General features: G+C 41.4%; 55 protein-coding genes and 2 pseudogenes (2 of these 57 only partly in view). 26 read left to right on the top strand and 31 right to left on the bottom strand.

The genetic code is table 11. The features are described 5' to 3' along the window. The 18 genes from L0Z67_RS00020 to mnmE form a co-directional block, all read right to left on the bottom strand. Window positions 1-98, bottom strand: partial view of a choice-of-anchor I family protein gene (locus L0Z67_RS00020; RefSeq protein WP_405128326.1) — the 5' end (the start) only. The gene continues 1,687 nt to the left of window position 1, outside the view; the window shows 98 of its 1,785 coding nt (coding positions 1-98); it begins with the start codon at window positions 96-98; the stop codon falls past the left edge of the window. A gap of 140 nt (window positions 99-238) precedes the next feature. Next, the gene (gene glmU, locus L0Z67_RS00025) at window positions 239-1,597 is read right to left on the bottom strand and encodes a bifunctional UDP-N-acetylglucosamine diphosphorylase/glucosamine-1-phosphate N-acetyltransferase GlmU (RefSeq protein WP_193988061.1); all 1,359 of its coding nucleotides are present in this window, start codon (window positions 1,595-1,597) and stop codon (window positions 239-241) included. Window positions 1,598-1,864: 267 nt separating this feature from the next. After that, a complete protein-coding gene (locus tag L0Z67_RS00030; protein WP_054554812.1) occupies window positions 1,865-2,287 on the bottom strand; it encodes a F0F1 ATP synthase subunit epsilon in 423 nt (140 codons plus the stop codon). Window positions 2,288-2,300: 13 nt separating this feature from the next. Next, window positions 2,301-3,686, bottom strand: coding sequence for a F0F1 ATP synthase subunit beta (atpD, locus tag L0Z67_RS00035; protein WP_054554811.1), 1,386 nt, complete (start codon window positions 3,684-3,686; stop codon window positions 2,301-2,303). 32 nt (window positions 3,687-3,718) lie between these two features. Further along, window positions 3,719-4,579 (bottom strand): F0F1 ATP synthase subunit gamma, encoded by an 861-nt coding sequence (gene atpG, locus L0Z67_RS00040; protein ID WP_062568484.1) that lies wholly within the window; start codon window positions 4,577-4,579, stop codon window positions 3,719-3,721. A gap of 59 nt (window positions 4,580-4,638) precedes the next feature. Continuing rightward, complete coding sequence (atpA, locus tag L0Z67_RS00045; protein WP_054554809.1) at window positions 4,639-6,180, bottom strand: F0F1 ATP synthase subunit alpha; 1,542 nt, start codon at window positions 6,178-6,180, stop codon at window positions 4,639-4,641. Between the two features lie 14 nt (window positions 6,181-6,194). After that, a complete protein-coding gene (gene atpH, locus L0Z67_RS00050) occupies window positions 6,195-6,728 on the bottom strand; it encodes a F0F1 ATP synthase subunit delta (protein WP_062568483.1) in 534 nt (177 codons plus the stop codon). Window positions 6,729-6,744: 16 nt separating this feature from the next. Further along, entirely contained in the window at window positions 6,745-7,215 is a 471-nt protein-coding gene (atpF, locus tag L0Z67_RS00055; protein WP_054554807.1) for a F0F1 ATP synthase subunit B, read from the bottom strand. 42 nt (window positions 7,216-7,257) lie between these two features. Next, the gene (atpE, locus tag L0Z67_RS00060) at window positions 7,258-7,491 is read right to left on the bottom strand and encodes a F0F1 ATP synthase subunit C (RefSeq protein ID WP_004335261.1); all 234 of its coding nucleotides are present in this window, start codon (window positions 7,489-7,491) and stop codon (window positions 7,258-7,260) included. Window positions 7,492-7,547: 56 nt separating this feature from the next. Further along, entirely contained in the window at window positions 7,548-8,405 is an 858-nt protein-coding gene (gene atpB / locus L0Z67_RS00065; RefSeq protein ID WP_062568482.1) for a F0F1 ATP synthase subunit A, read from the bottom strand. A 15-nt stretch (window positions 8,406-8,420) separates the two neighbouring features. Further along, window positions 8,421-8,801 (bottom strand): ATP synthase subunit I, encoded by a 381-nt coding sequence (locus L0Z67_RS00070; RefSeq protein WP_062568481.1) that lies wholly within the window; start codon window positions 8,799-8,801, stop codon window positions 8,421-8,423. A gap of 160 nt (window positions 8,802-8,961) precedes the next feature. Further along, the gene (locus tag L0Z67_RS00075) at window positions 8,962-9,873 is read right to left on the bottom strand and encodes a ParB/RepB/Spo0J family partition protein (protein ID WP_062568480.1); all 912 of its coding nucleotides are present in this window, start codon (window positions 9,871-9,873) and stop codon (window positions 8,962-8,964) included. A gap of 20 nt (window positions 9,874-9,893) precedes the next feature. Beyond that, window positions 9,894-10,679, bottom strand: a complete 786-nt coding sequence (locus L0Z67_RS00080) for a ParA family protein (protein ID WP_062568479.1) — start codon at window positions 10,677-10,679, stop codon at window positions 9,894-9,896. Between the two features lie 12 nt (window positions 10,680-10,691). After that, window positions 10,692-11,312 carry a 16S rRNA (guanine(527)-N(7))-methyltransferase RsmG gene (gene rsmG / locus L0Z67_RS00085; RefSeq protein ID WP_062568478.1) on the bottom strand — a complete coding sequence of 207 codons (621 nt, stop codon included), beginning with the start codon at window positions 11,310-11,312 and terminating at the stop codon, window positions 10,692-10,694. A 15-nt stretch (window positions 11,313-11,327) separates the two neighbouring features. Continuing rightward, entirely contained in the window at window positions 11,328-13,217 is a 1,890-nt protein-coding gene (gene mnmG / locus L0Z67_RS00090) for a tRNA uridine-5-carboxymethylaminomethyl(34) synthesis enzyme MnmG (protein WP_193988063.1), read from the bottom strand. 429 nt (window positions 13,218-13,646) lie between these two features. Further along, window positions 13,647-14,096: an FMN-binding protein MioC gene (mioC, locus tag L0Z67_RS00095; protein ID WP_062568476.1), complete on the bottom strand. Its 450-nt coding sequence runs from the start codon at window positions 14,094-14,096 to the stop codon at window positions 13,647-13,649. Window positions 14,097-14,682: 586 nt separating this feature from the next. Next, complete coding sequence (locus L0Z67_RS00100) at window positions 14,683-15,423, bottom strand: isocitrate lyase/phosphoenolpyruvate mutase family protein (RefSeq protein WP_405128327.1); 741 nt, start codon at window positions 15,421-15,423, stop codon at window positions 14,683-14,685. A 145-nt stretch (window positions 15,424-15,568) separates the two neighbouring features. Then, the gene (mnmE, locus tag L0Z67_RS00105) at window positions 15,569-16,933 is read right to left on the bottom strand and encodes a tRNA uridine-5-carboxymethylaminomethyl(34) synthesis GTPase MnmE (protein WP_405128328.1); all 1,365 of its coding nucleotides are present in this window, start codon (window positions 16,931-16,933) and stop codon (window positions 15,569-15,571) included. 209 nt (window positions 16,934-17,142) lie between these two features. On the opposite strand from mnmE, the gene L0Z67_RS00110 reads away from it, so the two are divergent. Both L0Z67_RS00110 and L0Z67_RS00115 read left to right on the top strand, forming a co-directional pair. Then, a complete protein-coding gene (locus L0Z67_RS00110; protein ID WP_405128329.1) occupies window positions 17,143-19,290 on the top strand; it encodes a TonB-dependent siderophore receptor in 2,148 nt (715 codons plus the stop codon). A 9-nt stretch (window positions 19,291-19,299) separates the two neighbouring features. Further along, complete coding sequence (locus L0Z67_RS00115) at window positions 19,300-20,505, top strand: PepSY-associated TM helix domain-containing protein (protein ID WP_405128330.1); 1,206 nt, start codon at window positions 19,300-19,302, stop codon at window positions 20,503-20,505. Between the two features lie 56 nt (window positions 20,506-20,561). On the opposite strand, the gene yidC is transcribed toward L0Z67_RS00115, so the two are convergent. The 4 genes from yidC to rpmH form a co-directional block, all read right to left on the bottom strand. Next, window positions 20,562-22,193 (bottom strand): membrane protein insertase YidC, encoded by a 1,632-nt coding sequence (yidC, locus tag L0Z67_RS00120; RefSeq protein ID WP_405128331.1) that lies wholly within the window; start codon window positions 22,191-22,193, stop codon window positions 20,562-20,564. An 8-nt stretch (window positions 22,194-22,201) separates the two neighbouring features. Then, complete coding sequence (gene yidD / locus L0Z67_RS00125) at window positions 22,202-22,474, bottom strand: membrane protein insertion efficiency factor YidD (RefSeq protein ID WP_054554794.1); 273 nt, start codon at window positions 22,472-22,474, stop codon at window positions 22,202-22,204. A 128-nt stretch (window positions 22,475-22,602) separates the two neighbouring features. Continuing rightward, on the bottom strand, window positions 22,603-23,025 hold the full coding sequence (gene rnpA / locus L0Z67_RS00130) for a ribonuclease P protein component (RefSeq protein ID WP_062568462.1): 423 nt from the start codon (window positions 23,023-23,025) through the stop codon (window positions 22,603-22,605). 7 nt (window positions 23,026-23,032) lie between these two features. After that, window positions 23,033-23,167 (bottom strand): 50S ribosomal protein L34, encoded by a 135-nt coding sequence (rpmH, locus tag L0Z67_RS00135; protein ID WP_045980711.1) that lies wholly within the window; start codon window positions 23,165-23,167, stop codon window positions 23,033-23,035. 505 nt (window positions 23,168-23,672) lie between these two features. Between rpmH and dnaA the strand changes: the two genes are divergently transcribed. From dnaA to L0Z67_RS00170, 7 genes are all read left to right on the top strand, one after another. Next, window positions 23,673-25,073 carry a chromosomal replication initiator protein DnaA gene (gene dnaA, locus L0Z67_RS00140; RefSeq protein ID WP_405128332.1) on the top strand — a complete coding sequence of 467 codons (1,401 nt, stop codon included), beginning with the start codon at window positions 23,673-23,675 and terminating at the stop codon, window positions 25,071-25,073. 13 nt (window positions 25,074-25,086) lie between these two features. Next, window positions 25,087-26,190: a DNA polymerase III subunit beta gene (dnaN, locus tag L0Z67_RS00145; RefSeq protein ID WP_130149247.1), complete on the top strand. Its 1,104-nt coding sequence runs from the start codon at window positions 25,087-25,089 to the stop codon at window positions 26,188-26,190. Between the two features lie 6 nt (window positions 26,191-26,196). Continuing rightward, window positions 26,197-27,291, top strand: a complete 1,095-nt coding sequence (recF, locus tag L0Z67_RS00150; protein ID WP_405128333.1) for a DNA replication/repair protein RecF — start codon at window positions 26,197-26,199, stop codon at window positions 27,289-27,291. Between the two features lie 12 nt (window positions 27,292-27,303). Continuing rightward, window positions 27,304-29,730, top strand: a complete 2,427-nt coding sequence (gyrB, locus tag L0Z67_RS00155) for a DNA topoisomerase (ATP-hydrolyzing) subunit B (RefSeq protein ID WP_237114648.1) — start codon at window positions 27,304-27,306, stop codon at window positions 29,728-29,730. A 142-nt stretch (window positions 29,731-29,872) separates the two neighbouring features. Next, complete coding sequence (gene glyQ, locus L0Z67_RS00160; RefSeq protein ID WP_054554789.1) at window positions 29,873-30,772, top strand: glycine--tRNA ligase subunit alpha; 900 nt, start codon at window positions 29,873-29,875, stop codon at window positions 30,770-30,772. A gap of 8 nt (window positions 30,773-30,780) precedes the next feature. Continuing rightward, window positions 30,781-32,850 (top strand): glycine--tRNA ligase subunit beta, encoded by a 2,070-nt coding sequence (gene glyS, locus L0Z67_RS00165; RefSeq protein WP_405128334.1) that lies wholly within the window; start codon window positions 30,781-30,783, stop codon window positions 32,848-32,850. 61 nt (window positions 32,851-32,911) lie between these two features. Next, window positions 32,912-33,361 carry a hypothetical protein gene (locus L0Z67_RS00170; protein WP_062568455.1) on the top strand — a complete coding sequence of 150 codons (450 nt, stop codon included), beginning with the start codon at window positions 32,912-32,914 and terminating at the stop codon, window positions 33,359-33,361. 73 nt (window positions 33,362-33,434) lie between these two features. Here the strand turns inward: L0Z67_RS00170 and tusA are convergent, their stop codons facing one another. From tusA to fadB, 3 genes are all read right to left on the bottom strand, one after another. After that, window positions 33,435-33,674 (bottom strand): sulfurtransferase TusA, encoded by a 240-nt coding sequence (gene tusA, locus L0Z67_RS00175; protein WP_062568454.1) that lies wholly within the window; start codon window positions 33,672-33,674, stop codon window positions 33,435-33,437. A gap of 153 nt (window positions 33,675-33,827) precedes the next feature. Beyond that, window positions 33,828-34,994, bottom strand: a complete 1,167-nt coding sequence (fadA, locus tag L0Z67_RS00180) for an acetyl-CoA C-acyltransferase FadA (protein ID WP_405128335.1) — start codon at window positions 34,992-34,994, stop codon at window positions 33,828-33,830. Window positions 34,995-34,999: 5 nt separating this feature from the next. Beyond that, window positions 35,000-37,159, bottom strand: a complete 2,160-nt coding sequence (gene fadB / locus L0Z67_RS00185) for a fatty acid oxidation complex subunit alpha FadB (RefSeq protein WP_405128336.1) — start codon at window positions 37,157-37,159, stop codon at window positions 35,000-35,002. 195 nt (window positions 37,160-37,354) lie between these two features. Here fadB and L0Z67_RS00190 point away from each other — a divergent pair, with 195 nt between their 5' ends. The 10 genes from L0Z67_RS00190 (at window position 37,355) to L0Z67_RS00235 (ending at window position 45,475) form a co-directional block, all read left to right on the top strand. Next, window positions 37,355-39,241, top strand: a complete 1,887-nt coding sequence (locus L0Z67_RS00190; RefSeq protein WP_062568450.1) for a transglycosylase SLT domain-containing protein — start codon at window positions 37,355-37,357, stop codon at window positions 39,239-39,241. An 88-nt stretch (window positions 39,242-39,329) separates the two neighbouring features. Next, on the top strand, window positions 39,330-40,652 hold the full coding sequence (gene pepQ, locus L0Z67_RS00195) for a Xaa-Pro dipeptidase (protein WP_062568449.1): 1,323 nt from the start codon (window positions 39,330-39,332) through the stop codon (window positions 40,650-40,652). 57 nt (window positions 40,653-40,709) lie between these two features. Continuing rightward, window positions 40,710-41,333 carry a YigZ family protein gene (locus L0Z67_RS00200; RefSeq protein WP_062568448.1) on the top strand — a complete coding sequence of 208 codons (624 nt, stop codon included), beginning with the start codon at window positions 40,710-40,712 and terminating at the stop codon, window positions 41,331-41,333. Between the two features lie 89 nt (window positions 41,334-41,422). Further along, window positions 41,423-42,874, top strand: coding sequence for a TrkH family potassium uptake protein (locus L0Z67_RS00205; protein ID WP_062568447.1), 1,452 nt, complete (start codon window positions 41,423-41,425; stop codon window positions 42,872-42,874). A gap of 31 nt (window positions 42,875-42,905) precedes the next feature. Next, window positions 42,906-43,559: a flagellar brake protein gene (locus tag L0Z67_RS00210; protein WP_062568446.1), complete on the top strand. Its 654-nt coding sequence runs from the start codon at window positions 42,906-42,908 to the stop codon at window positions 43,557-43,559. A 479-nt stretch (window positions 43,560-44,038) separates the two neighbouring features. After that, complete coding sequence (locus L0Z67_RS00215) at window positions 44,039-44,251, top strand: calmodulin (protein ID WP_371352369.1); 213 nt, start codon at window positions 44,039-44,041, stop codon at window positions 44,249-44,251. Between the two features lie 67 nt (window positions 44,252-44,318). Next, window positions 44,319-44,531: a calmodulin gene (locus tag L0Z67_RS00220; protein WP_062568444.1), complete on the top strand. Its 213-nt coding sequence runs from the start codon at window positions 44,319-44,321 to the stop codon at window positions 44,529-44,531. 67 nt (window positions 44,532-44,598) lie between these two features. After that, on the top strand, window positions 44,599-44,811 hold the full coding sequence (locus L0Z67_RS00225) for an EF-hand domain-containing protein (RefSeq protein WP_062568443.1): 213 nt from the start codon (window positions 44,599-44,601) through the stop codon (window positions 44,809-44,811). 148 nt (window positions 44,812-44,959) lie between these two features. Continuing rightward, window positions 44,960-45,175: an EF-hand domain-containing protein gene (locus L0Z67_RS00230; protein ID WP_062568442.1), complete on the top strand. Its 216-nt coding sequence runs from the start codon at window positions 44,960-44,962 to the stop codon at window positions 45,173-45,175. Window positions 45,176-45,256: 81 nt separating this feature from the next. Beyond that, entirely contained in the window at window positions 45,257-45,475 is a 219-nt protein-coding gene (locus L0Z67_RS00235; RefSeq protein ID WP_062568441.1) for an EF-hand domain-containing protein, read from the top strand. Window positions 45,476-45,547: 72 nt separating this feature from the next. On the opposite strand, the gene trkA is transcribed toward L0Z67_RS00235, so the two are convergent. From trkA to def, 4 genes are read right to left on the bottom strand one after another with little or no spacing between them, the layout of a single operon-like run. Further along, window positions 45,548-46,924, bottom strand: a complete 1,377-nt coding sequence (gene trkA, locus L0Z67_RS00240; protein WP_054563775.1) for a Trk system potassium transporter TrkA — start codon at window positions 46,922-46,924, stop codon at window positions 45,548-45,550. A 12-nt stretch (window positions 46,925-46,936) separates the two neighbouring features. Then, complete coding sequence (gene rsmB / locus L0Z67_RS00245; protein ID WP_237128321.1) at window positions 46,937-48,223, bottom strand: 16S rRNA (cytosine(967)-C(5))-methyltransferase RsmB; 1,287 nt, start codon at window positions 48,221-48,223, stop codon at window positions 46,937-46,939. Next, window positions 48,216-49,169, bottom strand: a complete 954-nt coding sequence (gene fmt / locus L0Z67_RS00250) for a methionyl-tRNA formyltransferase (protein ID WP_237128320.1) — start codon at window positions 49,167-49,169, stop codon at window positions 48,216-48,218. Before fmt ends, rsmB begins: the two co-directional genes overlap by 8 nt. 20 nt (window positions 49,170-49,189) lie before the next feature. Continuing rightward, the gene (def, locus tag L0Z67_RS00255; protein ID WP_062568438.1) at window positions 49,190-49,699 is read right to left on the bottom strand and encodes a peptide deformylase; all 510 of its coding nucleotides are present in this window, start codon (window positions 49,697-49,699) and stop codon (window positions 49,190-49,192) included. Window positions 49,700-49,817: 118 nt separating this feature from the next. Here def and L0Z67_RS00260 point away from each other — a divergent pair, with 118 nt between their 5' ends. The 6 genes and pseudogenes from L0Z67_RS00260 (at window position 49,818) to hemF (ending at window position 54,726) form a co-directional block, all read left to right on the top strand. Next, window positions 49,818-50,936, top strand: coding sequence for a LysM peptidoglycan-binding domain-containing protein (locus tag L0Z67_RS00260; protein WP_062568437.1), 1,119 nt, complete (start codon window positions 49,818-49,820; stop codon window positions 50,934-50,936). Window positions 50,937-50,966: 30 nt separating this feature from the next. Beyond that, window positions 50,967-52,065, top strand: a pseudogene (gene dprA, locus L0Z67_RS00265) (DNA-processing protein DprA). Continuing rightward, window positions 52,058-52,531, top strand: coding sequence for a DUF494 family protein (locus tag L0Z67_RS00270; RefSeq protein WP_062568435.1), 474 nt, complete (start codon window positions 52,058-52,060; stop codon window positions 52,529-52,531). Before dprA ends, L0Z67_RS00270 begins: the two are co-directional and overlap by 8 nt. A gap of 71 nt (window positions 52,532-52,602) precedes the next feature. After that, on the top strand, window positions 52,603-53,172 hold the full coding sequence (locus L0Z67_RS00275) for a type I DNA topoisomerase (protein WP_405128337.1): 570 nt from the start codon (window positions 52,603-52,605) through the stop codon (window positions 53,170-53,172). 34 nt (window positions 53,173-53,206) lie between these two features. Further along, on the top strand, window positions 53,207-53,773 hold the full coding sequence (locus tag L0Z67_RS00280; protein ID WP_237114657.1) for an L-threonylcarbamoyladenylate synthase: 567 nt from the start codon (window positions 53,207-53,209) through the stop codon (window positions 53,771-53,773). Between the two features lie 2 nt (window positions 53,774-53,775). Further along, window positions 53,776-54,726 carry an oxygen-dependent coproporphyrinogen oxidase gene (gene hemF, locus L0Z67_RS00285; protein ID WP_062568432.1) on the top strand — a complete coding sequence of 317 codons (951 nt, stop codon included), beginning with the start codon at window positions 53,776-53,778 and terminating at the stop codon, window positions 54,724-54,726. A gap of 57 nt (window positions 54,727-54,783) precedes the next feature. On the opposite strand, the gene L0Z67_RS00290 is transcribed toward hemF, so the two are convergent. Together L0Z67_RS00290 and L0Z67_RS00295 are read right to left on the bottom strand one after the other, a co-directional pair. Further along, complete coding sequence (locus L0Z67_RS00290; protein ID WP_405128338.1) at window positions 54,784-56,376, bottom strand: methyl-accepting chemotaxis protein; 1,593 nt, start codon at window positions 56,374-56,376, stop codon at window positions 54,784-54,786. A gap of 76 nt (window positions 56,377-56,452) precedes the next feature. Continuing rightward, complete coding sequence (locus tag L0Z67_RS00295) at window positions 56,453-56,884, bottom strand: group II truncated hemoglobin (protein WP_062568430.1); 432 nt, start codon at window positions 56,882-56,884, stop codon at window positions 56,453-56,455. 41 nt (window positions 56,885-56,925) lie between these two features. Here L0Z67_RS00295 and aroE point away from each other — a divergent pair. After that, window positions 56,926-57,500: pseudogene (gene aroE, locus L0Z67_RS00300) on the top strand (shikimate dehydrogenase); it runs 249 nt beyond the window's last position.

Below are 57,500 nucleotides of genomic sequence, written 5' to 3' on the forward strand. Positions count from 1 at the left end.
TGTTCACCTTGTAGGCCGTCTTTGCCGTCGTCACCGTCTAATGAGCAGCCAGTAAGAATGGTTAGAAGTGATAGCGCAAGAATTGATCTTTTTAACATTATTATTTTTCCTTGGTATTGTATTGACCCGATTACAACACGCAGGCATTACAGCTATATGGCACTTTTATGAGAATAAATCAGCCACAAAAAAAGCGAGTACAAACTCGCTTTTCTTTATAAATTAGTAGGGTAGCTCACTACTTTTTGGTTGGACGCTTCCAGCCAGTTAGATTACGTTGTTTGCCACGAGCGACTGCAAGCTGCTCGTCTTCAACAGTATTAGTAATCACAGAACCTGCGCCAACCGTTGCCATTGAGCCAATATTCACCGGTGCTACTAGTGATGAATTAGACCCAATAAAGGCGTTATCACCGATAATAGTTTTTGATTTGTTTACGCCATCATAGTTACAAGTAATAGTACCTGCGCCAATATTCACTTTTTCACCAACTTCAGTGTCACCTAAGTAGGTAAGGTGATTTGCCTTTGAGCCTTTGCCTAAGCGAGTCTTTTTCATCTCAACAAAGTTACCGATATGCGAGTCTTCTTCCATAATCGCACCAGGGCGAAGGCGAGCATAAGGGCCAAGAGTACATTTAGCTGCAACCGTGGCTTCTTCAACAATTGAATTAGCTTTAATAATGACGTTATCACCAATAGTGCAATCTTTAAGTACGCAGTTAGGGCCAATTTGCACGTTATTGCCTAGTGTTACTTTGCCTTCGAAAATAACATTAACGTCAATGAGTACATCTTCGCCTGTTGTTACTTCACCACGCACATCAATACGAGCAGGATCAGCAAGTGTTGCGCCGTTCAGCATTAGTTCTTCTGCTTGCCATGCTTGATAAGCACGCTCAAGTGCCGCTAATTGCACTCGATTGTTAGCGCCTTCAACTTCCATCGGGTGCTCAGGCTGTGCAGAAGTAATTTCAACCCCTTCGCTGTGTGCCATCGCAACGATATCTGTAAGGTAGTACTCACTTTGGGCATTATTGTTAGATAGATTACCTAACCAACGTTTAAGTAACTCACCATTGGCAGCCATAATACCGGTATTGATTTCTTTAATTGCGAGTTGCTCAGGCGAAGCATCTTTTTGTTCAATAATGCCGACTAGCTTGCCATTTTCGCGAAGCATACGGCCATACCCAGAAGGGTCGTCTAAAGTGACCGTTAATACTGCAAGACCATTTTTAGGGGTCGCAGCAAGTAGCTTTTCTAATGTGGCACGTTTGGTCAATGGCACATCACCATAGAGAATCAACACAGTGTCGTCATCAGCAATGTGCTGCTTAGCAACAGCCACCGCATGGCCAGTACCAAGTTGCTCTTCTTGTAATACCCAGTTTACTTGATTGTGTGATAGGGCAGCTTGTAGCTGATCACGACCATGACCGTAGACAAGGTTTGTTTCACGAGCACCAAGGGCAGTGGCATTATCAATCACGTGTTGCACCATAGGTTTACCAGCAACTTTGTGTAATACCTTTGGTAGTGCTGAGCGCATACGAGTGCCTTTACCCGCAGCAAGAATAACGGTTGTCAGAGACATTAAAACAATATCCTTCTTTCTTTGTTTTATTTACTGATTGGAGTAAGTAATTAATTACCCAAGGTTACGTAAGTCACCTCATGTGCAAATACTCAATCCTAATGCTCAGGACTGAACCTTAAATGAAAAACCCACTTACTTTTGATACAAGACATTCTATCGGGGTTTGATGAAGGATATAAGTGTGATAACAGCATCTTTACGAAAAATTTATGCTTAGACACAAAAAAGCCCACACGAAGTGGGCTTTTCGAAAACCGAGTAGGCTTACTTTTTACGTAATTGTTGAATTACGCGAAGTTGAGCGATTGCTTCAGCAAGTTGCACTGCAGCTTGTTGATAATCTAACTCAGCAGTTGACGTATTCGCCATTTGCTCTTCAGCATCACGTTTCGCTTTTTCAGCCGCTTGCTCGTCTAGGTCTTCACCACGTACTGCAGTATCTGCAAGAATCGTGATGCGATCCGGTTGAACTTCTAGCGTACCGCCAGCAATATACATCACGTCTTCGTGACCAAATTGCTTAACTAAACGTACCATACCAGGTTTTAGGGCAGTTAATAATGGAGCGTGACCATAGTTAACACCAAGGTCACCTTCACTACCACTCACTTGAATCGATTCAACCAGACCAGAGAACAAGCTCTCTTCTGCGCTTACTACGTCAAGATGTACAGTCATAGCCGCCATACTACCCTCCTAATTACATGCTTTTGGCTTTTTCTTGAGCTTCTTCAATAGAGCCAACCATGTAGAACGCTTGCTCTGGCATATCATCAAACTCACCGTTTAAGATACCTTTGAAGCCAGCAATTGTGTCTTTAAGTGACACGTATTTACCAGGCGCGCCTGTGAATACCTCAGCAACGAAGAATGGCTGAGATAGGAAACGCTGGATTTTACGTGCACGAGATACAACTTGCTTATCTTCGTCAGAAAGCTCGTCCATACCTAGGATTGCGATGATGTCTTTTAGTTCTTTATAACGTTGAAGAACTGTTTGAACGCCACGCGCTGTATCGTAGTGCTCTTGACCGATTACTAATGGGTCAAGTTGACGTGAAGATGAATCAAGTGGGTCTACCGCAGGGTAGATACCAAGTGAAGCGATATCACGAGAAAGTACTACTGTTGCATCTAAGTGAGCAAACGTTGTTGCTGGAGATGGGTCAGTTAAGTCATCCGCAGGTACGTATACCGCTTGGATTGAAGTGATTGAACCCGTCTTAGTCGATGCGATACGCTCTTGAAGTACACCCATTTCTTCAGCAAGAGTTGGTTGGTAACCTACTGCTGAAGGCATACGACCTAGAAGTGCTGATACCTCTGTACCCGCTAGAGTATAACGGTAGATGTTATCAACGAAGAAAAGTACGTCACGACCTTCGTCACGGAACTTCTCAGCCATAGTAAGACCCGTTAATGCTACGCGTAAACGGTTACCCGGTGGCTCATTCATTTGACCGTATACTAGCGATACTTTATCTAGTACGTTTGAGTCGTTCATCTCATGGTAGAAGTCATTACCCTCACGAGTACGCTCACCAACACCTGCGAATACTGAGTAACCGCTGTGCTCGATTGCGATGTTACGGATAAGTTCCATCATGTTTACGGTTTTACCAACACCGGCACCACCGAATAGACCAACTTTACCACCTTTAGCGAATGGACATACAAGGTCGATTACCTTGATACCCGTCTCTAAAAGTTCTACTGAACTTGATTGTTCTTCATAAGAAGGTGCTGCACGGTGAATAGACATACGCTCTTCTTCACCAATTGGACCAGCTTCATCAATAGGGTTACCTAATACGTCCATGATACGACCTAGTGTCTTCGTACCTACAGGAACGTGGATTGGCTGACCTGTACCTTCTACTGCAGTACCACGACGTAAACCGTCAGTAGTACCAAGTGCGATACCACGTACCACACCGCCACCTAGCTGTTGTTGAACTTCTAAAGTTAAACCCGCTAAGTCGCCATCTGTTACTTTTAGTGCGTCATATACGGCTGGCACGTTGTCTTGTGGAAATTCGATATCCACAACGGCGCCGATAATTTGGACGACCTTACCTAAACTCATGTCTATTCCTCTCATTAAACTTTGCCGAAGCGTTAAACTGCTGCCGAACCGCCAACAATCTCACTGATTTCTTGTGTGATTGCAGCTTGACGAGCCTTGTTATAAACAAGCTGTAACTCATCCATAAGGTCGCCTGCGTTATCAGTTGCAGCTTTCATTGCAACCATACGGGCAGCCTGTTCAGAGGCAGCGTTCTCAACTACACCTTGGTATACTTGAGACTCAATAAAGCGTACTAACAGAGCTTCTAAAATCGCATCTGGGTTTGGCTCATATAAGTAATCCCAAGAATGTTGAGATACTTCTTCTTCAGCTTTTGGCAAAGGGAGTAACTGATCGATTGTTGGCTCTTGCTTCATCGTATTAACGAACTTGTTAAATACGACGTATAAGCGGTCAATTTTACCTTCAGAGTATGCATCTAGCATTGTCTTTACAGGACCAATCACGTCTTGTAGTGAAGGTGTATCTCCTAAGTTCGCTTTTTTAGCGACTAACTTACCGCCAAAACGTTGGAAAAAGCCAGCTGCTTTGCTACCTAAAGTAGTAAATTCAGCTTCAACGCCTTTTTCTTTCCACGCTTTCACGTCTAGGGCAACTTTTTTGAACTCATTTGAGTTCAAGCCACCACATAGACCACGGTCAGTAGAGATAACAATATAACCAACTCGTTTTACTTCACGCTCTTCTAAGAAAGGGTGAGTAAAATCAAGATTTGCTTGAGCAACACGACCAATCACTTGGCGTAAGTTTTCAGCGTATGGACGGCTTGACGCCACACGTTCCTGCGCTTTTTTCATTTTAGACGCAGCAACCATTTCCATTGCGCTGGTGATCTTCTGAGTATTCTTGATACTCCCGATCTTGCTTTTAATCTCTTTTCCGCTGGCCATGACTCTCTCTCCGAATCAGGTGGGCTTTAGTTGCCTAAAGCTCACCATTCATAACTAAATTACCAAGTTTGCGTCGACTTGAACTTCTCTAGAAGTTCTTTAAGTTGCGCTTCAATCTCAGCGTTGTAGTTACCAGTTTCATTGATTTGAGCCATTAGCTCTGCGTATGTGCTGTTTGCGTAAGAAATTAGGCCAGCTTCGAAATCCATGATTTTCGCGATTTCGATATCTTTTAGGTAGCCTTTTTCAGCAGCAAATAGCGACAGAGACATTTCAGCAACAGACATTGGTGCGTACTGTTTCTGCTTCATTAGCTCTGTTACGCGCTCACCATGCTCTAATTGAGCACGTGTTGCATCGTCAAGGTCAGACGCGAACTGCGAGAACGCAGCTAATTCACGGTACTGAGCTAACGCTAGACGGATACCACCACCTAGTTTCTTAACGATTTTAGTTTGCGCTGCACCACCAACACGCGATACCGAGATACCAGCATTAACAGCTGGACGGATACCTGAGTTGAATAAGTCAGTTTCTAAGAAGATCTGACCATCGGTGATAGAGATAACGTTTGTCGGTACGAACGCAGAAACGTCGCCGCCTTGAGTTTCAATGATTGGCAATGCCGTCAATGAACCTGTTTTACCTTTCACTTCACCATTAGTGAACTTCTCAACGTAATCAGCGTTTACACGTGATGCACGCTCTAGAAGACGTGAGTGAAGGTAGAATACGTCACCTGGGTATGCTTCACGGCCTGGTGGACGCTTAAGTAGTAATGAGATTTGACGGTAAGCAACAGCTTGCTTAGATAAATCATCATATACGATTAGCGCGTCTTCACCACGGTCACGGAAGTATTCACCCATAGTACAACCAGAGAATGGTGCTAGGTACTGAAGTGCCGCAGATTCAGAAGCAGATGCAACAACAACAATCGTGTTTTCAAGTGCACCGTGTTCTTCTAATTTACGTACTACGTTAGCGATAGTAGATGCTTTTTGACCAACTGCAACGTACACACACTTAACGCCTGTACCTTTTTGGTTGATGATAGCATCGATTGCTAATGCAGTTTTACCAGTTTGGCGGTCACCGATCACAAGCTCACGTTGACCACGACCTACTGGGATCATCGCATCGATAGATTTATAACCAGTTTGTACTGGCTCATCTACTGATTGACGTTCGATAACGCCTGGTGCGATTTTCTCAACTGGTTCAAAACCGTCGTTATCTAAAGCGCCTTTACCATCGATAGGTGCACCTAGTGTGTTAACAACACGACCAAGTAGACCACGACCAACAGGAACCTCTAGGATACGACCAGTTGATTTAACTTTTACGCCTTCTTTAAGGTCAGCGTAAGGACCCATTACTACTGCACCTACTGAGTCACGCTCAAGGTTTAGTGCGATAGCATAACGGTTGCCAGGAAGCTCAATCATCTCACCTTGCATACAGTCAGCTAGACCGTGGATGCGGATGATACCGTCAGTAACAGATACGATAGTACCTTCGTTACGAGCTTCACTTACAACTTCGAACTGCTCAATACGTTGTTTGATCAGATCTGAAATTTCAGTGGAATTAAGTTGCATGCTCTTTTTCCCAATTACGATTGTAGTGATGTAGCTAAGCGGGCTAATTTGCCACGTACAGAGCCGTCAATTACAGTGTCACCCGCCTTAATGATAAGACCGCCAACAACTGTAGTATCTTCACTACAATTCAGCTTAACTTTGCGTGCGAAACGTTTTTCAAGTGCCGCTACCAATGATGCTTGCTGCTCAGCAGCAAGCGGTGTTGCAGAAACCACATCTACGTCGATTTCTTTGTCGTAGTCCGCTTTAAATTCAGCGAATAACTCAGCAACAGCAGGCAGTGCAACTAAACGTCCATTTTCAGCCATCACCTTGATTAGGTTCTGACCTTGTTCGTTGAGCTGCTCTGCACAGATCTTGATAAACAGATCGGCTTGTTCAGTAGCAGTAGGCAATCCAGCTAGCGCGGCAGCGGCTTGCTCGTTGCTGGCAACATGGCCAGCAAAGAACAGCATGTCGTTCCAACTTTCAACAGTGCCTTTTTCAACGGCAAGTTCAAAAGCCGCTTTAGCGTATGGGCGAGCGATAGTAGCCAATTCAGACATGCTCATACCCTCCTAATTACAGCTCAGCGACAAGTTTTTCAACGATGTCACTGTGTGCGGCTTGATTGATTTCGCGCTCTAAAATCTTCTCAGCACCAACCACTGCCAGCGTCGCTACTTGTTTACGTAGTTCTTCTGTTACACGGTTACGCTCTGCTTCGATTTCAGAGTGCCCTTGAGCAATAATTTTTTCACGCTCTTGTTGACCACGAACAGTTTCTTCGTCAACGATTAGCGTGGCACGCTTTTTAGCTTGTTCAATGATATCAGCCGCTTGAGCTTTTGCCTCTTTAAGCTGCTCAGCAGCTTTCTTTTGCGCAAGTTCTAAGTCTTTTTCGGCTCTATCAGAGGCAGCTAAACCATCTTCGATTTTCTTCTGGCGAGCTTCAATTGCACCATTTAGTGGTGGCCATACGTATTTCATACAGAAAAGTACGAAAACCGTAAATGCAATTAATTCACCGATAAGAGTGGCTGTTAAGTTCACGACCGCTCCTCCTTAAAATAGTAAGCTGTTCAAAAAATAATATTAAAGTACGAACAACAATACCATTGCGATACCAACACCAATCATAGCTACAGCATCGATTAGACCAGCAAGGATGAACATCTTAACTTGTAATGAAGGTGCAAGCTCAGGTTGACGAGCACACGCTTCTAGGAATTTACCACCCATGTTACCGAAGCCGATAGCAGTACCGATTGCACCGAAGCCGATAAGTAGAGCAACAGCGATATACTTAAGACCTAATACTAGTTCCATTTTTTTCTCCAAAGTTTCAATTGTAAATTAAAGTTAAAATTTAAAAGTGTAAAAAATTAGTGATTATCTGAGCTTGCCATGCTTAGGTAAACGATAGTCAGCATCATAAATACGAATGCTTGTAATACGATTACTAAGATGTGGAATGCAGCCCAAATAAAGTGCAACGGTAGTTGCATTAAACCAACTGCGCCGATCAAGATGAAAATCAACTCACCAGCATATAAGTTACCGAATAAACGCAGTGCTAACGAGAATGGCTTAGCAACTAAAGCGATTGTTTCTAGTAATAAGTTACATGGGATTAAGAACACCATCGCTAGCTTGTTATTAGAGCTAAATGGGTGAAGCGTTAATTCAGCTATGAATCCGCCAATCCCTTTGATTTTGATTGCGTAACCGATCATCAGAATGAATACACCAATAGCTAGTGCAGCAGTCATATTGATGTCTGTTGTCGGTACAATCTTCATGTAAACATCGTGAGGGTCCATACCAAATGCTTGCTCGCCAACGAAGCCAGCGAATGCAGGTAGGAAATCAACCGGAATCAAGTCCATTAAGTTCATTAAGAACACCCAAACGAAAATCGTCAGAGCTAATGGAGCGATTAATGCGCTTTTACCGTGGTATGTGTCACGTACGTTGTCACCAACGAACTCAACAATCATTTCAATGAAGCACTGAAATTTACCAGGTACACCGGTATTTGCTTTTTTAGCGGCACTACGGAAGATCCATAAAAAGACAAGACCTAAACCGATTGACCATGCGAGGGTATCTATATTCCATGTCCAGAAACCACTGTCTGCACACGCTTTGTTGAAGGCAAGACCAGCGTCGGTCGAGCACATCTTAGCGTTCGTTAAGTGGTGCTGAATATGGCTTGATAGAGTTACTTCTTCTGCAGCCATGTTATATCCCAAAAGTTAATGATTAAAAAAAACGGGCGCAAACAATCCACTGAACAACACCAATACATACACACAAAAAAACGGCAATAAAATGACCGTATAAGACTTCAGTATTAGTGCGAACAATACGATTGTTAGCATAAATTTTAATCCGTTGCCGCGCTTGAGCGAGGCATACACTTGATTTGTCCGACTAGCACCCATATATCTAAATGCATAGACGACAAATACAAAATTAGGGAGTAGTGCAACAGCTCCGCCAGCAAGCGCTGACTGGCCGGCATTGACTCCCCAACCTACAAAAACAATTACTGCAGCGATAAGCGCTACGATACCCTGAAGACAAATTAATTTAAATGCGGCAAGCCGATATGGCTTTGCTAACTTATTAGTCACGTTTTATTAACCTTGTAAACGTTCAAATTGTCAGGGTATGAAAACTGGCGAAATTATACTGATTCCTACCAGTTTTGCAACTTGAGTCGACCCTTTGTAGTGCAAAAACACCACAAATGTCTCTTTTTGGACATGTTATTAATTAATGACGGGAATAGTCTTAATTTATACGGCTTAAAATGCCATCTAACTCATCAAGATTTGTATATGAAATAACCAGCTTGCCTTTGCCCTTTTTGTTGTAGTTTATTTCAACTTTAGCGCCTAGATTTTCAGCAAGCTTTTGCTCTAACTGTTTGACATCTGGATCTTTTTCTTGCACTTCTTTTTCAGGTGCTGGTTCTAAAATAGCGCGTACTAATTTTTCTGTTTCACGTACTGTTAATGCTTTAGCGACGGCCGATCTTGCGGCATCAGACTGCGCTTCACCGTCAAGTGCTAATAAACAGCGCGCATGACCCATTTCAATGTCGCCATGCTCTAACAATATTTTAACATCGTCGTTAAGGTTATTCAGACGCAGTAAGTTAGTTACTGTAGTACGCGATTTACCAACGGCTTCTGCGACTTGTTGGTGAGTCAGTTCAAATTCATTCAACAAACGATTAAGAGCAATCGCTTCTTCCATTGCATTGAGATCTTCACGTTGAATGTTTTCAATAAGGGCAATAGCAACAGCAGCTTCGTCTGGCACGTCCTTGATGATACAAGGCACGGTATCTAACTTTGCCAATTGGGCTGCACGCCAACGACGCTCACCAGCGATAATTTCGTATTTATTTGCACCAATAGGGCGCACAACAATCGGCTGAATAATACCTTGTGCTCGTATTGAGCTTGCTAATTCTTCTAGCGCTTCTTCAGACATGTCTTTACGAGGTTGATATTTACCCGACTGTAAAAACTCAATCGCTAACTTTTGCAGTTCACCTTTACTTTGCTCTGCAACAACCTCAGAGACTTGTTCTGGCTTTGCTGTAGCTTGTTGCTGATTATCTGCACTAGGGGCAGGTTTTGATGAACTTAATAAAGCATCGAGTCCTCGGCCTAAACCGCGTTTTTTAGCAGACATGTTATTTTTTTACCTCAAAGTTAGGCTACTGCTGAAGAAGTTTTCTCTTTTCTACGTAACATTTCACCGGCAAGGGCTAAGTATGCTTTAGCGCCACTTGATGCACGGTCATAATACATGGCAGGGGCACCAAAACTTGGCGCTTCTGCTAAACGGACATTACGTGGGATAACGGTACGATAAACTTTATCGCCAAAATGTTGTTTTAGTTGTTCAGATACATCATTTGCAAGGCGATTACGCGGATCATACATGGTGCGTAAAATACCTTCAATTGTTAACGCTGGATTTACTAACTTAGATAGTTGCGTGATGGTATCCATCAATGCGGTTAAACCTTCAAGGGCATAATACTCACATTGCATCGGAACTAAAATCGAATCTGCGGCAGCCATAGCATTAACCGTTAGCATATTAAGTGAAGGTGGGCAGTCGATAAAAATGAAATCGTATTGGTCTTGAATTTGTTCAAGTGCATTGCGTAAGCGCACTTCACGTGCAAACAATTCCATTAATTTAACTTCTGCGGCTGTCACATCCCCATTTGCTGCAATTAAATGATATTCACCTGACGTTTCTTTATTAATAACTTCATTAATCGGGGTTTCTTCAATTAATAAATCGTAAATCGTTGCTACATCGCCGTATTTATCGACACCGCTACCCATAGTAGCGTTTCCTTGCGGATCAAGATCGATTAATAACACTTTACGCTTCGTCGCAGCCATAGATGCCGCAAGATTCACAGCGGTGGTTGTTTTACCAACTCCCCCTTTTTGGTTTGCTAATGCGATGACTTTTGCCACAGTGTCTGATCCCTAGTCTTTAGATAGAATGATTAGATGTCTTTGTGCATCTAACTCAGGTACTTCCAAGCTGATTTTTTCATCAAACTTAATACCTTTAGGTAATGAGTCTAGTTCTTCGCTCGGAAACACGCCTTTTAAGGCGATAAATTTACCTGAATGATCAATCAAGTGCGCACACCAGTCAACCATATCTTGCAATGAAGCGAATGCACGACTTAAAACACCATCTAATTTAACACTTGGTTGATATTCTTCAACTCTAGACTGCACTGGGGTTACATTTTCAAGGCCTAGTGCATGTTTTACCTGCATCAAAAAGCGCACCCGTTTACCTAAACTATCTAACAATACAAATTGTGTATCAGGTAAAGCGATAGCTAATACGATACCCGGTAAACCAGGGCCTGTACCTACATCAATGTAATGTTTGCCTTCAAGGTGTGGTGCAACAACTAAGCTATCCATAATATGCTTAACCATCATTTCTTCAGGTAAACGAACAGAGGTTAAGTTATATGCTTTGTTCCACTTGTCGAGTAATTCAACATATTGCACAAGTTGTTGTTGCTGTTTTTCTGTTAGCGCAATGTCAGTTTGCGCTAACAGTGAAGTTAATTGTTGTTGTAACACTGTATTCCTCACCAACTACGCAGTCTTGCGCAGTAAGCCTTGCTTTTTCAGATAAACTAATAATAGCGAAATAGCAGCAGGGGTGATACCTGAAATACGTGACGCTTGGCCAATTGTATCTGGACGACTATCAGTAAGCTTTGCAATAACCTCATTTGATAAACCAGAAACAGTTGAATAATCAAAGTCTTTTGGTAATACAGTTTGTTCATGACGTAGTTGCTTGTTGATCTCATCTTGTTGACGAGCAATATAGCCTGCATACTTAGTATGAATTTCAACTTGCTCAAGTGCAGCTTGGTTATCAAACTCAGAACCTAAACCATCGATCGCCATTAGGTCATTATAACGAATTTCAGGACGACGGATCAGATCCTCTAAACTCGCTTCACGCGTAAGTGGTGTTTTTAATAGCGCGTTTACTTGATCAACAGCAACGTGATCTTTGTGGATCCATGTTTCTTTTAAACGTTGCGTTTCTTTTTCGATGATTTCCATTTTTTCGTTAAAGGCAGCCCAACGAGCATCATCAACTAAGCCAAGTTCACGGCCTTTAGCAGTTAAACGAATGTCAGCATTGTCTTCACGAAGTAATAAACGGTATTCAGCACGGCTGGTAAACATACGGTACGGTTCTTTAGTACCTAATGTTGCTAAATCGTCAATTAGTACACCTGTGTATGCTTCATCACGGCGAGGTGTCCAAGACTCTTTGCCCTGTACTTGTAATGCCGCGTTCATACCCGCGATTAAACCTTGTGCGCCGGCTTCTTCGTAACCGGTTGTTCCATTGATTTGACCTGCGAAGAATAAACCATTAATAAATTTCGTTTCTAATGATTGCTTTAAGTCGCGCGGATCAAAGAAGTCATACTCAATAGCATAACCAGGACGACAAATATGTGCATTTTCAAAACCAGTGATTGATTGCACAATTTCAAGTTGCACATCAAACGGTAAACTTGTCGAGATACCATTTGGATATAATTCGTATGATGTTAGACCTTCAGGTTCAACAAAGATTTGATGTTTATCTTTATCAGCAAAACGTACGATCTTATCTTCGATTGAAGGGCAGTAACGTGGACCAATACCTTCAATAACGCCTGAATACATAGGTGAGCGATGTAAGTTATTGCGGATCACATCATGTGTTTTTTCATTTGTATAAGTGATGTAACACGGGATCTGCTGTGGATGATCTGCTTGTTTACCCATAAATGAGAATACAGGCGTTGGGGTATCACCAGGTTGTTCTTGCATTTTGCTAAAATCAACAGTACGCGCATCAATACGAGGAGGCGTGCCTGTTTTTAAGCGATCAACACGAAACGGTAATTCACGTAAACGCTCTGCAAGTGCAATTGAAGGTGGATCACCGGCACGACCGCCTTTGAAGTTCTCTAAACCAATATGGATCTGACCACCTAAGAAAGTACCCACGGTAAGAACCACAGAAGGCGCGCTAAAACGAAGACCCATTTGAGTTACAACACCGATTACTCGATCACCTTCAACGATTAGATCGTCACATGATTGTTGGAAGATCTTTAAATTTTCTTGATGTTGTAAAGTGTGTTGAATAGCTGCTTTATACAAAGCACGGTCAGCTTGCGCACGTGTAGCACGTACAGCAGGGCCTTTAGATGAGTTTAAAGTACGAAATTGAATACCGCCTTTATCAATAGCCTGAGCCATTGCACCACCAAGTGCATCGATCTCTTTAACTAAATGGCCTTTACCAATACCGCCAATTGCCGGATTACAAGACATTTGACCAAGGGTATCCATATTATGAGTTAGCAATAGGGTATTCATGCCCATGCGAGCAGATGCTAATGCAGCTTCAGTACCTGCATGTCCACCACCTACAACAATAACATCAAAACGTTCGTGAAAAATCATTTATGGGATCCTACTAATCAACCAGCAAAACTTTGTAAAGGGAGCGTATTCTACCTAGAAATTTAGAGAAGATAAATGATTAAACAGTGCTCAAGATCTAAGTGGGTGATCTCTAATAATATAAAGGATCTTTTAAAGAGATCTTTTATTACTCTTACTATTAGTAACGGCTAGATCTGTTGATAATGTTCGCTTTACTATTTAAAACATGATCTTAACGCAGATCTAAAGGTGTTAGTATGATCGGATCTTCCCGAGTACAAGCTTTGATCAAAAGGGCTATTTATACACAGGGGAATATCAGTTGGATCTTATCCAAGGGATAAACTAGGTTAAAATCGCAGTTAGATCAGTGTTTATCCACAATCCGATCTAAATTATCAGTAAATTGTGGGTAACTTTTATTACAACGATCAACACCGATCGGGCTTAATTGAGTCCTACTGACTCGATCCAGCTTGGTAACCAGGCTAATGCTGTGTCTTCTGGTAATGCTTCATCAAGAATATTGAGCTCTAAGCGTTCTGCCACGCGGTTTGCACCTTTATTTGCTAATAATTCATCGAGATTACGGCCTGCATAATTATAGGTGTCGTAACTAGTGTCACCTAATCCGATCACACTGTAGTTTAATCCTTTAAGATCAGCCTGTTGGTTAATTGATTCAACAAATGGCAGTAGGTTCTCTGGGTAGTCTCCCGCACCATATGTCGAAGTACATAACAACCAAATAGTATCTTGCTGAGCAATATCATCAAATTCAGGCTGTTCGTGAAGCTGCACTAGAACTCCTTGTTGTTCAAGGGCTTCTGCCAGTTGCTCTGCCACGTATTCAGCAGATCCCATTTGGCTGCCAACGATGATATTTACTGATTGCATGTGATTGATCATGTATAGAAATAAGTGGCCACATGATAACTAAGTTAGGGTGTGAGTAAAGCGTTGAATTACGATCTGAATAAGTTTTTCTGCTTAAAATAACAGCTTAAATTTAATGTTTTTTATAATTAACTGTTTTTAATGGTTTTTTATATTGGTTCATAAATTAATCCCTTTGATCAAGCTGTTAATAAATTTGGGGAAAGTTCTGATCAAGCTAGAATTTAGACACTGTATAACTTTGCTAAGTTGTTGATCTTTAATTGTGCGTAAGTGCTTTGTTTTTTAGATCTGATTTAAATAGTGAGTATGATCGTTTTGTGGATAGATCGCTTGTTGATAACGATCGGTTTGCAATTTGCGATCAATAAAATAGATCGAAAAAAACTAAAATAAACGCCAATTTAGGGTGTTTTTAAGAAAATTAGTTATTAAAAAAGGCCGTTGTATGAAAATAGATTCAAATTACAGCGTTTTTTTATGATCAAATCAGCCTTTAGATCTAAAAAAGCCCCAAATGTGGATAACATTTTTAGTTAAATTCGATCTTAAAAGCTGTTTTGATCTGATTTTTTAGCTCGCAATATTAATTTTCGATCTGAGTTAAACTGGTTTTTATCGTATTGCCGACTAGATCATAGAGCGAACTACCCAATGAAAACCGTTTTGCACCACCAGCGAAAGCGGCTTTTGCTGAGTTAAAATTGTTTATCGCCATCACATTTAGTGGCATATCTATCGTGTTAGCTAAGCTGGTTATGTGCTCAATGTTAGTTATGCTGGGCACAAACAGACCGTCTGCACCTGCATCTTGATATGCTTTTGCGCGCTTCAATGTTGCTTGAAAAGGGCTGTCACTAACAAAGTAGGTATCGGTTCTGGCGTTAATAAATAAACTACCGAAGCCATTTTCGTTAAGTACTTTCTTTATCTCACTAATAATAGTGCATTGCTGCTCAATGGATCTCAGTGTGTCAGTCTCTTTGTCTGAATCTTCTATATTGATGCCTACAACCCCCAATCTTGCTAATACTAAAACGTTTTGGCTGATTTGCTGCGGATCGTTACTGTAACCTGACTCTATATCGACAGAAAGTGGAATATGAAGGTGTTTGGTTAAGCTTTTAACCAGCGTTATCTGAGTTTGAAAAGAAATGTTTTCACCATCAGCTAGACCTAAACTGGCAGCAATACCCCAGCTGGTTGTTGCTACAGCCTTAGCTCCCGCAGCTTGGATGAATTGTGCAGAACTTAGATCCCACGCATTAGCGAGTACAAAGCCCTTTTGCTGGTGGTGTAATTGGTGAAAGAGTTGATATTTGTCCATGATGTCCTCCGTTTAATGACATCGCTAGACTAATTGATATGAAATTAATTACTGGCTGGTTTCGGCCCTGAACCGATAATTGATTGCAGGATTAAAATAAAAAAGAGTCTTGCGACTCTTTTTTGTAAATATTGATGACCGGAATTTATTTACCGATACAGAACGAACTAAATATTTTCCCTAGTAGGTCATCAGAGGTAAATTCACCCGTTATCTCATTTAAGAACTGTTGAGTTAGGCGTAATTCTTCAGCTAGGATCTCACCAGCAATATGCATCTCTAATTGCTCTTTGCCCGTGTTTAAATGATAGGCTGCGTGATCAAGTGCATCTAAGTGACGACGGCGCGCCATGAATCCACCTTCAGTGGCACCTTGGAAACCAATACATGCCTTTAAGTGAGTACGAACTAACTCTATACCTTCTGCATTTTTAGCACTTAAACGGATCACCGGATATTGATCATGTTCATCCATACCGACATTTTCACCAGAAATATCGGCCTTATTGCGGATCACAGTAACGCCCATACCTTCTGGTAACTTGGCCATAAACTCCGGCCAGATATCATGGGGGTCAGTGGCTGATGTATCTGTGCCATCTAACATAAATAGTACGCGATCGGCTTGGTTAATTTCATCCCATGCGCGCTCAATACCAATTTGCTCAACTTTATCTGGGCTTTCACGCAGACCTGCGGTATCAATAATATGCAGTGGCATACCGTCAATGTGAATATGCTCACGTAATACATCACGTGTCGTGCCTGCTATTTCGGTAACGATAGCTGTATCTCGGCCAGCTAACGCATTTAATAAGCTTGATTTACCAGCATTAGGGCGACCGGCAATAACAACACGCATACCTTCACGCATGATGCTACCTTGCTTAGCTTGCTGAGTTACATTCTCTAATTGATCAATAATAGCATTGAGATCTGCGGATACTTTACCGTCTGATAGGAAGTCGATTTCTTCATCTGGAAAATCAATCGCGGCCTCAACATACATACGTAGGTGAATGACTTTCTCCACCAGCGTTTCGATGTGCTTAGAAAATTCACCTTGTAGAGATTGGAGTGCACTTTTTGCAGCTTGTTCACTGGTTGCATTGATGAGGTCGGCAATTGCCTCAGCTTGAGTTAAATCAAGCTTGTCATTCATAAATGCGCGCTCAGAGAACTCTCCTGGTTTTGCTAAACGAACACCGTCAATTTGGCTAATCTCTTTTAATAGCATATCTAATACAACAGGACCGCCGTGACCTTGTAGTTCAAGTACGTCTTCGCCGGTAAATGAGTTTGGCCCTTGGAAGTAAATAGCAATACCTTGGTCAAGCTGTTCACCGCTCAAGCTTTTAAAGGGCACATAGTCTGCGTAACGTGTTTTAGGGCAACGGCCAATAATGTGCTCTGCCACTGTTTTAGCTAAGCTGCCAGAGACGCGAATAATACCAACCCCACCACGTCCAGGTGCGGTCGCTTGTGCTGCAATTGTGTCTTGATTAATCATGCGATGAAATAATGCCAATAAAAGAATGAATGCTGGCTCTATTGTAACCTATGGCTTAATTTCATGCGAATAGCTGTTTGAGTAATGAAGTAGCAAAAGCCTGATGTAAGTAATACTTTATTTAGCTTTAATTAATAATAAACACATATTGCAAATGATAATTATATTCATTAACATGTTGCGCATTATTAATCTTGACCCTTTTTACTATGCGTTTTTCTGCTGTTTTTATTGCTCTTGCTGCGGGTTTTTCAGGTATTGCTCATTCGCAAACTGAAGTTGCTACTTCTGATCAAAATGATTTAAAAGAACTCGAAAAAATAGAAGTTGTTGGTCGTGCGTTTTCTTTATATCGGCCAACCGAGTCTAGCTTTGCTACTCGTACCAATACACCTTTAGAGAAAATTCCTCAGTCAATTCAAATTTTGCCGCAGGAGCTGATTAGCGATCAGGCTGCTCGGCAAATTACCGACCTTTATAGCAATATTGCTGGTGTTAATGCTTTTAGTTATTCGGGTGTGACATTCCGTGGCTTTCGCCAAGATGAGATTTTATACGATGGTGTGAAGGGCGATCCTTTCAATGGCTTTGCTGTACCGCAATTATTTAATATTGAACAAGTTGCGGTTTTAAAAGGGCCTGCTGGTGCTATATACGGCAGTGGTAATCCAGGCGGTATTATTAACTATGTAACTAAGAAGCCTAAATTCACCAGTGAGCACAGTATTGAAGTGGAAGTGGGGAATGATGACTTCTTCAGTGGCGCATTAGAAAGCACGGGGACTTTAAGTGAGTCACTTGATAACCATGCTTATCGTATTGGTCTTTACCGTGATACTGAAAAACCATTCCGCGCTAATACTAGCAGCGATAATACCATTGTTGATCTTGGTTATACGTGGCTTATCAACAGTGCAACCGAATTGACCACTCAGTATACCTATATAGAGCAAGAGTTGGGTGGAGCACGTTTACGTGGTGTACCTGCCGATGATAATGGCAATTTTCTAACTGATATTAGCTGGAACCATAACGAGGCGACAGACTTTCAAAATGTTGAAGCCCATGTTTATCAGGCTACTTTAAAACATGAGTTTAATGATGTTTGGCGCACAGATGTTACAGCACGTTATTTTGATAACAAAGAAGTGCAAAACTACCATGAACCAAGAGGCCTCGTTGATACAGATGACGACGGTATTGTTGATTGGAGCCACCGTGAGTTTCGTGATCAAGTACGTGAGAACAAAGGCTTTAGCTTAACAGCTAATGCGATTGCAGAATTTGTAGTGGCAGACATGCAGCATCAAGTGCTGTTTGGTAGTGATTGGTATGAACATGATTTTGAAAGCGTTTACCGTACAGCTACACAACAAAGTAAAGGTGGCCCAGTACCAGGTCTTGCTCTTAACAACCCTGAATATGGTTTAACCTCTGCTGATGATTATGACCTTGATAGTATTACTCCAAGGCTTGGCAAAACGAATAGCACCCGTTTTGGTGCGTACTTTCAAGATCAACTTGATATCACTGAAAATTGGAGTGTTACTGCTGGCTTAAGGTATGACCGTTTTGAAGATAAAGATTTGTTAAATCAAACAGAGTTTTCTGATAGCGACTTAACCTACCGAATTGGTACCAGCTATAACATTAACAATATGTTCTTCCCTTATGCGCTACATGGCACTGGCTTTGTACCGCAAAGTGCCAGTAATCAAGAAACAGCTAAAGGCGGCCCATTCTCGCCAGAGACTAGCCGTATTAATGAGTTGGGTTTAAGAACTAAATTATTAGAAGACACACTTGCTGTTAATATGGCTGTGTACGATATTGTCCGCAAAAATATCCTGCAGCCTAGCTTATTAGGTGATGTTGCAGGTGACGGCGTTGATGATTTAGTTGCCGTTGGTGAAGTACAAAGTAAAGGTTTTGAACTCGAAGTGGTTGGTGACATCACTGAGCGCTGGGTAGTTACTGCAAGCTATGCTTATAATGATACCCGTATCACTGAAGCAAATGATAGTATTACTAACCAAATTCCTGATAGCGATAAATTTGCTAACGCGCCGCAAAATACTCTAGGTATATGGACACGCTATGAGCTACCTAGCTTATCGTCATCCATTTCTGCTGGCTTAGATTATGTTGATGAACAGCTTAGTTTAGGTGGCCAACACGTTAAACCTTACACTGTTTACAACATGGCGTGGCAAACAAGGGTCGATAACTGGCAATGGCAGCTATCAGTTAAGAACGTGTTTGATAAAGAATACGCAAGCAGCGGCTTTATCGAGCGAACAGGGCACTTTCCTGGTGAACCACGCCGTGTCTATTTAAGTGCTAAATATAGCTTTTAATGGTGGCGTGTGAACGCTAAAAGTTGGTTTAACTTACACTCTTGGGCAGGACTCTTTGTTGGAGTCCTGCTTTTTGTTACTTGCGTATCGGGCACACTCGCTACGTTAAGCCATGAACTCGAGTACTTAACAGGCGCTAAGTACCGTGCTTTAAGTTCTTCTTCCTCTACTAACTACCTTGCTCTCGAAAACACCCTTAATAAGCATTATCCGCAAGCTCAGATACTCTATATACAACGTCATAAGCAAGATTACCTTGCCACTGAAGCGGCCCTTAAAGTTGGTGACTCATTTCGTTTTGTTTATTTAGATGCAGCAACCGGCACCTTACTCGGTGGAGGAGAGTGGGCGCGGATATCGCGGTTTTTACGTAACTGGCATATGAACTTGTCGATGGGCTGGACAGGTAAATTAATCGTCACCAGTTTGAGTATTTTACTCGTTATTTTATTAGTCTCGAGTTTTCATGTGTATCGGCGCTGGTGGCAAGGCTTTATAAAAAAGCCTGCTGCGCTTAGCCTTGATAAGCGCAGTAGTTGGTCTGATTGGCATAAGCTGTTAGGGCTTTGGAGTTTATGGTTTATTGCTGTGATGGCCATCACAGGGATTTGGTATTTAGTCGAACATGGGCTGCAAACCGCGAAGGTACCTCACTATGTCTCTAGTCCACCAGCCGTGAGTGAGTTTAAAAAACAAAGCCCTCGTAAAGATGTATTGCCAATTAGTTTAGCTGCTGCTTATGAGGCCGCTCAACAGGCATTTCCTAGCCTTGATATTCGCTATATTCGTTATCCTAATAAAGCGGATCAACCTATTGAAGTGCGTGGTTATAACAATGATATTTTACTTCGTCTACGTGCTAATCGTGTGTATTTGGAGCCAAGCTCCGGTGAAGTTCTTGGCATACAAAAAGGGGAACAATTACCTATTGTCGCAAGAATCACCGATACCGCTGATCCTTTGCATTTTGGTAACTTTGCAGGAATTGGAACCAAGCTTATTTGGGGGTTATTTGGTGCATTGATGAGCTTTGTAAGCGCTGCTGGCATCTATATGAGTTGGCTTAGGGTTAAGCGTAAAACAACGGCTGTAAAGTGGCTTGGATTATCAGGGATGATTGTAATCGGTTTGGTAGTCGCTTCGCTACTAACAACAAGTTTGAGCTTTACTGAGCGCAGTGTACCCAATCAGGTTTATTCTCCTATTCTGGGTTAGCTATTTTTAGGTATTAAAAAAGGCGCAGTTAGCGCCTTTTTTGTTGGGTTAAGAGTTTAGCCTCTTACCTTAATACCTTTTTTCTCCATACCGCGGTAGATGATTAGCATCTGTGCGATTGAGATAAGGTTCGATACTAACCAGTAAAGTACTAGACCAGATGGGAACCATAAGAAGAAAATTGAGAAGATTACAGGCATAAAGGTCATCATTTTTTGCTGCATAGGATCTTGAACTGTCATAGGTTGCAGCTTCTGAGTAACGAACATACTTAAACCAAATAGAACTGGTAATACATAGTATGGGTCCATTGCTGATAAGTCATTTAACCATAAAACGAATTCAGCATGGCGTAGCTCAGTTGATTCTAGGAATACGTAGAATAAGGCTAAGAAAATAGGCATTTGTAGTAAAAGAGGGAAACAGCCACCCATAGGGTTCACTTTTTCTTTCTTATACATTTCCATCATAGCTTGACCGAATTTTTGACGATCATCGCCATACTTCTCTTTTAGAGCAGCCATTTTAGGTTGTAATGCGCGCATCTTCGCCATCGACGTATATTGCGCTTTTGTAAGTGGGTACATTGCAGTTTTAACGATAACCGTAATTGCAATGATTGCCAGACCCCAGTTACCTAGGATGCTGTGTAACCACTTCAGTAATACAAATAATGGTTGAGAGATAAACCATAACCAACCATAGTCTACTGTAAGGTCTAAGTCTGGGTGAATTGCTTCTAGTACATCAGACTCTTTTGGGCCCATGTAGTAAGTAGAAGAAAGAGTAGTTTGTGTGCCTGCCTGAACATTTACCGCTTCACCTTTAGTACCAATAATGGCTGCATTACCAGCAACTAGTTTGCTGTAAAGGGTATTTTGTTGATCTTGCTTTGGCACCCATGCACTTACGAAGTAATGTTGGATAAATGCGATATAACCGCCAGATGTAGTGATGTTGAGGTTTTTATCAGCCATGTCTGAGAAGCTGTACTTTTCGTATGGCTCTTCTTCAGTACCGTAAGCTGCACCTAGGTAGTTTTGATCAACTAAGCTACCTTTTTCTTGTACAGTACGCTTAACTTGCGTGTATAGCTGAACTTGAATAGGCTCTGCTGTTACGTTGTTTACTGTGTACTCTAAATCAACGGCGTAATTACCTTTTTTGAAAATATAAGTCTTAGTAAACGTAATACCTTTACTGTCAGTGAATTCAAGTGGAACACGCAGCTCATCACCATTTAATGTAAATGCTTTTTGTGTGGTTTTGTAAACAGGGCGGCCTTTGACTGTTGCGTCGGGGCCATTTAAGCCTATCAAGCCACTTTGTGAGAAGTATTGTTTACCGTCAAACACACCTAGGAGCATGTAAGGAGTATCACTACCTTTTGTCTCTTCATATTGAAGTAGGTCTGCTTCAATAATGTCACCACCGCGGGTGTCAATTTTTACAGTAAACACATCAGTTGTTACATCAATAACTGAGCGCTTTGCTGTTGTAACTGCAGGTACTTCACCGTCAGATGATGCCGGAATAAACTCATCTGATTCTGGTGTTGTTGCGCCTTGTGTTTGTGTTGTGGCACTTGGATCAGCTTTTGGTGCATTGTAGTCGTTATTCCATTCTTGGAATAATAAAAACGACACAAGCATCAAGCCGATTAATAAAAACGTGCGTTGCGATTCCATAACAGCTCTTATTTCTCGTGTTGGTGGTTAATATGATTTTTTGCCGGTACGGGATCATCCCCACCAGCATGTAAAGGGTGGCATTTTAATATGCGTTTAACAGCTAACCAACTGCCTTTTACACTTCCATGCAAATTAATTGCTTGAATAGCATAACTTGAGCAGGTTGGATTAAAACGACAATGCGGGCCTAATAACGGGCTTACCCATTTTTGATAGCCGCGTATAAGCATGACTAAACAGCGCTTTGGAATAGCAACAAGTGGCTTAAGTAACCTCATGATGTGTCTGCCCCTGCGTTAATTTAGTCAATGGATACCATGAATTTAAATTCCCAATATAGAATTTTAAATGCATGATTAAAAGGTGAGCTAAAGATACCCTAATTAAGCCTGTAATTCTATTGCTATCAGGCTTGTTTATTAGATTTAGCCAATTTATTGGGGCGTTTTTTAAAAGGAGGTGGCTTTGGTGCACCTGGCTTGCAGCGTTCATTAATTTTTCGCCACAATTTATCCAATTGTTTGGTTAGCTCTGCGTTTGACTGCTCATCAATACCACTTTTAACCATAAGCACTATATCAATGTTATCGAGTTTATGTTGATTTAAACGGAAACTTTCGCGAGCAAGGCGTTTAATTCGATTTCGTTGACAGGCTTTTTTAACGCGTTTTTTTGCAACCGTAAGACCTAATCGAGGATTAGCTTGGTCATTGCGTTTGGCTAATAAAGTAAAGAAAGGAGTCGCAGCGCGTGCTGGTTCATTAAAAATGCGGGAGTAATGCGAGGGAGTTAACAAACGTAACTCCCTGCTGAAGCTAAAGTCTTCCACTTATATATTAAGCAGAAAGTACTTTACGGCCTTTAGCACGACGACGAGCTAATACTTTACGGCCATTTGCTGATGCCATACGAGCACGGAAACCGTGTGTACGTTTGCGTTTTAAAACGCTAGGTTGAAAAGTTCTTTTCATAACAATTCCATCCGATCGGTTAAGGTTAAAACATCCTATGCAGGTCGCGATCCTGGCACAGGTGCCATTGCGAGCGCGAGATATTATAGATGAAGACCACAAAAGTCAATCATTAAAACGCTGCAGAGGTAGTAATTATAAAGGATCCTTTATCCTGATCATATAGGATCATCATAAATAAGAAGTTTTCCACAGCCTCTGTATAAAAAGTGAATAAAAGCTTGGGAAAAGTAAATTAGATCGTAGATTTCGATCGCGATCTGCCTGCAAATTTGCTATGATCAGTGTTCAGGTTGAAAAAATAAACACACTATAAATCATGGTGTTACTTGTTTTTTTGCGTGAGATCATCTTTTTCAGAAAAATCAATCTTGTACTTGTGGATAAAGTGCCTTCATAATAGTCGGTCTGGGTCGATAAAATCGGTCAAAGATTAGCAATAAATGTTTGATTTTCCATCATTTAAGATGAACGGGAATAAAATTAAATCTCTAGGAGTTTAATAGTGTATCTGTCGGTTTGGCAAAGTTGTTTATATGTATTGCAAGATGAATTGCCGTCGCAGCAATTCAGTATGTGGGTAAGACCACTTCAAGCAGAAAGTACCGAAGATACGTTAACTATATATGCACCGAATCGTTTTGTATTAGATTGGGTGAGAGAAAAATATTTAAACCGTATTAATGAATTGCTTGTTGAAATTTGTGGTGATGAAGCACCTGAACTTCGTTTTGATGTTGGTAGTAAACCGATTTTAAATGCCCAAGCAGCAACGATGCCAGCAGTTGCTGAAGCAAGTGCGCCAGTGAATGCACAACACACAACTGAAAAACAACAGCCTAAGGCTGAGAAAAAAGCAGTAGAACCTGCTCCTAAATCAGGCTATAAATCAAACATTAAAGAAAACTACACCTTTGACAGTTTTGTTGAAGGTAAGTCAAATCAGCTAGCAAAAGCTGCAGCGACTCAAGTTGCAGATAACCCAGGCTCGGCATTTAACCCTGTATTTATTTACGGTGGAACGGGTCTAGGTAAAACGCATTTATTGCATGCTGTGGGTAACGGTATTATGGCTAATAAGCCAGATGCGAAAATTGTCTATATGCACTCCGAACGTTTTGTGCAAGACATGGTAAAAGCATTGCAAAATAATGCCATCGAAGAATTTAAACGTTATTACCGAAGTGTTGATGCATTGATGATCGATGATATTCAATTTTTCGCTAATAAAGAGCGCTCGCAAGAAGAGTTCTTTCACACCTTCAACGCTTTGCTTGAAGGGAATCAACAGATTATATTAACTTCAGACCGTTATCCTAAAGAGATTGAAGGGGTTGAAGACCGCCTTAAATCACGTTTTGGTTGGGGCTTAACCATTGCTATTGAGCCGCCAGAGCTTGAAACTCGCGTTGCTATTTTGATGAAAAAAGCCCAGCAAAGTAAAATTAATTTACCTCATGAAGTGGCCTTTTTTATCGCGAAAAAATTGCGTTCAAATGTACGTGAATTAGAAGGGGCGTTAAACCGTGTTATTGCTAATGCAAACTTTACCGGTCGTCCGATTTCGATCGATTTTGTAAAAGAAGCCCTACGTGACTTACTTGCATTACAAGATAAATTAGTAACGATTGATAATATTCAGCGTACTGTGGCTGAGTACTACCGAATTCGTGTATCAGATTTACTATCTAAGCGTCGAAGCCGATCAGTCGCAAGACCGCGCCAAGTGGCGATGGCATTGTCAAAAGAGCTAACAAATCATAGTTTACCTGAAATAGGTGATGCATTTGGTGGTCGTGATCACACAACTGTATTACACGCTTGTCGTAAAGTTAAATCACTACGTGATGAAAGCCACGAAGTGAAAGAAGATTATCAAAACTTAATAAGAACCTTGTCATCTTAAGGCCGACTTTATTATGCAAATAACAATATCAAGAGAGCAATTTTTAAAACCTTTAGTTCAAGTGTCAGGTGCGATTGAGCGTAAGCACACCTTACCAATTTTATCGAACGTTTTGTTAGTTGTTGAAAACGGGCAACTTTCAATGACAGGCACAGACCTTGAAATTGAGTTAGTGGCCAGTGTTTTTGTTGGTGAAGATACGGCAGATACCAAGCTAACTTTACCAGCTAAAAAATTACTCGATATTTGTAAAAGTTTACCCGATGGCTCTGACCTTACGTTAAGTAGCCAAGATCATCAGTTACTACTAACAAGTGGTAAAAGCCGTTTTTCTTTAACAACCTTGGCTGCTGAAGATTTTCCGAATCTTGAGCAGTGGGATGGTGAAGTTGAATTTCAACTAACACGTTTAGAGCTGCGTAAGCTTTTAGAAAGCACGCATTTTTCTATGGCGAATCAAGACGTCCGTTATTACTTGAACGGTATGTCATTTGAGGTTGATAACACAGATATTAAGACAGTGGCGACAGATGGTCACCGTTTGGCGATTGCACAAAAACAATTACCACAATCTTTAAATACGCAGCGTCAGTTAATTATTCCACGTAAAGGTGTGCAAGAAATTATGCGCCTAATGGTGGCTGATGATGAGCTAGTAACCATTCAATTTGGTGCTAATCATATTCGTATTATTGATACTGAATTTACGTTTACCAGTAAACTGGTTGATGGTCGTTTCCCTGATTATCGTCGAGTATTGCCGCGTGGAGGAGACAAAGTCATTACTGCTAACCGAGAGTGGTTACGTAGTGCTTTCCAACGTGTGTCTATTTTATCGAATGAAAAGTTCCGTGGAGTACGACTAAATCTGTCTGAAGGTTTATTGAAAATTACGGCAAATAACCCTGAGCAAGAACAAGCTGAAGAAGTGGTTGAAGTAATGTACCAAGGCGGCGAACTTGAAATTGGCTTTAACGTTTCTTACGTGCTTGATGTACTAAATACATTAAAAACAGAAGATGTAACGTTTACGCTTGCAGACTCTAATAGTAGTGCGCTAATTGAAGGTGCGGGCGACGAAGAAGCTATGTACGTTGTTATGCCGATGCGCCTATAAGCTTGTATGAGTTTAAGTCATTTAAGCCTCAATAATTTTCGTAATATTGAGGCGCTGACACTTGAGCCTGTAAATGGAATTAATATAATTTATGGCGAGAATGGCAGCGGAAAAACCAGCCTCCTTGAGGCGATATATTTCCTTTCTCACGGTAAATCATTTCGTACCGCCAAACATAAAAATATTATTCAGCATCAACAGAACAACTTTGTTATCCATGGACGCAAAACGCTACATGATTTGTCTATTCCGATTGGTATAAGTAAAAACCAAGCGGGTGAAACATCTTTAAAGATTCAGGGTAAAACGAGCCGTAAAATTTCTGAATTAGCTCAGCTAATACCTGTACAAGTTATTACTCCTGAAAGCTATTCATTATTTTTTGGTGGACCAAAAGAGCGCAGAAAATTTCTCGATTTAGGATTGTTCCACGTGGAACATGACTTTTTTTATTTGTGGCAGTCCTTTAATAAAGTACTGAAACAACGTAATGCTTTACTGAAAAGTAAACCTCGAGATTATTTCGAACAGATCAAGTTTTGGGACAAAGAATTTGTTAGACTAGCTGAACAAATAAATAATTTAAGAATCGCGTATATAAGTAGGTTTAAACAGCAGTTTTTTGATAAAATGTGTGCAGAATTAACGCTTGTAAGCGATTTAGAAATTAACTTTCATGCGGGTTGGAAAGAGAGTGAAACGCTCTCAGAGGCGCTTGAGCAAAGCTTTGAACGTGATGCCAAACAAGGTTTCACAAGTAAAGGTCCGCATAAAGCTGATTTTAGTTTTAGTGTTTCTGGTAACAGTGTAGAAAATACATTTTCTCGCGGTCAATTGAAGCTCTTGCTTTATGCGTTAAAAGTAACGCAAAATAGCTTAATTGAGTCAGAAACAGATAAGCAATCTATATTGCTAATAGATGACTTACCTTCAGAACTAGGTGAAGATACAAAAGAAAAAGTGGGTCAGCTTTTGACTCATTGCGATTCGCAACTTTTTATCTCATCAATTTTATCTGAAAGTATTTCTGCTGTGGTGGAACCCATGCAACGAGAACTAAAAATGTTCCACGTGAAACATGGCAACCTAATAACAAGATAAGTGGGATTAACCATGTCTGAGAATTACGATTCGTCGAGTATTAAAGTACTTAAAGGATTAGACGCAGTAAGAAAGCGTCCAGGAATGTATATAGGGGATACCGATGACGGTACAGGCCTACACCACATGGTGTTTGAGGTTGTTGATAACTCTATCGATGAAGCCTTAGCTGGTCATTGTGATGATATTTTTGTAACGATTCACTTAGACGGTTCAGTCTCTGTAAGAGATAACGGTCGTGGTATTCCTACATCTATTCACGAAGAAGAAGGTGTGTCAGCGGCTGAAGTTATCATGACGGTACTTCATGCTGGTGGTAAGTTCGATGATAACTCATATAAAGTATCGGGCGGCTTACACGGCGTAGGTGTTTCGGTAGTAAATGCACTATCTGAAAAACTACAACTAACAATTCGCCGTGAAGGTAAAGTACATCAACAAACTTATACTATGGGTGTACCAGATGCGCCATTAGCTGTAATTGGTGATGCAACTGACACAGGTACTGAACTACGTTTCTGGCCAAGTGGTGAAACATTCACTGATCTAAACTTTCACTATGATATTTTAGCAAAGCGCTTACGTGAGCTTTCGTTCTTGAACTCTGGTGTAAGTATCATTCTTACTGATGAGCGTGAAGAATCTAAAAATGACCACTTCAAATATGAAGGCGGTATTCAAGCATTCGTAGAATATCTAAACCGCAATAAAACACCTGTGCATAAAAGTGTTTTCCACTTTACCCATGAGCGTGAAGAAGACGGTATTAGTGTAGAAGTTTCAATGCAGTGGAATGATGGCTTCCAAGAGAGCATTTACTGTTTCACAAATAATATTCCCCAACGTGATGGTGGTACGCACTTAGCTGGCTTTAGAGCAGCATTAACGCGTACGCTAAATAACTACATGGAAAAAGAAGGCTTTAACAAAAAAGCGAAAACAACAAGCAATGCAACGGGTGATGACGCTCGTGAAGGCTTAACTGCGGTTGTAAGCGTTAAAGTTCCCGATCCAAAATTCTCATCACAAACCAAAGATAAACTAGTATCTAGTGAAGTGAAATCTGCTGTAGAACAAGCAATGGCAGAAAAACTAACCGAGTTCTTATTAGAAAACCCTGTTGATGCGAAAACAGTTGTTGGCAAAATTATTGATGCGGCACGCGCTCGTGAAGCAGCGCGTAAAGCACGTGAAATGACACGTCGTAAAGGTGCAATGGATTTAGCTGGTTTACCTGGTAAATTGGCAGATTGCCAAGAAAAAGATCCAGCACTTTCTGAACTATACATAGTGGAGGGTGACTCTGCAGGTGGTTCAGCTAAGCAGGGTCGTAACCGTAAAAATCAAGCTATCTTGCCACTAAAAGGTAAGATTCTTAACGTTGAAAAAGCACGCTTTGATAAGATGCTTTCTTCTCAAGAAGTAGCAACTCTAATCACTGCATTAGGTTGTGGTATTGGTCGTGATGAATATGACCCAGAAAAACTACGTTATCATCGTATCATTATCATGACCGATGCGGACGTGGATGGTTCACACATTCGTACCTTACTACTGACTTTCTTCTATCGTCAAATGCCAGAGATTGTAGAAAAAGGCTTTATCTACATTGCACAACCGCCACTTTATAAAGTGAAAAAAGGTAAGCAAGAACGCTACATTAAAGATGACCCAGCGTTAGTTGATTACTTAACATCATTAGCATTAAACAATGCTGCACTTTATACAAGTGAAGGGGCATCTGCACTTGAAGGTGAAGAATTAGAAAGAATTGTTCACGACTATCAAAATACAGTTAAAGTAATTGAGCGCTTAAAACGTAAATATCCAAACTCGGTTATGGAACGTTTAATTTATCAAAGCGAAATTACAGAAGCAGATTTAGCAGATGAAGCAAAAGTTAAAGAGTGGACTAACACGCTAGTTGACGACTTAATTGCACGTGATGAAGATGCAACTATTTTCCACGCGGGCACTGAGCACGATACTGAGCGCAATATGTATTATCCTGTTGTGAATATTCGCCAGCATGGTGTGGATAAAGCACATGTATTGAACTTCGACTTCATTACATCGCGTGATTATAAGCGTATTGCTGCGACAGGTGTAAACATTGCAAACTTGCTTGAAGAAGGCGCTTATGTTCAACGTGGTGAGAAGACATTAGCTGTTGATAACTTTGTGGATGCATTAGAGTGGTTAATCTCTGAATCGAAGCGTGGACTATACATCCAACGCTATAAAGGACTCGGTGAGATGAACCCAGATCAGCTTTGGGAGACCACCATGGACCCTGGTGCACGTCGGATGTTGAAAGTAACAATTGAAGATGCTGTTGCAGCTGACCAATTGTTCGCGACATTAATGGGTGACCAAGTTGAACCTCGTCGTGACTTTATTGAAACGAATGCGCTACGCGTAGTTAACTTAGACGTATAAAGTTAAAATAGATATTTAAAAAGGAGCCAACTGGCTCCTTTTTTTATTACTGAAAAAGCACAAACTGCTTAAAACCTTACTGCACACAAGGTATACTGAGAGCAATTTTCAGACTAAACGCACCAGATACTATAAGCCAAATATGCAAAAATATGACGTTAAAACCTTTCAAGGTTTGATCCTGGCTTTACAGGACTATTGGGCACAGCAAGGCTGTGTGATTGCTCAACCACTCGATATGGAAGTGGGAGCAGGGACATTTCATCCGTTAACTTTCTTAAAGTCGATTGGCCCAGAGCCAATGTCGAGCGCGTATGTTCAACCATGCCGCCGTCCAACTGATGGTCGTTATGGTGAAAACCCGAACCGTTTACAGCACTACTACCAATTCCAAGTAGTATTAAAGCCATCGCCAGAAAACATCCAGGAGCTGTATTTAGGCTCATTAGCTGCTGTTGGTATCGATACACTAACTGATGAAGTTCGCTTTGTAGAAGACAACTGGGAGTCACCTACATTAGGTGCTTGGGGGCTAGGTTGGGAGATCTGGTTAAACGGCATGGAAGTAACTCAGTTTACTTACTTCCAACAAGTTGGTGGATTAGAGTGCTCACCAGTAACCGGTGAAATCACTTATGGTCTTGAGCGTTTAGCAATGTATATTCAGGGCGTAGATAGTATCTATGACCTAGTATGGGCAGACGGTCCTATGGGTCGTGTGACATACGGTGATGTATTCCATCAAAATGAAGTAGAGCAGTCAGCTTATAACTTCGAACAAGCGGATGTTGAGTTCTTATTTGCACAGTTTGATCATTGTGAAAAAGAAAGCGAAAAGCTAATTGAAGCAGGCTTACCATTACCAGCTTATGAGCAAGTAATGAAAGCATCACATGCGTTTAATTTATTAGACGCTCGTCACGCTATCTCAGTAACAGAACGTCAACGTTATATCTTACGTGTTCGTGCTTTATCAAAAGCATGTGCGCAAAGTTACTATGATGCCCGTGAAGCTCTTGGTTTCCCGCTTTGTAAGGATTAAGAATTAGCATGTCAGCAGAAAATTTATTAGTAGAAATTGGCACTGAAGAGTTGCCACCGAAAGCACTTCGTAAACTTGCTGAGTCGTTTGCTGAGAACTTAGCAACTGAGCTTGTAAGCTTAGAATTAAATCATCAAGGCGTTAACTGGTACGCATCACCACGTCGCTTAGGTTTACGTGTTACTGCACTTGAAGCTAAACAAAGTGACAAGGTGGTAGAAAAGCGTGGCCCTGCAGTTGCAGCAGCGTTTGATGCCGATGGTAATCCAACTAAAGCCGCAATGGGTTGGGCTCGTGGCTGTGGCATCGATGTAAGCGACGCACAAACGCTAGAAACAGATAAAGGCGCTTGGTTATTACATAAAGCACAGGTTGAAGGTCAAGCAACGACATCGCTTATGAGTGAAGCTGTAAACAAAGCACTTGCTAAATTACCTATCCCTAAACCAATGCGTTGGGGTGCAAATAAAACACAATTTATTCGCCCAGTACACACTGCAACTATTTTGTTTGGTAGCACGCTAATTGAAGGCGAAATCCTTGGTAAGCAAGTTGGCAACCAATTACAAGGTCACCGTTTCCATCACCCAGAAAAAGTAACAATCAACCACGCTGATGATGTGTTTGATGTGCTGAAATCTGCTTACGTTGTCGCTGACTTCGAAGCGCGTAAAGCACAAATTCGCGAACAGATTGAAGCAGCAGCTAGCGCTGTAAATGCAAAAGTAGCGATGGATGAAGACTTACTTGAAGAAGTAACATCGTTGGTTGAATGGCCAGTAACGCTGACAGCAACATTCGAAGAAGCATTCTTAGATGTCCCTTCAGAAGCGCTTATCTATACCATGAAGGACGACCAAAAGTACTTCCCGTTATTAGACCAAGATGGCAACTTACTTAACAAGTTCCTATTTGTTTCTAATATCGAAAGTAAAGATCCGAGCGTGGTAATTGCTGGTAACGAAAAAGTTGTACGCCCTCGTTTAGCTGATGCGCAGTTCTTCTACGAAACTGATAAGAAGAAAACGTTAGAGAGTCGTTTAGAGTCGTTAGATACTGTTTTATTCCAAAAGCAACTTGGTACGCTGAAAGATAAATCTGAGCGTATTAGTGAACTTGCAGGTTACATTGCAGAGCAATTAGGTGCCGACGCAGAGCTTGCTAAGCGTGCAGGTCTTCTAAGTAAAACAGACTTAATGACCGAAATGGTCATGGAGTTTACCGACGTACAAGGTGTAATGGGTATGCATTACGCTCGTCACGACGGTGAAGCCGAAGAAGTTGCACTGGCGCAAAACGAACAATATATGCCTCGCTTTGCGGGCGATAACTTACCAACAAATGTGATCAGCTGTGCGGTCGCAATTGCGGATAAGTTTGATACGCTGGTAGGTATTTTTGGTATTGGCCAAGCGCCAAAGGGTGACAAAGATCCATTTGCACTTCGTCGTGCTGCCATTGGTGCTTTACGCATCATGGTAGAAAAATCATTACCGCTAGATATTTTAGATCTTGTTGCTAAGTCACAAACGCTATTCGGTGAAAAGCTAACTAACCTGAATGTATCAACGGATGTGTTTGAGTTCATGCTAGGGCGTTTCCGCGCATGGTATCAAGACGAAGGTATCGAAGTTGATGTCATTCAAGCGGTACTAGCACGTCGTCCAACTAAACCAGTTGATTTCGATCGTCGCGTTAAAGCGGTAAGTCACTTCCGTACATTAGACGCAGCAGAAGCACTTGCAGCGGCAAATAAACGTGTAAGCAACATTTTGGCTAAGAATGACATCACAACACAAGGTGATGTGAATGAGAGCCTATTAAGCGATGACGCAGAGAAAGTATTAGCGTCACACGTAGCTAAGTTTGCAACCGAGCTTGCACCTTTGTATGCAAATGGCGATTACCAAGAAGCACTATCACAACTTGCAGGTATCCGTGAGAGTGTTGATAACTTCTTCGATAATGTCATGGTAATGGCAGATGACGAAGCGGTTAAACAAAACCGTTTAGCATTATTAAGTCAGTTAAGCCGTCTGTTTTTAGATATTGCTGATATTTCTGTACTTCAGAAGTAAGTAGTAGCCAATTAATAAAAGCCAGCTTTGTGCTGGCTTTTTAGTAGCATAAGGAACAGTAATGAAACGTGTAATTACTTTAGCATTAGCAGGTTTATTAACAGCCTGTACGAGCCAAATACAAATGCCAAGCATTGACGACATGCTGCCAAGCAAAGACTTAGACCGTACCATGTACCTGCGTGGCGACTTTACGTTATGGGATGCTGAACCACAATATATACTTGAGCAAGTTGCATCAGGTATCTTCCAAGCAGAAGTAACGTTCTCAACACCAGGAAAAATCTATGAATTTAAAGTGGCTGATGCTAACTTTAGTCAAGGCTATAACTGTGGTTATAGTGACATGGACCCCGCAGGACAAGTACTATTATTAGGTCAGGCTGCCATTGCCGATTGTAATACTATTTACAACTACTTTAGTTTTAAACCAGCGACAAAAGGCGTGTATGTAGTGAGCTTTGATTACCGCAATAGTAATAAGCCAAAAGTGACAGTTACTAAAAAGTAACTGGAGTTTTTGAGTGGGTTTTTAATTGATAAAGGTAACAATTAAATGCTCACTCTCATCTTATTTATCTAGCCTATAGTCCTTTCTTCAGCAAATATTTAAATGGCGCTTGCTCAACATCTTTAGCCACTAGCGTGTGATCCATAAAAGTACAAAAGCTTGGAATGTCGCGGGTGGTTGATGGGTCATCGGCGATGATAAGTAATGTTTCGCCATCTTTCATTTTACGTACTGCGCCACGCACCATCATGACAGGTTCTGGACAACGAAGGCCAAGTGCATCTAATTGGTGATCGGGATTATCAAAACTCATGGCTGACCTTTTGGATGAAAGAGACGATTAATAAGCGGCTATTTTAACTTTCTATTGCTGCCAGTTTCAATAACAGAAAGCAACGCAAATAAAAAAGGCGCACTGAGTAAATCAATGCGCCTTTTTATCACCAAGATGTTTGGTGTGAGCTCGTTATTCTACGCGCTCAAATACAGTTGCAATACCTTGGCCTAAACCAATACACATTGTTGCTAGACCGTACTTAGCATTCTTATCTTCCATTAGGTGAACAAGCGTTGTGCTAATACGTGAACCAGAACAACCTAGTGGATGACCAAGTGCAATTGCACCACCATTTAGGTTAACTTTTTCATCTACCACGTCCATCAGACCTAAGTCTTTTAATACTGGTAGAGATTGTGCTGCGAATGCCTCGTTAAGCTCTGCAACATCGATATCGTCAATAGTGATACCTGCTTGTTGAAGTGCTTTTTGCGATGCAGGAACAGGGCCGTAACCCATGATTGATGGATCGCAACCTGCTACAGCCATTGATTTAATACGCGCACGAATTGGTAAACCAAGTTCTTTAGCTTTCTTTTCGCTCATTACAAGCATTGCTGACGCGCCGTCAGAAAGTGCAGATGAAGTGCCTGCAGTTACGCTACCTGATGCTGGATTGAATACAGGGCGTAGTTGCGATAAGCCTTCAACAGTTGTTTCTGGGCGGATTACTTCATCGTCTTCAACTAAGATTAAAGAACCATCTGCATCGTGACCTTCCATTGCTAGGATTTCACGACGGAAGCGACCTTCAACTGTTGCAGCGTGTGCACGTTGGTGTGAGCGGTAAGCAAATTCGTCTTGTTGCTCGCGGCTAATGCCGTGCAGCGTTGCAAGGTACTCTGCTGTTAAACCCATTACGCCAGCAGCTTGTGCCACAGACGTTGATAAACCTGGGTGAAAATCATTACCGTGAGTCATAGGTACGTGACCCATGTGCTCAACACCACCAATGATATAGGTATCACCAGCGCCAGTCATAATAGCGCGTGCTGCATCGTGCAGAGCTTGCATCGATGAACCACATAGACGGTTAACTGTTACTGCTGGTACTGAGTGAGGGATACCGGCAAGGAGTGCTGCGTTTCGAGCAATGTTAAAACCTTGCTCTAAAGTTTGTTGTACACAGCCCCAGTAAATATCATCAATTGATGCTGGATCAACGGCTGGGTTACGGTCTAACAAACCTTTCATTAAGTGAGCACTTAAATCTTCCGCACGCTTGTTTTTGAATACGCCGTTCTTTGAACGACCCATTGGTGTGCGGATACAATCTACGATTACTGGATTATTCATGTTTCTTATCCTTCCACCTTATAGAATACACGGCCTTCTTCGGCCCACTTGCGAGTTTCATCTGATACTTGGTAAATCGCACCTAAGTGAGCGTATTTGTCTGCTGTTGCAACAAAGTTCGCTAAACCAGTTTGATCTAAGTAACGGAATGCACCGCCTCTAAATGGAGGGAAACCAATGCCGTAAATTAGCGCCATGTCAGCTTCTTGTGGAGACGCTACGATACCTTCTTGTAAACAAAGTAGAACTTCGTTGATCATCGGGATCATACAACGGTCAATGATTTCTTGTTTATCGAAATCTTTCGGTGCATCAGTGATAGCACTTAGTAGCTCAGTTGCTGTTGCATCTTTAGTTTTTTTCAAGCGACCACGACGGTCTGGTGCATATTGGTAGAAACCAGCACCATTTTTCTGGCCAAAGCGTTTTTCGTTTGCAAATACAGTAACAGGGTCTTTATCTTGGCGAGCCATACGCTCAGGGAAACCGTCAGCCATTACACCAGTACAGTGGTAAGCTGTATCAATACCTACCACATCAAGAAGGTACGCAGGACCCATTGGCCAACCAAATACATTTTCCATTACTTTATCAACTTTCGTGAAGTCAGCACCTTCAACAACAAGTTTGCTGAAACCTGCAAAGTAAGGGAAGAGTACGCGGTTTACAAAGAAGCCAGGGCAGTCGTTTACAACGATTGGTGATTTGCCCAGTTTTAATGCGTAATCAACAACCGCATTAATTGTTGCTTCTGATGTTTTTTCACCACGAATGATTTCTACTAGTGGCATTTTTGGCACTGGGTTAAAGAAGTGCATACCACAGAAGTTTTCTGGTTTCTCAAGTGCAGACGCTAACTCGTCAATACGAATTGTTGAGGTATTTGAAGTTAGGATAGTGCCTGCTGGTAAGTCTTTTTCAAGACCCGCAAGAACGGCTTGCTTCACTTTAGGGTTTTCAACCACGGCTTCAACAACAATGTCAGCGCTTTGTAGGTCTGCATCGTTTAGTGTTGGTTTGATCTTGCCTAAAGTGGCAACCATCTTATCCATCGCCATATGGCCACGTTGTACTTTCTTACCTAGTAGCTTAGATGCTTCACCCATACCTAAATCAAGTGCATCTTGGTTGATGTCTTTCATGATAATAGGCGTGCCTTTATAAGCCGATTGGTAAGCAATACCACCGCCCATAATACCTGCACCTAATACAGCGGCTTGTTTTATCTCAAGTTCACTGTGTTTAGCTTGTTTCTTCGCTTTACCTTTAATGTATTGGTCAGCTAAGAAAATACCTGTTTGCGCGGCAGCTTCACTTGTTGCTGCAAGTTTAGCAAAGTTAGCGTTTTCAATTGCCATTGCTTCAGCGCGTTCACAGTTGGCTGCAGCTTTGATTGTTTTTACAGCCATAACAGGTGCTGGGTAGTGACCTTTCGTTTTACCCATTACCATGCCTTCAGCCATCGCAAAGCTCATACCTTGCTCAACACGGTTCATTTTCAGTGGCTGTAATTTTACTTGTCGTTTCGCTTGCCAATCTAGCTTACCAGCAACTGCTTGCTCAAGTGTTGCAATACTTGACTCTAAAAGTTTGTCAGCACTAACTACCGCGTCAAATGCACCTACTTTTAGGGCATCAGCAGCGCGGTTTTCTTTACCTGTAGTGATCCATGTCATCGCATTATCAGCGCCAATAAGGCGTGGAAGGCGAACTGTGCCACCAAAACCAGGCATAATGCCTAGTTTAACTTCAGGTAGGCCAATTTTAGCGTTAGAGCTAGCAACGCGATAATCGGTAGCAAGTGCCCACTCACACCCGCCGCCAAGCGCCATGCCGTTTACAGCACTTAGCGTTGGGAAAGGTAAATCTTCAATCGCGTCAAAAACGTCAGTTGCATTTTTGATCCATGCAACCAATTCTTCTTGCGGTTTAGTGAAAGTAGGTAAAAATTCGAAAATGTCGGCACCGATAATGAAATGATCTTTATCGCTGGTGAACACCATGCCTTTGATATCTGAGTTTGTTGCCAATTCTTTTAATGCTAAAGCGCAATCTTGCAAGGTTTGCTGCGAAAGTTTATTTACTGAGCCGTCTGCACAGAACTTAAACTCGGCGATGTTGTCCTTGATGAAAGCAACTTCAAATGAATCGCTTTTATATAACATTATTATTCTCCCTAGTTTATTAACTAAGACTGGTACGATGAGTTTGCATTTCAATCAGTGTGCTTGCTTTAAAATGAAAATGCAACGAAAAATTTACTGCGCTTTATCGCTATTGGTTAAAATATAGCTGGTTTGGTGCTAAGGTGTAGAAGAAGTTTTTTGTTATTAATTCTTTAATTTTTGTTAAAGGTCATCATGAAAAAACAACTCCTTGGTTGGACAGCTGCCGCATTACTTTTTCCTTTTTTTGCAGCTGAAGCCAACGACAAACATGACGCTTTTTTAAAAGCAGAAAAAAAGGCGCGATACGGTGATTATGACGATATGAAAGAGGCGGCCAATGGATTAGACCACCCGCTAAAGCCTTACGTCGAAAAAGCTTATTGGCAACGAAACCCAAGTTTGAAGCATCAAACAGAAATAGAAAACTATCTTAATGTTTATCGTAATACGCCATTAGAGTGGCCTGTGCGTAAAGCATGGCTTAACTACTTAAAACAGAACAATAAAAAAGCCGCTTATATTCGTAATTACAGAGAGACCAGTAATAACGAATTGACTTGTCCTTATTTAAGCTTTCAATTGGACTTAGGTGCGCCTAAAGAAGCAATAATGAATCAAGTTAGTGATTTATGGGTGGTAGGGCATTCTCAACCAAAAGAATGCGACACACTTTTTTCACTTTGGAAAAAAGAAGGTTATCAAACACAAGAACGCATTTGGCAACGAGTTTCTCTCGCTGCAGAAGGGGGTACGTCAAGCTTATTGCCTTACCTAAAGTCATTACTCCCTAAAGATGAGCAGTACTTGGCTGATTTATATTTAAAAGTACGCAAAGACCCGAGTGCTTCGGCTGGTTTATATCGCTTCAAGAAAAAGACAGCCAAAGAAGGGCAAATAGCATTATACGGGGTGAAACGCTTAGTTTGGCGTGATAAAGAGTTAGCGCTTCGAGCATGGGAAAAGCTTGAAAAAATGTTTGTTTACACGGAAGAACAAAAAGCGGATGTGTACTACAACTTTGCACTATCGCTTGCCTCAAGCGGGCATAAACAAGCTCGCTTTTGGTTAAATAAGGTGCCTAAAGAGCGTCAAACAACGAAGTTAATGCAGTGGCAGCTTGCTAATATGCTCGAACTGCAAGATTGGTCTGGTATTGTGGCGTTTTTTACTGGTAAAGAAAACCTAAGCCTAGGTCAGCAATATTGGTTAGCATATAGCTTAAATCAGCGTGGCGAAGTTGAAGATGCCCGCACTCTTTGGCAAAAAGTTGCCAAAGAGCGCGATTATTACGGCTTTTTAGCATCTGCTCGATTAGGTATTCCGGTTAGTCTAAATAATCAACAGTTGCAAATTTCTGATAAGCTCCAACTAGAAGTCGCAAATGCACCAGGCTTTAAGCGTGCGCGTGCACTTTATGAGCTTGAGCGCTACACGTCAGCTCGCAGGGAGTGGAATTACTTAACAGGTACATCAACCAAAGAAGAAAAGCTCGCGGCATCAATGCTTGCTGCTGAGCTTGATTGGTATGACAGCACTATTTATACCTTGGCACAAATTAAAGAATGGGATTATGTTGATTTGCGTTTCCCATTTGCGTTTAAAGATGTATTTGAGAGCTATAGTAACCGTAATCATATAGACATGGCATGGAGTATTGCAATTTCACGTCGTGAAAGCTCATTTGCGCCTGACGCCCGCTCTCATGCCAATGCCTATGGTTTAATGCAACTATTACCGAGCACCGCTAAATACATTAATAGAAGTACTGTTTCGCGTAGAAAGTTGTTTCACCCTAAAACGAACATTCGTTTAGGGAGTGAATACTTAAAGTATTTAAAAAAGAAAAATCGCGGCAACGAAATATTAGCCACCGCTTCTTATAATGCAGGTTATCATCGAATTAAACGTTGGATCCCTGAACAAGCAATGCCTGCGGAGTTATGGATTGAGCTTATACCTTATACTGAAACACGTAACTACGTGAAGAATGTATTTGCTTACAGGCAAGTTTACCATACGCGCTTAGGGCGAGATGGTAATGTGCTTGCGCCAATTTTAGATATGAAAATGGGCGGCTGATACTAATTGACCTTAATCCCCTGTGTTGGGCGTTAAGGTCGACTATGATAGACTGCGACTAAGTCGAATTTACTTATATGGGTTTACTATGGATAAATTAGCGGTGTTATATGCCGAACATATTGCAACCTTGCAACAGCGCACGCGTACAATTACAGAGCGTGAAGGTTTAGAAGGCCTTGTTATTCACTCTGGTCAGGCAAAGCGCCAGTTTTTAGATGATATGTACTACCCGTTTAAGGTTAACCCGCAATTCAAAGCTTGGTTACCTGTAATTGATAACCCTCATTGTTGGATAGTTGTAGACGGTGCATCTAAGCCAAAGCTGATATTTTATCGCCCAGTTGATTTTTGGCATAAAGTACCTGATGAGCCTCGTGATTTTTGGGCTGAGTATTTTGATATTGAATTATTAGTACAACCAGATCAGGTAGAAAAACTGCTTCCTTACGATAAGGCAAAATTTGCCTATATTGGTGAATATTTAGACGTAGCGCAAGCACTGGGCTTTAGCATTATGAACCCAGAGCCAGTTATGAACTATTTGCACTTTCATCGTGCATATAAAACACAATACGAGCTTGAGTGTTTGCGTCAAGCTAACCGTATTGCCGTCGATGGTCATAAAGCGGCACGTGATGCTTTCTTTGCAGGTGGCTCTGAATTTGATATTCAACAGGCTTACTTAATGGCGACGCGTCAAAGTGAAAATGAAATGCCATATGGTAATATTGTTGCGCTTAATGAAAACTGTGCAATCTTACATTACACGCACTTTGAGCCTAAAGCGCCAGAGACACATCGCTCATTCCTAATTGACGCTGGTGCAAATTTTAACGGCTACGCAGCTGATATCACGCGTACTTATGATTTTAATCAGTCGGGTGAGTTTAGCGACTTAATTAAGGTCATGACGGAGCATCAAATTGCTTTAGGTAAAGCATTAAAACCAGGTATGTTATATGGCGAATTGCATTTGGACTGTCATCAGCGTGTAGCGCAGGTGTTGAGCGACTTTAATATTGTGAAGCTATCGGCGGCTGAAATTGTTGAGCGCGGTATAACATCAACCTTCTTCCCGCATGGTCTTGGCCATCACCTAGGTTTACAAGTTCATGATATGGGTGGCTTTATGGCGGATGATAAAGGTGCGCATCAAGCACCACCTGAAGGGCACCCATTCTTACGTTGCACGCGTTTAATCGAAAAGAACCAAGTCTTTACTATTGAACCTGGTTTATATTTTATTGAATCGTTACTGGGCGACCTTGCGCAAACCGATAATAAACAGTTTATTAACTGGGAAAAAGTTGAAGCGCTTAAACCATTTGGCGGTATCCGTATTGAAGATAATATTATCGTTCATGATGATAGCCTAGAAAATATGACCCGTGATCTACATCTAGACTAACAACAAACGACATTAACAAGAGGGGCCAAATGGCCCCATTTTTTTAGATAGAAGAATATGTCTGAATATCAATATCCGGCAGAGCCTGTTTTTTACCAAGAAGAAATTAAAAAAAGTACATTTATTGTGCATATTGCCCATACTCCTAACTTAGAGTCAGCAAAAGCATTCATCAAAGAGATCCAAAATAAATACAGTGATGCGCGTCACAACTGTTGGGCACATGTTGCAGGAAACCCAGGTGGTAGCCATGTATATGGCTTTTCAGATGATGGAGAACCTAATGGCACCGCAGGAAAACCAATGCTTAATGTGCTGGCGGGGTCTGGAATTGGTGAGATCACCGCTGTTGTAACGCGTTATTTTGGCGGTATTAAGCTGGGTACCGGTGGACTCGTGCGTGCTTATGGCGGGAGTTTAAACAATGCCATGCGTGAGCTCAAAACAATCACCAAAGTACCGAGCGTTGAGTTAGTCGGCTACAGTGATTACAGTGCTCAGGGAGCTATAGAGCAGTTATTGAAAAGCCAATATCAAGTATTGAATATAGAAAAACAGTTTGCTGAAAATATTGCTTGGAAAATCCAAATAGATAGTCGCCAAGTAGAGCTGGCAATCAAAGAGATACATGAGTTAACACATGGTGCCGTTGAGTTCGCCGTTAAAAAAGATACACCATGAAATAAACATACAGCGTTTACTTACAGTTAAGCCTGTAAGACAATAAACTCTAATAGCTAAATCAGATATTTAAAAAGCGATACGCACAGATGCAATTTCGTACCATAATAAAAATTCTAGGCCAGCTGGTGGCTTTATTTAGTATCACCATGGTGCCGCCAGCACTGGTATCTTTAATCTATAAAGATGGTGGTGGTGTGCCGTTCGTTCTTGCGTTTATTTTTAGTGTTGTGATTGGTTTAGCAGCGTATTATCCAAACCGCCATGAGCGGGGCGATTTAAAAGCGCGCGAAGGCTTTTTAATTGTGGTGTTGTTCTGGTTGGTACTTGGCAGCTTTGCGGCTGTGCCTTTAGTTTTTTTACAAGAGCCAAGTTTGTCGTTAGCTGACTCTGTGTTTGAGGCATTTTCAGGCCTTACAACGACAGGGGCAACCGTGTTAACTGGGATTGAGTACCTACCAAAATCAGTGCTTTTTTATCGCCAACAACTACAGTGGCTTGGTGGTATGGGGATCATCGTACTTGCTGTTGCTGTGTTACCCATGCTTGGGGTTGGTGGTATGCAGCTGTATCGTGCCGAAACTCCTGGCCCAGTTAAAGATTCAAAAATGACGCCCCGCATTGCCGATACCGCCAAACACCTTTGGTACATTTATGTGTCACTGACTATCGCATGCACGCTTGCCTATTGGGGAGCGGGAATGGACTGGTTTGATGCTATTTGTCATGCTTTCTCAACGATTGCTATTGGTGGTTTCTCTACTTACGATGCATCTATGGGGCAGTTTGATAGTCCACTGATTAACTTTATATGTGTGGTGTTTTTACTTATTGCAGCAATAAATTTCTCGCTGCACTATGCGGCGGTCTCCTCGCGCAGTATTCGTGTTTATTTACGTGACCCTGAATTTAAAGTGTTCTTACTTATTCAGCTCGCTCTAGTGATTGTCTGCTTTACTGTGCTGTCATCTAATAACATTTATGCAGATGGTGACGAAACATTAGATCAAGCTATGTTTCAAGCCGTGTCAATGAGTACTACCGCAGGTTTCGCTACCGATAACTTTTCTGCATGGCCATTGTTTTTGCCTATTTTATTAATATTCTCAAGCTTTATTGGTGGTTGTGCAGGGTCTACCGGTGGTGGAATGAAAGTTGTGCGTGTGTTCTTACTTTACTTACAAGGTATTCGTGAGCTTAATCGTCTTGTACATCCGCGTGCAATTTATTCAATTAAACTAGGCCGCAAAGCACTTCCAGATAAAGTGGTAGAAGCTGTCTGGGGATTCTTCTCAGCCTATGCTTTAGTGTTTGTGATTATCATGTTGGCACTAATGGGCACAGGTATGGATAACATTAGTGCGTTTTCAGCAACCGCAGCGTGTCTAAATAATTTAGGTCCTGGCTTGGGTGAAGTTGCCGCCCATTATGGGGCGATATCCGATACTGCTAAGTGGTTATTGACCATTGCAATGGTATTTGGTCGTCTTGAAATATTTACCTTACTGGTATTGTTCACTCCAACATTCTGGCGTGGCTAGTGAGCCGTTTATATTTAAAAGGACTTAATGAATGGCAAAGACACAGCTACAGCGTAATTTAGATAAGCTCGCTTATATACCTGCGGGTAGTATTGTTGATGTTGAGATAATCACTCCGATAGATAGTAAGCGAGTTAAAACGGAGTTTATAGGTTTACTCAACGAACAACATATTATTCTTAATTACCCCTCAGCAAGGCGATTAATTAATAGTGGCGAGTTAATCAAAGAAGGTGTGATGGTCATTGTGCGCGCAGTGCTCGAAAGCGGCGGTGGGCAGGTGATTGCATTTCGCCAACAAATTAAGGCCGTCGCTTCACACCCGTATCGTTTAATATTTTTAGACTTTCCGAAACACGTTCAGTTATTCAGTCTTCGCAGTGAAACCCGTATTCCAACACTCTTCAGTGCTTGTTTAAACACCGATGAGCAGAAATACCAAGGACTCATTAAGGATATCTCCCTTACAGGCGTACAGTTTGATATTAAAAGTGATGTCGATCTCAGCTTTTTAAAAGAACAGAGCTGTAACCTTGTACTCAATAAGCATGAATTTGCTGGAAAGGTGTGCAGTGTTCGTAAAAATGCGTCTAGCTACCAACTAGGACTTCAGTTAAATACAGGTGAAGAACAAATGAAGTCATTCATGAAAGAGCACCTGATAGACTTTTCAGTACTTGATTGAAGCCATTCACCTTCCCGATCCGCCGTTTTGCAACAAGGCGGTTGTTTTTTATACTTTCATTGAAAATAAACTAAAAAATTTTCCGTTAATTGTTAAAAGTTCAACTAAATCAGCTGGTTAAAATTAAAAAATATTTTTATTTATTTTAATTATTTTCACCGTTCATACAAGGTTTAGACTCACGTTCGAACATTTTTAGTGTTTAGGTAGCTAATTTCACTCAATGTCTCTGTTTTATGTTTTTTAACTTATTGATTAATAAAGAAATGATTTTTTAAGCTTTTTGTGTGTTGCTAAAAAGCAACAGAAAATTAGCTCATTTCCCACGTAAAATCACCAAATTCGCTTTAACTCAATGAAAATTAAGTGATTTTAAACTTTGGCATCGAAGTTGAAATAGTCTTAGCGAACACAGAGAAAAGTGATTAGAAGTTTCACACCTCTAACACAGTTAAGACAACATTGAAGGAATAGTGATTATGAAAACAGTAAACAAAACATTTGCACTTTTAGCTCTAGTATCTTCTTCAGCAGCATTTGCAGCGACAGATTTCGAAACACTTGATGTTAACGACGATGGTGTAATTAGCCAAAGTGAAGCGTCAGTTGATGCAACTTTAATGAGTCAGTTTAAAGAATTAGACACAGACGGTAACGGCGAACTTTCTGAAGAAGAATTCGCAAAAGCATAATTTTACAGTAGGGAAGCTCTGAAAAGGATTTTCTACACAAGACAACACACTTTGAAGGAATAACATTATGAACACAGTAAATAAAACATTAGCACTAGTCGCACTTGTATCTTCTTCAGCAGCATTTGCAGCGACAGATTTCGAAACACTTGATGTTAACGACGATGGTGTAATTAGCCAAAGTGAAGCGTCAGTTGATGCAACTTTAATGAGTCAGTTTAAAGAATTAGACACAGACGGTAACGGCGAACTTTCTGAAGAAGAATTCGCAAAAGCATAATTTTACAGTAGGGAAGCTCTGAAAAGGATTTTCTACACAAGACAACACACTTTGAAGGAATAACATTATGAACACAGTAAATAAAACATTAGCACTAGTCGCACTTGTATCTTCATCTGCAGCATTTGCAATGAGCGATTTTGACACATTAGATGTGGATGGAAACGGTGCCATCAGCCAAAGCGAAGCATCAGTTGATGCAGAGTTAATGAGTATTTTCACAGAACTTGATACAGACGGTAACGGTGAGTTATCAAAAGAAGAGTTCTCTAAAGCTTAATGATGTATTTAGTAAACCCATTAATTTAGCTGATTAGTTCTGAGTTGCCAAAGACAACCTAAATGGATAAGGGAATCCATGATAAAGGATAGCAAGGAGAGTGTGATCAGCTAACACTTTTTTGAGTAGATATTGAAGGATTATGATTATGAAAACAGTTAACAAAGCACTAGCACTTATCGCATTAGCCTCTTCGTCAGCAGCATTTGCAGGCACAGATTTCGATACATTAGATGTAGACGGAGATGGTGTTATCAGTCAAAGCGAAGCATCTGTCGATGCTAACATCATGGCGCAATTTAAAACCCTTGATGTAGACGGCGATGGCGTACTCACTGAAGCCGAATTTTCAGAAGCAGAGTAAAACAAACTCGCAATTAACCAGTTTCCATTGAACAGGGATCTCAGAAACGGATTTCACTCTTAAAAAATGAAGGTAATTATTATGAAACAGATCAATACAACACTTGCAATTTTAGCACTAGCAACTTCATCAGCGGCATTTGCACAAGGTGTAAGCTTCTCAACGTTTGACACTAACAGTGATGGTGTTATCAGTAAAGAAGAAGCATCAGCAAATGTGCAACTAGAGAAACTATTCCCAGAGCTAGATACAGATGGCAATGGTGAGCTTTCTAAAGAAGAATTTGCACAGATTCAATAGTTAAGTTTTTTCACTTCAAGAGTCGTAAAGCAGCTAAATCATTAAGATTTGCTGCTTTTTTTATGTCGAACACTAAAGGAATATAGCGCTCACTTGGAATAGCTTTTCAACAACCGTAATGTGTTTCTTGTCGATTAAGAACATAATCACATGATCTCCCGATTGAATCACTGTATCATCATGAGCAATCAGTACATCATCATTACGCACAATTGCACCAATGGTTGTGCCTGCGGGTAGTTTGATATCAGCAATTGCTCGGCCAACCACTTTAGAAGTATGCTCATCACCGTGAGCGACAGCCTCAATAGCTTCTGCTGCGCCCTTACGTAACGAATAAACATTAACGATGTCACCACGGCGAACGTGTGTTAGCAGCGCCGAGATAGTGGCTTGCTGAGGTGAAATAGCAATATCAATTTCACCGCCCTGTACTAAGTCAACATAAGCACCACGTTGAATAAGCACCATGGTTTTTTGTGCGCCCATACGTTTTGCCAGCATCGCAGACATAATGTTTGCTTCATCGTCGTTAGTCACCGCGATGAATACATCCACTTGCTCAATATGTTCTTCAGATAACAGCTCTTGATCTGAGGCATCGCCACAAAACACAACCGTGTTATCAAGCATCTCAGAAAGCTGGGCTGCGCGCTCTTTATTGCGCTCAAGCAGCTTAACGCTGTGGTTTTTCTCAAGTGAACGCGCAAGACCCGCACCGATATTACCACCACCGGCAATCATGATTTTTTTGTATGAACGTTCGAGTTTTTGAAGTTCATTCATGACTGCTCGAATATGCTTTGTTGCAGCGATAAAGAACACTTCATCATCCGCTTCGATAACGGTTGTGCCAAGCGGTTTAATCGCTTTACCTTGACGGTAAATAGCCGCGACGCGGGTTTCGACATTCGGAATGTGTTCTTTCAAGGCTGAAAGCGCATAACCCACCAGCAAACCACCGTAATAGGCCTTCACTGCAACCAGCGATAACATGCCATCGGCAAATTGTAATACCTGTAAAGCACCCGGGTAGTCGATTAAGCGACGAATATACTTAGTTACTAGTGCTTCTGGAGCAATGTAGTGGTCAACAGGTAAGTCATCGTTATGGAATAACTTTTCACGGTACTTTAAGTATTGCTCTGAGCGAATACGGGCAATTTTGGTTGGCGTGTTAAAAATACTATAAGCAACTTGGCAAGCAACCATGTTCACTTCATCAGAACTGGTTACGGCAATAATCATATCGGCGTCTTCTGCACCTGCGCGACGCAATACATCGGGATGCGCACTGTGGCCAGTAACACCTTGTAAGTCGTACTTATCTTGTAGCTCTCGCAAACGGTTACCGTCGATATCGACAACGGTGATCTCATTTTGCTCACCAACGAGGTTTTCTGCCAATGTGCCACCAACTTGTCCGGCACCGAGTATGATTATTTTCATAGCGTGTTCTTATTAGTGTTTTTTAACTAGCTTTGCATAATAGAAACCGTCACTTTCACCAGGCAGTAATTGTAGGCCAGGTAAAGTCGGGGTGTCGTTTTCATGCAGAGGTATGTGTTCAGCACTTTGATTATTGGCAAGGAACTTAGCAACTTGTTGTTGGTTCTCTTGCGGTAATACAGAGCAGGTCGCATAAACTAACGTACCACCTGGCTTAAGTAGAGGCCAGATGCTATTTAGGATATCGCCTTGTAAATTAGCCAGATCTTCAATATCAGATGCACGACGTAACCATTTAATATCAGGGTGACGACGAATAACGCCGGTAGCGGAACAAGGCACATCAAGCAAGATACGGTCGAATTGCTGCTCATCCCACCAGATATGCGGTTGTGAAGCATCGGCACATTGTAGATCGGCAGCTAAACCAATACGCACTAAGTTTTGTTTAACCCGTTCTAGGCGTTCGCTGTCGCTATCAAGTGCTAATACATCGGCATCGGCAAGCTCTAGAATATGGCACGTTTTACCACCAGGTGCAGCACACGCATCTAAAATGACATCATCATTTTGTGGCTCTAAAAAGCGTGCAGCTAATTGTGCAGCGGCATCTTGTACAGAACAGGCACCGGTATCAAATTCTGGTAATGCGTATACATCACACGGTTTAGCTAGTTTAATACCATCAGGAAAGTCAGCATTAAGGGTATGCTCAATATCATTCGCTTTAAGCATCTCGCTGTATTCTTGAGTGCTGTATTGCGCTTGGTTGACCCGTAACCACATAGGAGCTTGTAGCTGATTCGCTTCTAGGATTTCTTGCCAGCTATCAGGGTAAGCTGCAGTAACTTGTTTGATAAACCAACCAGGGTGGTTAAATTTGCAAACCGGAATTTGCTGCGCTTTTTCTTCAAGCTCAGCTTGTTCACGTTGGAAACTACGTAAAATAGCGTTAATCAGGCCTTTTAAACCCAGTGCACGCATTTGTTGAAGCGCATTAACTGTTTCGCTGATTGCCGCATGAGGCGGTACACGCATATGTTGGAGTTGGTAAATACCCACATACAACAAAAACTGGAAAATACGGCGCTTGCCTTTTAGCGGTTGATCTAAAAGTTGCTGGCAATAATTCTCTAAACTAGGTAAATAGCGCAGCACACCATAGCAAATTTGTTGCAGTAGGGCTTTATCTTTCGGTGATAAACCTTGACTTGCAAAAGGTAGCTCTTGATTAAGCGACGCACCTTTATCGACCACGTTGTAGAGAGTTTCAGCAGCCAGTGCTCTTACATTACTCATTGCTTTGACCTAATACTGAACCAGGCTCTACCCAATCACTGCGACCATTTAAAAAGTCACTAACAGCCATTGGTTTTTTACCTTGTGGTTGAAGAAGGGTGATTTTAAGTGCATCTTGCCCGCAGCCAACGGTAATACCTTGCTTATCAGCAGCAATGATTTTACCTGCTTGTGCAGTTTGCGATACAACGTCTGCTTGCCAAATTTTTACCGTTTGTCCTGCCATTTCAGTAAAGCAAACAGGCCATGGGTTAAAGGCACGGATATTACGCTCAATTTGCACAGCATCCATTGACCAATCAATATTAGCTTCGTCTTTTGATAGCTTCTTGGCGTAATTTGCTAGTGCGTCATCTTGCTTTTCTGGGGTGATTTCACCTGCAGCGAGACGATTTATGGTACTGATCAGAGCATCAGGTCCAAGTGCAGCCAGTTTATCGTATAAAGAACTACTGGTTTCTGTGTTATCAATAGGGCAGCGGCTGATGTGCAGCATATCGCCGGTATCTAAGCCCTCGTCCATTTGCATTATTGTTACACCAGTTTCACTGTCGCCAGCCCAAATCGCGCGTTGAATCGGTGCAGCACCACGCCAGCGCGGTAAAATAGAGCCATGCACGTTTAAGCAGCCTAAGCGCGGTGCATCTAAAATCGCTTTTGGAAGCAGTAAGCCGTATGCCACCACAATCATAATATCTGCGTTCAGGCTGGTAAGCTCTGCAAGTGCTTCATCAGATTTTAATGACTGCGGTTGAAATACGGGTAAATCGTGAGCAAGTGCGAGTTCTTTTACTTCACTGGCTTTAAGCTTTTTGCCACGGCCTGCAGGGCGATCTGGTTGGCTATAAACACCAACAATATCATGCTCGGAGTCTATTAAGGCTTGTAAGTGGCGCGCAGCAAAATCCGGCGTACCAGCAAAAATAATACGTAATGGTTGTGTCACAGGTATTCCTATTGATTGATTTATGATTTAGCTGCCAGCTTCGCTTCTTTCTCAAGCTTCTTACGGATACGTTGGCGCTTTAGAGGCGATAAATAATCAATAAATAGAGTGCCTTTTAGGTGATCAAGCTCATGCTGAATACAAATCGCTAAGAGCTCGTCAGCGTCTAGGCTGAATTCCTCACCATTTTCATTCAGTGCTTTAACAGTCACTGTTTCTGCACGGTCAACTTTCGCATAAGAATAAGGCACAGATAAACAACCTTCTTCACTCACCGTTGAGCCATCTTTCTTGGTGATTTCTGGGTTGATTAGTACTAGCGGTTGGTCGCGCTCTTCTGAGACATCGATCACCACAATTCGCTGGTGGATATCTACTTGCGTTGCTGCTAAGCCGATACCGTTCTCGTCATACATAGTTTCAAGCATGTCTTTGACGATTTGACGAACATCATCGTTTACTTCTGGTACTTCTTTCGCGATTGTACGTAAACGCTCATCCGGAAATCTTAAAACATCTAACCTAGCCATAGTTACCTTTTACACTTGTGATTCATTTAGGGTATTGTATGCTTTTATTTTAGCCATTCGTGTTCACCTTTAACAGGTTTTGGTTGATAATAATCTAAAAACAACACTAGGAAGCCAAATGAAATATCCGTTAGTTGCGGCTTTATTAGCCATTAGCTGTGCATTTTCAGCAGCAGCTGATGTGTTAACAATAAAAAAAGATGCTCCAAAACAATATGTTGTAAAAAAAGGGGACACGCTTTGGGATATATCAGGCATATATCTTAATCATCCATGGCAATGGCCAGAGTTATGGCAAATGAATCCTCAAATAGCCAATCCTCATTTGATATACCCAGGTGATGCGCTTACTTTAATTTATGATCAAGATGGAAAACCGCGTTTAGTTAAAAATAGCCGGTATAAAAAACTCTCTCCAGAAGGGCGTATTACACCTAAAGGTAAACAGGCTGTACCCACATTACCCCTTGAACTGCTGCGCCCATATTTGACCTACGAGCAAGCAATCGGTCATCAGGTTATGGCAGATAAGCCATATATTTTAGGTGCCAGTGTGAATACAAAAATGAATACCATGGGTCATATTCTTTATGTGAAAGGTAATTTAAATTTAAATGAAGCATATGGCGTTTATCGTAAAGGAAATGAGTTAGTAGACCCTAATACAAATGAAGTGTTAGCCAATAAAGCTGAATTAGTTGCAATTGTACGTGCCTTTAGAAGTGGTGATGTTGAACATGGTGTACCAGCGTCCGTTAAGATTGAGATGGTAAAACAAGAAATTAAACCGAATGATTTCTTAATGCCTGCAATGGACGGACAAATGTTACCAGCCTATTTCAATATGAAACGTCCAGAAGGTGAGCTTAACGGTACAATTATCGCGTCAGCAAATGAGCTGCGAGAATTTAGCACCATGGATATTGTTGTTTTAAATTTAGGTGCAGAACAGGTCAAGCCTGGTTTTGTACTTGATATTGAACGTCAATCTCCAGAGGTATTTGATGGTCGAAGTGGCCCTCGTTATCGTGAAGACTCAACGAGTCTTGAGAAGCTAATCACGGATACTAATGAGTATTTTGGTGTGGAAGCAGACAAAGATAGCAAGGTATGGCACATGCCTAAAGAGAAAGTAGGCGAACTCATGGTGTTTAAGGTATACGATAACGTGAGCTATGCATTGATTGTGAAAAATCAGCATCCTATTCGAGTTGGTGACTATGCTGTCATAAACTAACCCACACTCAGGATGCTCTAAGGAGGGAGCATGGAACAGATTTCAGGCAAGCTATCTCATTGGCTTGCCTTTTATTTATGTAAAGGGCTGGGAATTAAAAGCCTTATAGCATTGGCCCAAAACCACATCTTAAGTGAGCTTTTTTCGTTTACAAGTACACAGCTGCAGAATTTAGGTTTAACAAAAAACCAAGCTGATAATCTCGCTAATACCGATTGGCAAAAAGTCGCTTACTACGAAAAACTTATTCATGCTTACCAAATAACCACCATTTGTTACTTTGATGATCACTATCCCGCACAGTTAAAGGAAATTGCCAGTGCACCTTTATTACTATTTTGTATGGGGAATATTGAGCTTTTAACTTCACCACAAGTTGCGATTGTTGGCAGCCGACATGCAACTCCTACAGGGCTCGAGATCGCAGCTGAGTTTGCGCATCAATTAAGTTGTGCTGGCATCACAGTTACTTCTGGTATGGCACTTGGCATTGATGGTGCGGCACACAAAGGGGCTTCTGGCTGGTTCTGGAAAAACCATTGCTGTGCTTGGTACAGGGTTAGATATTGCTTACCCTAAGCGTCATAAACTATTGACAAAGCAGGTAGCAGAACGCGGATTGCTTATATCGGAGTTCTTGCCTGGTACGGCTGCTAATGCAGCGAACTTCCCCCGTAGAAATAGAATAATATCAGGTCTTTCACTTGGTGTTTTAATTGTCGAAGCACAAATAAAAAGTGGCTCTTTAGTCACGGTACGTTATGCACTTGAGCAAAATAAGGATGTTTTTGCAGTGCCCGGCTCAATTAAAAACCCGTTTTCAGAAGCTAGCCATTTTTTGATAAAGCAAGGTGCTAAATTAGTCGAAAATATAAGTGATATTCTTGATGAAGTGAGCTTTTTTTGTGAAAACAGTCTATATATAACAGAAGAGCCTATCATCGAAGAACACGACTGCCCCGTGTTTCAAAGTATAGGATTTGAGGTAACAAGTGTCGATGTTATTACTCAACGCACTCAGTTACCTGTTGATGAAGTACAAGCTCGGTTACTTGACCTAGAGCTCGCAGATAAAGTAGAGCGAGTGCTAGATGGCTATATAAGACTTGGAGGACATAAATATGTTTGACATCCTCATGTATCTTTTTGAAAACTATATCCATAGTGAAGCTGAAATTTTTACTGAAGAAAACGAGCTTACTGATGAGTTGGTTCGAGCAGGGTTTAATAAACCTGAAATTTATAAAGCACTTGACTGGCTTGAGCAATTGGCTGACTTGCAGCAAAGTGACGTGTATCCGTACCTAAACGCGCAGCCGCAACATGCTATGCGTATTTATACCGACAGTGAATGCCAAATGCTGTGCACGGAGTGTCGCGGCTTTTTAATGTTTATTGAGCAAATAGGCGTCATAAATAGCATTACGCGTGAAATGGTAATAGATAGATTATGCGCGCTTGATAAACCGTTTATTTTACTTGAGGACTTAAAATGGGTGGTGTTAATGGTGCTGTTTAATGTGCCAGGATCTGAGCAAGCATATGCACAAATGGAAGATTTGATCTTTGATGAGCCCGCTGATGTGCTTCATTAGTTCGACTTTGCTTGTATCTTTGTTGAGTTTGGGTATATTAGGCGAAAATTAGCCAGCCTAACAGGAACCTTATGAGTAAAATCGATCATTCTCTTTTTTCTGCAGATAAACACGCATTAGAGAAAGAATATGAGGTTTGCCCTAAATGTGGTTCTGAATTGGTCATGCGAAATTCAAAGTCAGGGCCTTTTTTAGGCTGTGCAAGCTACCCTAAGTGTGATTTTATCCGTCCTTTGGCTCATCATGATAGTCAGCAAATTAAAGTACTCGAAGACAGTGCTTGTCCTGAGTGTAGCAAGCCATTGGTGATTAAAAATGGCCGCTATGGCATGTTTATTGGTTGCACAGGGTATCCTGATTGCCATTATATTGCGCATGATGAAGAGCCTAGTGATACAGAGGTGCTTCCTAGCTGCCCAAAATGCAAAAAAGGCAAGTTGGTTTCCCGTAGCAATAAATTTGGTAAAACATTCTACTCATGCGACTGTTATCCTCGTTGCAAATATACCCTTAATAACAAACCTGTGTCTAAGACGTGTCCCGCTTGTGATTGGCCTATAATGACAGAGAAGAAAACTGCATCGGGCGTTGTGTTACAATGCCCACAAAAAGCCTGTATGCATAAGCTTGCAGAGTCTTAACATATTCGTTCCCTATTATAGTTAGGAGATATTCTTGTCCGATCCTGTTGCTCAACCAGCTAATCCTATTGAAGCCTTAAACCAAGGCGGTGTGATTGTTTATCCAACTGAAGCTGTATTTGGTCTTGGTTGTGATCCTGATAACCAAGCAGCTGTAGAAAAGCTTTTAGCAATTAAGCAGCGGCCAATTGAAAAAGGCTTAATTTTAATTGCTGATAACTATGGTCAGTTATTAAAGTATGTTGATGATGCTAAAATCCCAATGGATAAACGGGCAGATATCTTCTCGCAGTGGCCAGGGGCGATTACATGGGTAATGCCAGCCGCAAAGCAGACACCAAAATGGTTAACGGGTCAGTTTGATACTATTGCTGTGCGTGTAACGAACCATCCAACGGTAAAAAAACTGTGCCAGCAATTCGGCAAACCACTGGTTTCAACAAGTGCAAATTTAACTGGCCAACCAACAGTAATGAGTATCACGCAAGCAAAAAGCGAATTTGCTGATAGCGTCGATTTTTATGTTGATGAGCCGCTTGGTGGGAACGTGAACCCCAGTGTAATTAAAGACGCAATGACCGGAAAAGTTTTCAGAGGATAACCATGCAAAGCGAGCTACTCGAACAAGTAAAAACCTATTTAATGGCTTTACAAGACACAATTTGTGCGGGCCTTGAGAATACTGACGGCAAAGCAAAGTTTGTTGAAGATAATTGGCAACGAGCTGAAGGCGGTGGTGGTCGTACTCGCGTTATTCAAGGTGGCAATATCATTGAGCAGGGCGGGGTAAATTACTCGCATGTGTTTGGCGCTTCAATGCCAGCCTCTGCAACCGCGCATCGTCCAGAGCTCGCTGGTCGTAGTTTTCATGCTTGCGGTGTATCATTGGTGATCCATCCTAATAACCCACACATTCCAACTAGCCACGCTAACGTGCGTTTCTTTATTGCTGAAAAAGAAGGCGAGGAGCCAATTTGGTGGTTCGGAGGTGGTTTTGATTTAACACCTTTTTATCCGGTGTTCGAAGATGTACAGCATTGGCATCAAGTAGCAAGTGACTTATGTCAGCCATTTGGTGAAGATGTGTATGATAAGTATAAAACATGGTGTGATGAGTATTTTTATTTAAAGCACCGCAGCGAAACACGTGGGGTAGGTGGTTTATTCTTTGATGATTTAAACGAGCTCGGTTTTGCGCAGAGTTTTGCTTTTATGCAAGCTGTTGGAAATGGCTTTTTAGATGCTTACTTACCTATAATTGAGCGTCGTAAAAATACGCCAATTACAGAGCAGCAACGAGATTTTCAGCTTTACCGCCGTGGCCGCTACGTTGAATTTAACCTAGTGTGGGATCGTGGTACTTTATTTGGTCTACAAACTGGTGGACGGACAGAATCGATTTTAATGTCTATGCCGCCACTCGCTCGTTGGGAGTATAGTTATACCCCTGTTGAAAATAGCCCTGAAGCAAAGCTTTATCAATATTACTTAAGACCGCAAGAATGGCTAAATACAGAGGAATCTGAGTTAGTTGCGCGTGAATGGCAACTTTAAAGTGCTTAGGTTGTCACTTTATATAAAGGTGACAACCTGCACGTTCAAGTATTTTATCTAGTTAAATTTAAAGCATCTAACTTGCTCATCTAAGGAGCGTGCTAATGATAAGAGCTCTTCACTGACTTTTTGATTTTCATGAGCATCAACCAACGAATGCTCTGCGTTATCACTGATAGCGACCACACTCCTATTTATTTCTTCTGCGGCAAGATTTTGTTGCTCGGTGGCATCGGCTATTTGTACATTGAGTTGATTTATTTCACTCATTTGCAAAGAAATATCACGCAAGGCTTTAGCAACTTGCTTAACTTGTACAGCACGTTCATCAGCTTCTTCACATGAATTATTCATAGTGCTAACTGTTTGTGCCGCTTCGCTCTGTAGCTTATCTATTGTTCGGCGAATTTCATCCGTGGAGTCATGGGTTCTATTCGCAAGCGTTCTAACTTCATCTGCTACTACTGCAAAACCACGACCGGCTTCGCCTGCTCGCGCAGCTTCAATAGCAGCATTGAGTGCAAGTAAGTTAGTTTGCTCGGCAATACTACTGATCACTTCTAATACTTTACCGACTTCTAAAGTTTGCGCCTGAAGTTCAGAGACTTGATCTGCGGCTGCACGGACATCTGTCGCAAGTTGGTTAATGCTATGTTCGGTATGCTCTGCAACTTGCAAGCTTTGCTGTGCAAGTTGATTACTGTGTTCTGATTTTTCAGATGCAAAATGCGTTGTATTTTTAACTTCACTTGATGAACTTTCAAGTTCATTTATTGCGGCTGCAACGGAGTCAGTACCTTGCTTTTGTTGTATTATGGCTTGCTCAGTGGCATCTGCTGAAGTGTATATACTCTCCGCTGAATGGATTAACACTTTTGATGAGTGTGATACTTGGGCAATATTATCTTTAAACGCACCAATCATGTGATTAAAGCTGGTGGCGAGTGAGCTAAGTTCATCGTTATTATCATCATTAACTTTAAGGCTCAAATCTTTGTTTGTGGTTGCCAAGTGCATCGTATGGCTAATCATCTTCAAGCGTTTAATAAATACTTTTCTAAACATGACTGCTAATAAGGAGAACGCAGTTATGAATATAGTTGCTAACAGTAAAGTGTTCATTAACGTATTTTGTGATACTTCATGTTCAATATCGGCTAATGAATAACTGATTTTAACGACCCCAAGCACATCGCCTTCTTGCGCTTGATGGCATCCTAAACAGTTGGTGCCTTTATAGTCACTGCTAGCAAACATAGGTTTAAGATAGGTCATCGTACTGTTGTTATCTATATATAATGCTTCTGTACCTGCCAGTGCCGCTTGTTCGGTATCGGTTGTGGCAACTTGATTGGCATTGCCTGGTCCATAAATTTTATTAACAATGGGGCTGCGAATAATATGTGCATCTTTGATATTTGGATGGCTTCTAAGCTTGTTGCTAAGAATTTCACGGTTTGCCATGGTGCCTGTGAGCATCATGGTGTTAATAGAATCAAAGTAATTATCGGCAAGTAATTTTATGTTGCTTTCAACAGTATCTTGCGCTAATTCGTGTTGTTGCTGGGCGCTGCTAAATATGCTGGCAAATAATACCAAGACACCTGTCAGTGCCAACAAGGCATAAATTTTAAATTGGATAGACTTCATTCAACGACGCTTTTTCTAAACTAAGGAAAGAGTATTATCTTTATTTAGAAAAAGCATACATTGATATAACTCAAGCTTAATGTTGATTGATCATATGACTGGCGAGTTGCGATAAAGATTGTCTTAACCCTTCGCGAAGTAGTGGGTTATCAATTTCGATATCGAGCGTTTTATTCATGCAATGCATCCATTGATCGCGTAGGTCTTGATCAATAGGGAAAGGCATGTGACGCTTTCTTAGCATTGGGTGACCATATTTTTCAACGAAAAGGTCAGGGCCGCCTAGCCAGCCCGATAAAAATTCAAAGAATACTTGGCGAATTCTATCTAAAGGCTGAGGATGCATATCATATAATGGTTTGGCGTATTCATCTGTGGCCATTATGTCGTAAAATCGATTTGCAATTGCGCGAGCGCCTGCTTCACCGCCGATAATTTCGTAAGGTGTTTTTTCTGGAGTAGGTGTTTCAGGCGTTGGTTTCGATTTAGAAAAAAGTCGTTTAATCATAATATTAATAAAGCTCTACAGGGCGAAGAGGTTGCTTCACTATGGACAAATACGCGGTTTTTGGAAATCCAATCAAACATTCGAAATCACCCGCAATACACGCACAATTTGCTGCATCATTAAACGAGCAAATACAATACAACGCCATTTTAGCACCAACAGATGCATTTGAGAAAACTGTCGCTGGGTTTTTCGCTACGGGTGGTAAAGGCGCTAATGTCACCTTGCCATTTAAAGAGCAGGCGTTTGCTATGGTCGATGAACTAACAGAGCAAGCGAAAATAGCTGGAGCAGTAAACACTATTAAACAACTCGAAGATGGCCGCTTACTCGGTGATAACACCGATGGTGTAGGGCTTGTTAAAGATCTTGTAGCCAACAATGTCACCTTAAAAGGGCAGCGAGTACTCCTTATTGGAGCGGGGGGGCGGCGCGAGGTGTCATTCAGCCATTATTGAATGAGCAAATCGGAAGCTTAACAATAGCCAACCGTACCGCTGAAAAAGCAAAGGCACTAGCGAGTCATTTTAATGGTGAAATAGATGTGCAAGGCTTTGCTTTAACTGATATCCCAGCAAACAACTATGACGTGGTTATTAACTCTACCTCAAGCAGT

This window comes from Pseudoalteromonas sp. PB2-1, assembly GCF_045040605.1.
Taxonomy (GTDB): Bacteria; Pseudomonadota; Gammaproteobacteria; order Enterobacterales; family Alteromonadaceae; genus Pseudoalteromonas; species Pseudoalteromonas arabiensis.

Excerpts from the sequence above, each read along its gene's own strand:
- glmU (WP_193988061.1), bottom strand. The coding sequence starts at position 1,597 with ATGTCTCTGACAACCGTTATTCTTGCTGCGGGTAAAGGCACTCGTATG.
- L0Z67_RS00030 (WP_054554812.1), bottom strand. The coding sequence starts at position 2,287 with ATGGCGGCTATGACTGTACATCTTGACGTAGTAAGCGCAGAAGAGAGC.
- atpD (WP_054554811.1), bottom strand. The coding sequence starts at position 3,686 with ATGAGTTTAGGTAAGGTCGTCCAAATTATCGGCGCCGTTGTGGATATC.
- atpG (WP_062568484.1), bottom strand. The coding sequence starts at position 4,579 with ATGGCCAGCGGAAAAGAGATTAAAAGCAAGATCGGGAGTATCAAGAAT.
- atpA (WP_054554809.1), bottom strand. The coding sequence starts at position 6,180 with ATGCAACTTAATTCCACTGAAATTTCAGATCTGATCAAACAACGTATT.
- atpH (WP_062568483.1), bottom strand. The coding sequence starts at position 6,728 with ATGTCTGAATTGGCTACTATCGCTCGCCCATACGCTAAAGCGGCTTTT.
- atpE (WP_004335261.1), bottom strand. The coding sequence starts at position 7,491 with ATGGAACTAGTATTAGGTCTTAAGTATATCGCTGTTGCTCTACTTATC.
- atpB (WP_062568482.1), bottom strand. The coding sequence starts at position 8,405 with ATGGCTGCAGAAGAAGTAACTCTATCAAGCCATATTCAGCACCACTTA.
- L0Z67_RS00075 (WP_062568480.1), bottom strand. The coding sequence starts at position 9,873 with ATGTCTGCTAAAAAACGCGGTTTAGGCCGAGGACTCGATGCTTTATTA.
- mnmG (WP_193988063.1), bottom strand. The coding sequence starts at position 13,217 with ATGATTTTTCACGAACGTTTTGATGTTATTGTTGTAGGTGGTGGACAT.
- mioC (WP_062568476.1), bottom strand. The coding sequence starts at position 14,096 with ATGCAATCAGTAAATATCATCGTTGGCAGCCAAATGGGATCTGCTGAA.
- L0Z67_RS00100 (WP_405128327.1), bottom strand. The coding sequence starts at position 15,423 with ATGGACAAATATCAACTCTTTCACCAATTACACCACCAGCAAAAGGGC.
- mnmE (WP_405128328.1), bottom strand. The coding sequence starts at position 16,933 with ATGATTAATCAAGACACAATTGCAGCACAAGCGACCGCACCTGGACGT.
- L0Z67_RS00110 (WP_405128329.1), top strand. The coding sequence starts at position 17,143 with ATGCGTTTTTCTGCTGTTTTTATTGCTCTTGCTGCGGGTTTTTCAGGT.
- yidC (WP_405128331.1), bottom strand. The coding sequence starts at position 22,193 with ATGGAATCGCAACGCACGTTTTTATTAATCGGCTTGATGCTTGTGTCG.
- yidD (WP_054554794.1), bottom strand. The coding sequence starts at position 22,474 with ATGAGGTTACTTAAGCCACTTGTTGCTATTCCAAAGCGCTGTTTAGTC.
- rpmH (WP_045980711.1), bottom strand. The coding sequence starts at position 23,167 with ATGAAAAGAACTTTTCAACCTAGCGTTTTAAAACGCAAACGTACACAC.
- dnaN (WP_130149247.1), top strand. The coding sequence starts at position 25,087 with ATGCAAATAACAATATCAAGAGAGCAATTTTTAAAACCTTTAGTTCAA.
- recF (WP_405128333.1), top strand. The coding sequence starts at position 26,197 with ATGAGTTTAAGTCATTTAAGCCTCAATAATTTTCGTAATATTGAGGCG.
- gyrB (WP_237114648.1), top strand. The coding sequence starts at position 27,304 with ATGTCTGAGAATTACGATTCGTCGAGTATTAAAGTACTTAAAGGATTA.
- glyQ (WP_054554789.1), top strand. The coding sequence starts at position 29,873 with ATGCAAAAATATGACGTTAAAACCTTTCAAGGTTTGATCCTGGCTTTA.
- glyS (WP_405128334.1), top strand. The coding sequence starts at position 30,781 with ATGTCAGCAGAAAATTTATTAGTAGAAATTGGCACTGAAGAGTTGCCA.
- L0Z67_RS00170 (WP_062568455.1), top strand. The coding sequence starts at position 32,912 with ATGAAACGTGTAATTACTTTAGCATTAGCAGGTTTATTAACAGCCTGT.
- tusA (WP_062568454.1), bottom strand. The coding sequence starts at position 33,674 with ATGAGTTTTGATAATCCCGATCACCAATTAGATGCACTTGGCCTTCGT.
- fadA (WP_405128335.1), bottom strand. The coding sequence starts at position 34,994 with ATGAATAATCCAGTAATCGTAGATTGTATCCGCACACCAATGGGTCGT.
- fadB (WP_405128336.1), bottom strand. The coding sequence starts at position 37,159 with ATGTTATATAAAAGCGATTCATTTGAAGTTGCTTTCATCAAGGACAAC.
- L0Z67_RS00190 (WP_062568450.1), top strand. The coding sequence starts at position 37,355 with ATGAAAAAACAACTCCTTGGTTGGACAGCTGCCGCATTACTTTTTCCT.
- pepQ (WP_062568449.1), top strand. The coding sequence starts at position 39,330 with ATGGATAAATTAGCGGTGTTATATGCCGAACATATTGCAACCTTGCAA.
- L0Z67_RS00200 (WP_062568448.1), top strand. The coding sequence starts at position 40,710 with ATGTCTGAATATCAATATCCGGCAGAGCCTGTTTTTTACCAAGAAGAA.
- L0Z67_RS00205 (WP_062568447.1), top strand. The coding sequence starts at position 41,423 with ATGCAATTTCGTACCATAATAAAAATTCTAGGCCAGCTGGTGGCTTTA.
- L0Z67_RS00210 (WP_062568446.1), top strand. The coding sequence starts at position 42,906 with ATGGCAAAGACACAGCTACAGCGTAATTTAGATAAGCTCGCTTATATA.
- L0Z67_RS00215 (WP_371352369.1), top strand. The coding sequence starts at position 44,039 with ATGAAAACAGTAAACAAAACATTTGCACTTTTAGCTCTAGTATCTTCT.
- L0Z67_RS00220 (WP_062568444.1), top strand. The coding sequence starts at position 44,319 with ATGAACACAGTAAATAAAACATTAGCACTAGTCGCACTTGTATCTTCT.
- L0Z67_RS00225 (WP_062568443.1), top strand. The coding sequence starts at position 44,599 with ATGAACACAGTAAATAAAACATTAGCACTAGTCGCACTTGTATCTTCA.
- L0Z67_RS00230 (WP_062568442.1), top strand. The coding sequence starts at position 44,960 with ATGAAAACAGTTAACAAAGCACTAGCACTTATCGCATTAGCCTCTTCG.
- L0Z67_RS00235 (WP_062568441.1), top strand. The coding sequence starts at position 45,257 with ATGAAACAGATCAATACAACACTTGCAATTTTAGCACTAGCAACTTCA.
- trkA (WP_054563775.1), bottom strand. The coding sequence starts at position 46,924 with ATGAAAATAATCATACTCGGTGCCGGACAAGTTGGTGGCACATTGGCA.
- rsmB (WP_237128321.1), bottom strand. The coding sequence starts at position 48,223 with ATGAGTAATGTAAGAGCACTGGCTGCTGAAACTCTCTACAACGTGGTC.
- def (WP_062568438.1), bottom strand. The coding sequence starts at position 49,699 with ATGGCTAGGTTAGATGTTTTAAGATTTCCGGATGAGCGTTTACGTACA.
- L0Z67_RS00260 (WP_062568437.1), top strand. The coding sequence starts at position 49,818 with ATGAAATATCCGTTAGTTGCGGCTTTATTAGCCATTAGCTGTGCATTT.
- L0Z67_RS00270 (WP_062568435.1), top strand. The coding sequence starts at position 52,058 with ATGTTTGACATCCTCATGTATCTTTTTGAAAACTATATCCATAGTGAA.
- L0Z67_RS00275 (WP_405128337.1), top strand. The coding sequence starts at position 52,603 with ATGAGTAAAATCGATCATTCTCTTTTTTCTGCAGATAAACACGCATTA.
- hemF (WP_062568432.1), top strand. The coding sequence starts at position 53,776 with ATGCAAAGCGAGCTACTCGAACAAGTAAAAACCTATTTAATGGCTTTA.
- L0Z67_RS00290 (WP_405128338.1), bottom strand. The coding sequence starts at position 56,376 with ATGAAGTCTATCCAATTTAAAATTTATGCCTTGTTGGCACTGACAGGT.
- L0Z67_RS00295 (WP_062568430.1), bottom strand. The coding sequence starts at position 56,884 with ATGATTAAACGACTTTTTTCTAAATCGAAACCAACGCCTGAAACACCT.